Source organism: Faecalibacterium sp. BIOML-A1, from assembly GCF_009679715.1.
Classification (GTDB): domain Bacteria; phylum Bacillota; class Clostridia; order Oscillospirales; family Ruminococcaceae; genus Faecalibacterium; species Faecalibacterium taiwanense.
Map to the genome: position 1 here is coordinate 1 of NZ_WKZJ01000014.1, position 56122 is coordinate 56122.

At 54.5% G+C, this 56122-nt stretch carries 56 protein-coding genes and 2 riboswitches (1 of these 58 cut by a window edge); of the genes, 18 read left to right on the plus strand and 38 right to left on the minus strand.

Annotation, left to right across the window (positions count from 1 at the left end):
- Positions 1 to 229: 229 nt before the first annotated feature.
- The 13 genes from GKG36_RS12650 to GKG36_RS12710 form a co-directional block, all read right to left on the minus strand.
- A complete protein-coding gene (locus tag GKG36_RS12650; RefSeq protein ID WP_005944224.1) occupies positions 230 to 1120 on the minus strand; it encodes a CPBP family intramembrane glutamic endopeptidase in 891 nt (296 codons plus the stop codon).
- A complete protein-coding gene (locus GKG36_RS12655; protein WP_005944222.1) occupies positions 1117 to 1428 on the minus strand; it encodes a heavy metal-binding domain-containing protein in 312 nt (103 codons plus the stop codon). Before GKG36_RS12655 ends, GKG36_RS12650 begins: the two co-directional genes overlap by 4 nt.
- Entirely contained in the window at positions 1409 to 2062 is a 654-nt protein-coding gene (locus GKG36_RS12660; protein WP_005944220.1) for a MerR family transcriptional regulator, read from the minus strand. The genes GKG36_RS12655 and GKG36_RS12660 overlap by 20 nt, the downstream gene beginning before the upstream one ends.
- 216 nt (positions 2063 to 2278) lie before the next feature.
- On the minus strand, positions 2279 to 3466 hold the full coding sequence (locus GKG36_RS12665) for a DEAD/DEAH box helicase (RefSeq protein ID WP_005944218.1): 1188 nt from the start codon (positions 3464 to 3466) through the stop codon (positions 2279 to 2281).
- 256 nt (positions 3467 to 3722) lie between these two features.
- Positions 3723 to 4028: an HU family DNA-binding protein gene (locus GKG36_RS12670; protein WP_005944215.1), complete on the minus strand. Its 306-nt coding sequence runs from the start codon at positions 4026 to 4028 to the stop codon at positions 3723 to 3725.
- Between the two features lie 219 nt (positions 4029 to 4247).
- Positions 4248 to 7499 carry a carbamoyl-phosphate synthase large subunit gene (gene carB / locus GKG36_RS12675; protein WP_154261059.1) on the minus strand — a complete coding sequence of 1084 codons (3252 nt, stop codon included), beginning with the start codon at positions 7497 to 7499 and terminating at the stop codon, positions 4248 to 4250.
- A 1-nt stretch (position 7500) separates the two neighbouring features.
- On the minus strand, positions 7501 to 8610 hold the full coding sequence (locus tag GKG36_RS12680; protein WP_005944209.1) for a carbamoyl phosphate synthase small subunit: 1110 nt from the start codon (positions 8608 to 8610) through the stop codon (positions 7501 to 7503).
- 21 nt (positions 8611 to 8631) lie between these two features.
- Positions 8632 to 9225: an orotate phosphoribosyltransferase gene (pyrE, locus tag GKG36_RS12685; RefSeq protein WP_005944207.1), complete on the minus strand. Its 594-nt coding sequence runs from the start codon at positions 9223 to 9225 to the stop codon at positions 8632 to 8634.
- A 133-nt stretch (positions 9226 to 9358) separates the two neighbouring features.
- Positions 9359 to 10285, minus strand: coding sequence for a dihydroorotate dehydrogenase (locus GKG36_RS12690; RefSeq protein WP_005944201.1), 927 nt, complete (start codon positions 10283 to 10285; stop codon positions 9359 to 9361).
- Positions 10285 to 11058 carry a dihydroorotate dehydrogenase electron transfer subunit gene (locus GKG36_RS12695; RefSeq protein ID WP_005944199.1) on the minus strand — a complete coding sequence of 258 codons (774 nt, stop codon included), beginning with the start codon at positions 11056 to 11058 and terminating at the stop codon, positions 10285 to 10287. Before GKG36_RS12695 ends, GKG36_RS12690 begins: the two co-directional genes overlap by 1 nt.
- Positions 11039 to 11905, minus strand: coding sequence for an orotidine-5'-phosphate decarboxylase (gene pyrF / locus GKG36_RS12700; RefSeq protein WP_005944198.1), 867 nt, complete (start codon positions 11903 to 11905; stop codon positions 11039 to 11041). Before pyrF ends, GKG36_RS12695 begins: the two co-directional genes overlap by 20 nt.
- Before the next feature lie 57 nt (positions 11906 to 11962).
- The gene (locus GKG36_RS12705) at positions 11963 to 13153 is read right to left on the minus strand and encodes a dihydroorotase (protein WP_097774359.1); all 1191 of its coding nucleotides are present in this window, start codon (positions 13151 to 13153) and stop codon (positions 11963 to 11965) included.
- A gap of 189 nt (positions 13154 to 13342) precedes the next feature.
- The gene (locus GKG36_RS12710; RefSeq protein WP_154261061.1) at positions 13343 to 13504 is read right to left on the minus strand and encodes a hypothetical protein; all 162 of its coding nucleotides are present in this window, start codon (positions 13502 to 13504) and stop codon (positions 13343 to 13345) included.
- 144 nt (positions 13505 to 13648) lie between these two features.
- Between GKG36_RS12710 and epsC the strand changes: the two genes are divergently transcribed.
- On the plus strand, positions 13649 to 14320 hold the full coding sequence (epsC, locus tag GKG36_RS12715) for a serine O-acetyltransferase EpsC (RefSeq protein WP_097774358.1): 672 nt from the start codon (positions 13649 to 13651) through the stop codon (positions 14318 to 14320).
- Between the two features lie 307 nt (positions 14321 to 14627).
- Here the strand turns inward: epsC and GKG36_RS12720 are convergent, their stop codons facing one another.
- The 7 genes from GKG36_RS12720 to GKG36_RS12750 form a co-directional block, all read right to left on the minus strand.
- Positions 14628 to 15062, minus strand: coding sequence for a DUF3842 family protein (locus GKG36_RS12720; protein ID WP_154261089.1), 435 nt, complete (start codon positions 15060 to 15062; stop codon positions 14628 to 14630).
- 8 nt (positions 15063 to 15070) lie between these two features.
- Positions 15071 to 16459 carry a Sapep family Mn(2+)-dependent dipeptidase gene (locus GKG36_RS12725; RefSeq protein ID WP_154261063.1) on the minus strand — a complete coding sequence of 463 codons (1389 nt, stop codon included), beginning with the start codon at positions 16457 to 16459 and terminating at the stop codon, positions 15071 to 15073.
- Between the two features lie 129 nt (positions 16460 to 16588).
- Positions 16589 to 17074, minus strand: a complete 486-nt coding sequence (locus GKG36_RS12730) for a small multi-drug export protein (RefSeq protein ID WP_005944184.1) — start codon at positions 17072 to 17074, stop codon at positions 16589 to 16591.
- Between the two features lie 51 nt (positions 17075 to 17125).
- Positions 17126 to 17878: an exodeoxyribonuclease III gene (locus GKG36_RS12735; RefSeq protein ID WP_005944181.1), complete on the minus strand. Its 753-nt coding sequence runs from the start codon at positions 17876 to 17878 to the stop codon at positions 17126 to 17128.
- 19 nt (positions 17879 to 17897) lie between these two features.
- Positions 17898 to 19274 (minus strand): MATE family efflux transporter, encoded by a 1377-nt coding sequence (locus GKG36_RS12740; protein ID WP_154261065.1) that lies wholly within the window; start codon positions 19272 to 19274, stop codon positions 17898 to 17900.
- Positions 19275 to 20357: 1083 nt separating this feature from the next.
- Complete coding sequence (locus GKG36_RS12745; protein WP_154261067.1) at positions 20358 to 21632, minus strand: folylpolyglutamate synthase/dihydrofolate synthase family protein; 1275 nt, start codon at positions 21630 to 21632, stop codon at positions 20358 to 20360.
- Between the two features lie 14 nt (positions 21633 to 21646).
- Positions 21647 to 22159, minus strand: coding sequence for a folate family ECF transporter S component (locus GKG36_RS12750; RefSeq protein WP_097781364.1), 513 nt, complete (start codon positions 22157 to 22159; stop codon positions 21647 to 21649).
- 155 nt (positions 22160 to 22314) lie between these two features.
- A riboswitch (THF riboswitch) is annotated at positions 22315 to 22410 on the minus strand.
- A 202-nt stretch (positions 22411 to 22612) separates the two neighbouring features.
- On the opposite strand from GKG36_RS12750, the gene GKG36_RS12755 reads away from it, so the two are divergent.
- Together GKG36_RS12755 and GKG36_RS12760 are read left to right on the plus strand one after the other, a co-directional pair.
- The gene (locus GKG36_RS12755) at positions 22613 to 24304 is read left to right on the plus strand and encodes a M3 family oligoendopeptidase (RefSeq protein ID WP_154261069.1); all 1692 of its coding nucleotides are present in this window, start codon (positions 22613 to 22615) and stop codon (positions 24302 to 24304) included.
- Between the two features lie 124 nt (positions 24305 to 24428).
- A complete protein-coding gene (locus tag GKG36_RS12760; RefSeq protein WP_154261071.1) occupies positions 24429 to 25097 on the plus strand; it encodes a hypothetical protein in 669 nt (222 codons plus the stop codon).
- A gap of 84 nt (positions 25098 to 25181) precedes the next feature.
- Here the strand turns inward: GKG36_RS12760 and uxaC are convergent, their stop codons facing one another.
- Complete coding sequence (uxaC, locus tag GKG36_RS12765; RefSeq protein WP_154261073.1) at positions 25182 to 26615, minus strand: glucuronate isomerase; 1434 nt, start codon at positions 26613 to 26615, stop codon at positions 25182 to 25184.
- 326 nt (positions 26616 to 26941) lie between these two features.
- Between uxaC and GKG36_RS12770 the strand changes: the two genes are divergently transcribed.
- From GKG36_RS12770 to GKG36_RS12780, 4 genes are all read left to right on the plus strand, one after another.
- A complete protein-coding gene (locus tag GKG36_RS12770; protein ID WP_154261075.1) occupies positions 26942 to 28456 on the plus strand; it encodes a tagaturonate reductase in 1515 nt (504 codons plus the stop codon).
- A gap of 85 nt (positions 28457 to 28541) precedes the next feature.
- Entirely contained in the window at positions 28542 to 30032 is a 1491-nt protein-coding gene (locus GKG36_RS12775) for an altronate dehydratase family protein (protein WP_005944146.1), read from the plus strand.
- A 77-nt stretch (positions 30033 to 30109) separates the two neighbouring features.
- The gene (locus GKG36_RS14620) at positions 30110 to 30274 is read left to right on the plus strand and encodes a hypothetical protein (RefSeq protein WP_005944144.1); all 165 of its coding nucleotides are present in this window, start codon (positions 30110 to 30112) and stop codon (positions 30272 to 30274) included.
- A 3-nt stretch (positions 30275 to 30277) separates the two neighbouring features.
- Entirely contained in the window at positions 30278 to 31159 is an 882-nt protein-coding gene (locus GKG36_RS12780) for an aldose epimerase (protein WP_097774347.1), read from the plus strand.
- A 58-nt stretch (positions 31160 to 31217) separates the two neighbouring features.
- Here GKG36_RS12780 and GKG36_RS12785 read toward each other — a convergent pair whose 3' ends face one another.
- Positions 31218 to 31733, minus strand: a complete 516-nt coding sequence (locus tag GKG36_RS12785; protein WP_154261077.1) for a hypothetical protein — start codon at positions 31731 to 31733, stop codon at positions 31218 to 31220.
- Between the two features lie 144 nt (positions 31734 to 31877).
- Positions 31878 to 32381, minus strand: a complete 504-nt coding sequence (locus tag GKG36_RS12790; RefSeq protein WP_347474431.1) for a resolvase — start codon at positions 32379 to 32381, stop codon at positions 31878 to 31880.
- A 319-nt stretch (positions 32382 to 32700) separates the two neighbouring features.
- Positions 32701 to 32815: riboswitch (FMN riboswitch) on the plus strand.
- A gap of 151 nt (positions 32816 to 32966) precedes the next feature.
- Here GKG36_RS12790 and ribD point away from each other — a divergent pair.
- The 6 genes from ribD to GKG36_RS12820 are packed head-to-tail and all read left to right on the plus strand — an operon-like array spanning position 32967 to position 37289.
- Complete coding sequence (gene ribD / locus GKG36_RS12795) at positions 32967 to 34091, plus strand: bifunctional diaminohydroxyphosphoribosylaminopyrimidine deaminase/5-amino-6-(5-phosphoribosylamino)uracil reductase RibD (protein ID WP_005920567.1); 1125 nt, start codon at positions 32967 to 32969, stop codon at positions 34089 to 34091.
- Complete coding sequence (locus GKG36_RS12800; protein WP_154261081.1) at positions 34055 to 34696, plus strand: riboflavin synthase; 642 nt, start codon at positions 34055 to 34057, stop codon at positions 34694 to 34696. Before ribD ends, GKG36_RS12800 begins: the two co-directional genes overlap by 37 nt.
- A 12-nt stretch (positions 34697 to 34708) precedes the next feature.
- Positions 34709 to 35905: a bifunctional 3,4-dihydroxy-2-butanone-4-phosphate synthase/GTP cyclohydrolase II gene (locus tag GKG36_RS12805; protein WP_117530188.1), complete on the plus strand. Its 1197-nt coding sequence runs from the start codon at positions 34709 to 34711 to the stop codon at positions 35903 to 35905.
- 21 nt (positions 35906 to 35926) lie between these two features.
- Entirely contained in the window at positions 35927 to 36403 is a 477-nt protein-coding gene (gene ribE, locus GKG36_RS12810) for a 6,7-dimethyl-8-ribityllumazine synthase (protein WP_154261083.1), read from the plus strand.
- 20 nt (positions 36404 to 36423) lie between these two features.
- Positions 36424 to 36840 (plus strand): response regulator transcription factor, encoded by a 417-nt coding sequence (locus tag GKG36_RS12815; RefSeq protein WP_005944121.1) that lies wholly within the window; start codon positions 36424 to 36426, stop codon positions 36838 to 36840.
- The gene (locus GKG36_RS12820) at positions 36837 to 37289 is read left to right on the plus strand and encodes a low molecular weight protein-tyrosine-phosphatase (RefSeq protein WP_154261085.1); all 453 of its coding nucleotides are present in this window, start codon (positions 36837 to 36839) and stop codon (positions 37287 to 37289) included. Before GKG36_RS12815 ends, GKG36_RS12820 begins: the two co-directional genes overlap by 4 nt.
- A gap of 62 nt (positions 37290 to 37351) precedes the next feature.
- Here GKG36_RS12820 and GKG36_RS12825 read toward each other — a convergent pair whose 3' ends face one another.
- The 4 genes from GKG36_RS12825 to GKG36_RS12840 form a co-directional block, all read right to left on the minus strand.
- Positions 37352 to 39298, minus strand: coding sequence for a recombinase family protein (locus GKG36_RS12825; RefSeq protein WP_154261087.1), 1947 nt, complete (start codon positions 39296 to 39298; stop codon positions 37352 to 37354).
- Positions 39299 to 39353: 55 nt separating this feature from the next.
- Positions 39354 to 39515: a hypothetical protein gene (locus GKG36_RS14625; protein WP_002576183.1), complete on the minus strand. Its 162-nt coding sequence runs from the start codon at positions 39513 to 39515 to the stop codon at positions 39354 to 39356.
- 79 nt (positions 39516 to 39594) lie between these two features.
- Complete coding sequence (locus GKG36_RS12830; RefSeq protein ID WP_154244657.1) at positions 39595 to 39945, minus strand: type II toxin-antitoxin system PemK/MazF family toxin; 351 nt, start codon at positions 39943 to 39945, stop codon at positions 39595 to 39597.
- Positions 39946 to 40430: 485 nt separating this feature from the next.
- The gene (locus tag GKG36_RS12840) at positions 40431 to 40856 is read right to left on the minus strand and encodes a sigma factor-like helix-turn-helix DNA-binding protein (RefSeq protein WP_025491709.1); all 426 of its coding nucleotides are present in this window, start codon (positions 40854 to 40856) and stop codon (positions 40431 to 40433) included.
- 490 nt (positions 40857 to 41346) lie between these two features.
- On the opposite strand from GKG36_RS12840, the gene GKG36_RS12845 reads away from it, so the two are divergent.
- On the plus strand, positions 41347 to 41715 hold the full coding sequence (locus GKG36_RS12845; protein WP_002576186.1) for a helix-turn-helix transcriptional regulator: 369 nt from the start codon (positions 41347 to 41349) through the stop codon (positions 41713 to 41715).
- A 79-nt stretch (positions 41716 to 41794) separates the two neighbouring features.
- On the opposite strand, the gene GKG36_RS12850 is transcribed toward GKG36_RS12845, so the two are convergent.
- From GKG36_RS12850 to GKG36_RS12880, 7 genes are all read right to left on the minus strand, one after another.
- The gene (locus GKG36_RS12850; protein WP_002576187.1) at positions 41795 to 42832 is read right to left on the minus strand and encodes an AraC family transcriptional regulator; all 1038 of its coding nucleotides are present in this window, start codon (positions 42830 to 42832) and stop codon (positions 41795 to 41797) included.
- Positions 42833 to 42969: 137 nt separating this feature from the next.
- A complete protein-coding gene (locus tag GKG36_RS12855; protein ID WP_080637114.1) occupies positions 42970 to 43113 on the minus strand; it encodes a FeoB-associated Cys-rich membrane protein in 144 nt (47 codons plus the stop codon).
- A 140-nt stretch (positions 43114 to 43253) separates the two neighbouring features.
- Positions 43254 to 45293: a ferrous iron transport protein B gene (feoB, locus tag GKG36_RS12860; protein WP_005342311.1), complete on the minus strand. Its 2040-nt coding sequence runs from the start codon at positions 45291 to 45293 to the stop codon at positions 43254 to 43256.
- Between the two features lie 6 nt (positions 45294 to 45299).
- The gene (locus tag GKG36_RS12865) at positions 45300 to 45515 is read right to left on the minus strand and encodes a FeoA domain-containing protein (protein WP_002576189.1); all 216 of its coding nucleotides are present in this window, start codon (positions 45513 to 45515) and stop codon (positions 45300 to 45302) included.
- 13 nt (positions 45516 to 45528) lie between these two features.
- Positions 45529 to 46902, minus strand: coding sequence for an MATE family efflux transporter (locus GKG36_RS12870; protein ID WP_154244531.1), 1374 nt, complete (start codon positions 46900 to 46902; stop codon positions 45529 to 45531).
- A gap of 207 nt (positions 46903 to 47109) precedes the next feature.
- Entirely contained in the window at positions 47110 to 47373 is a 264-nt protein-coding gene (locus tag GKG36_RS12875) for a metal-sensing transcriptional repressor (protein ID WP_002578546.1), read from the minus strand.
- A 10-nt stretch (positions 47374 to 47383) separates the two neighbouring features.
- Positions 47384 to 49963, minus strand: coding sequence for a heavy metal translocating P-type ATPase (locus GKG36_RS12880; RefSeq protein WP_341474289.1), 2580 nt, complete (start codon positions 49961 to 49963; stop codon positions 47384 to 47386).
- Positions 49964 to 50353: 390 nt separating this feature from the next.
- Between GKG36_RS12880 and GKG36_RS12885 the strand changes: the two genes are divergently transcribed.
- Together GKG36_RS12885 and GKG36_RS12890 are read left to right on the plus strand one after the other, a co-directional pair.
- Positions 50354 to 50572, plus strand: a complete 219-nt coding sequence (locus GKG36_RS12885; RefSeq protein WP_005342301.1) for a cation transporter — start codon at positions 50354 to 50356, stop codon at positions 50570 to 50572.
- A 101-nt stretch (positions 50573 to 50673) separates the two neighbouring features.
- The gene (locus GKG36_RS12890) at positions 50674 to 52554 is read left to right on the plus strand and encodes a heavy metal translocating P-type ATPase (protein ID WP_025580743.1); all 1881 of its coding nucleotides are present in this window, start codon (positions 50674 to 50676) and stop codon (positions 52552 to 52554) included.
- Between the two features lie 47 nt (positions 52555 to 52601).
- Here the strand turns inward: GKG36_RS12890 and GKG36_RS12895 are convergent, their stop codons facing one another.
- Complete coding sequence (locus tag GKG36_RS12895) at positions 52602 to 52967, minus strand: metalloregulator ArsR/SmtB family transcription factor (RefSeq protein WP_005342296.1); 366 nt, start codon at positions 52965 to 52967, stop codon at positions 52602 to 52604.
- A gap of 83 nt (positions 52968 to 53050) precedes the next feature.
- On the opposite strand from GKG36_RS12895, the gene GKG36_RS12900 reads away from it, so the two are divergent.
- Positions 53051 to 53368 (plus strand): metalloregulator ArsR/SmtB family transcription factor, encoded by a 318-nt coding sequence (locus GKG36_RS12900; RefSeq protein ID WP_005342293.1) that lies wholly within the window; start codon positions 53051 to 53053, stop codon positions 53366 to 53368.
- Positions 53369 to 53414: 46 nt separating this feature from the next.
- Here GKG36_RS12900 and GKG36_RS12905 read toward each other — a convergent pair whose 3' ends face one another.
- Positions 53415 to 53933, minus strand: coding sequence for a nitroreductase family protein (locus GKG36_RS12905; RefSeq protein WP_005342292.1), 519 nt, complete (start codon positions 53931 to 53933; stop codon positions 53415 to 53417).
- Positions 53934 to 54083: 150 nt separating this feature from the next.
- Here GKG36_RS12905 and GKG36_RS12910 point away from each other — a divergent pair, with 150 nt between their 5' ends.
- Complete coding sequence (locus GKG36_RS12910; RefSeq protein WP_149795267.1) at positions 54084 to 54440, plus strand: helix-turn-helix domain-containing protein; 357 nt, start codon at positions 54084 to 54086, stop codon at positions 54438 to 54440.
- A 53-nt stretch (positions 54441 to 54493) separates the two neighbouring features.
- Here the strand turns inward: GKG36_RS12910 and GKG36_RS12915 are convergent, their stop codons facing one another.
- Together GKG36_RS12915 and GKG36_RS12925 are read right to left on the minus strand one after the other, a co-directional pair.
- On the minus strand, positions 54494 to 55519 hold the full coding sequence (locus GKG36_RS12915) for a radical SAM protein (protein ID WP_154244529.1): 1026 nt from the start codon (positions 55517 to 55519) through the stop codon (positions 54494 to 54496).
- Positions 55520 to 55796: 277 nt separating this feature from the next.
- On the minus strand, positions 55797 to 56122 hold the end of the coding sequence (locus GKG36_RS12925) for a relaxase/mobilization nuclease domain-containing protein (RefSeq protein WP_154244527.1). The gene runs 1090 nt beyond the window's last position; only the last 326 of its 1416 coding nucleotides appear in the window; the start codon falls outside the window, past its right edge — the gene reads right to left on this strand; its stop codon occupies positions 55797 to 55799.

The following is a 56122-nucleotide window of genomic DNA, read 5'->3' on the forward strand; positions in this document are numbered from 1 at the left end:
TCAAGGGCTTCCTGCTGAGGCTTCGGAAGTCATTCTTTTGCCTCAGCGCTTGGCGCTCAAGTATAATACCACACCCCTGCCTCCTTGTCAACACTTTTTGACAACTTTTTTCATTCTTTTTTGCTTGCACCCCAAAACAGCAGCAGGCCGCAGGAAAAACTGCGCCGCAGCTGCATTGCAGCTGCGGCGGCAAAAGCGGAAGAGTCCTCTCCCGGAAGTATTCAGGTTTTCAGGATCTTCGCAGGGTCAGCCAGACTGCAGCAGCCAGCATGGGCAGCATTCCGATCAGGCCAATGGGTGCCGGACCCAATACATTGTAATAGCTGTCTGCCGGGTTCGTCAAAACCACAAACAGCGCTGCCACCGCATTGAACGCGCCGTGCGCAATGGACGGCACCCAGATGCACCCAGTCTTTTCATAGAGCCAGTCCAACAGGGTATTGAGCGCAAAGCAGACTATGCACCACACGAAAAGGCCCAGCACTGGCGCGCCCAAGTAGTTGGTGCCGTATTCGTAGCCTACCAGCAGCATCAGCGGCCAGTGCCAGACACCCCAGATCACGCCGCCCAGCAGGCGGCCGTTGAGCAGGCCGAGCTGCTTCTTCAGGTGAGGCATCATATACCCGCGCCATCCGGCTTCCTCGCCCAAAGCTGCGAACATATTGATGACCGGAGCCAGCGTGACCGCGAACAGACCTGTTTCCAGCATGTAGCTGAGGTTGGATACGCCCAGCTCCCTGCGCAGGGTCTGAGCGTCCATCTCGCCGCCGTAGGCCGCTGCCAGCCAGCTGCCGGAGAGGTCCAGTCGATGCGGGAACACCGCAAAATAGAGCACTGCGGCCAGCACCGTAAATAACGCCGGGCCGAACCACGCCGCCAGCCAGTAGCGGCGCTTGCCCTGCACCTTCCAGCCAATGCCGGTGGGCTGGCGCAGAAAGACCTTTTGTACCAGCAGCACCGCCAGCAGCGGGCAGAGCATGGTGGCGACCAGCGCCAACTGATACAGCACGGCATTCTGCTTTTGCAGCAGCGCCATGCAGCCGCCGACCTGACACAGCCATGCCAGACCAAACGCTAACAGGAAATAAAGGCCGAAGCCCTGCTTTTCTTTTGTGGTCATACGAACTTCACCGCCGTTCCATAAGCAATAACCTCTGCTGCGCCCTGCATGACGCTGGCGGAAGCGTAGCGCATCCCTACAACTGCATCCGCACCAAGGGCCTCTGCATCCTTGACCATGCGTCCTGTGGCGATCTGCCGGGCTTCGGTGAGCATATCCGCATAGTCGGTCACTTCACCGCCCACCAGCGTGCGGAACCCCGCCATCAGATCGTGGCCCAGATTGCGGCTCTGCACCGTGCTGCCGCGCACCACGCCCAGCGCTTCCAGCTTTTTGCCGGGCACTTCGTTAATAGTTACGATAAGCATCTTCTTCTCCCTTTCCGATCTCTTCAATGCGTTCCAGCAACACCTTCAGCGTGCCCACAATGCACCCCACCGGGATGCCGAACAATACGATGAGCAGCGGCAGCGGCGGCGCTTCCTGCGGGTCGCTGTAAAAGGCCCACGCCATCGTTGCGATCACAAAAGCCATCAGCGCCACAAAAAGGGCAGCGCCGATACAGGCACCGCGGATGCGCTCGCCTTTTCGGTCTGTGCGTTCAATGTTCACAAAGGTCACTCCCTGTTCCTCCCGTGCAGCAAGGCGCGCAAGCGTCTGCTCCACATCCAGTTCTTCAAGGTTTCCGGAAGCCTTTTCCAATACGGTACAGAAGCCGATGGCTTCGTCCAGATCCTTGCGGCGGGTGCTCAGACGTTCCAGCTGCTGGGCCATTCCCTCGGCCAGCGTCTTCTGCCCTTCCAGCATTTCCCGGATCTCGGCCAGCGGCACATCCAGCTTGCGCAGCAGCTTGATGCGGCGCAGGCGTTCCACGTCCGCCTGCGAGTAGCTGCGGTAGCCGTTGCCTGGCTCGCGGCTGGGGGTAATGAGCCCCTCCTCCTCGTAAAAGCGGATGTTCTTTTTGGTCACGCCCACAGCGGCTTCCACTTCGTTGATCTTCATGGCTCCGGTGCCTCCTTACGTGCCTATGTTACACCTTCCAGAAAGGGGAAGGTCAATAGATTTTAATAGAAAAGTGAGGCTCCCCCAGTCTGCTTCGCAGACAGCCCCCTCGGAGATGGGGCCTTTGGCAAAACATAAAACTTTGCCGCACTGCCAAAGGCTCCCTCCTTGAAGGAGCTGGCGAGCGAATGCGAGACTGAAGGAGTTCTTATTTTATCAGAAGTAGCACTTGATCTGGAACCGGTCGGCGCTGTCCTGCTTTTTCTCCACCACAATGTGCTCATGGTTGAAGTCAAAATGCACCGGGGTGCACAGGTCGGTATTGCGGGTCAAGCGCAGCAGTTCCTGCACCCGCTTTTTCTCCTCCGGCACATAGAACAGGTAGCTCACGCCCTCCTTTTTGGCACGGCCGGTGCGGCCGATGCGGTGGGTGTAATGTTCGTTCTCACTGGGCACATCGTAGTTGATCACGGCATCCACATCCGAAACATCGATGCCGCGGGCGGCAACGTCGGTGGCTACCAGAATGGCCAGCTTGCCGTCCCGGAAGTTCTGCATGATCTGGTTGCGCTCCTTCTGGGAGAGGTCGCCGTGCAGGCAGTCTACCGAGAAGCCCAGCCGTGCCAGCTGGTTGGCCAGAGTGGCAGTGTTGAACTTGGTATCGCAGAATACCATCACCCGCTTGTAGTTCTCACCAATGATGATCTGTGCAAGGTCGGAAAGCTTGTTGCGGCCGGAGGTCTCCAGCATATACTGGGTGATCTTGGGCTGGCTTTCTTCCTTGGGCTGAACGGTGATCTCCTCGGCGTTGTGCTGGTACAGCCAGCCAATGTCCATTACCTCGCGGCTGATGGTGGCCGAGAACATGGAGAGGGACTTGCGGGCCTTCATCATTTCAATGATATGCCGCACATCCTTATAGAAGCCCATGTTCAGCATTTCGTCGGCCTCGTCCAGCACGATCTGGGTCACATGGGAGATATCAATGGAATGGTGCTTGTAGTGGTCCATCAGACGGCCCGGCGTTGCCACCACGATCTGGCAGCCCTCGGCAAGGCGCTTTGCCTGCTTTTCCATGTTGGCACCGCCGTACACGCAGGCCACCTGCACTTCGGGCATAAAATAGGTCAGCTCTTCCAGCTCCTGCGCGATCTGCTGGGCCAGCTCCCGGGTGGGGGCCATGATCACGGCCTGCGGATACTTGTTTTCCGGTAAGATATGCTCCGCCACCGGGATGCCGAAGGCACAGGTCTTGCCGGTGCCGGTGGGGGCTTTTGCGATCACGTCATAGCCCGCCATCATGACGGGGATAGTCTTTTCCTGAATTTCGGTCATTTCGGCAAAGCCCATGCGCTCCACGGCCTTGTGGATGGCATCGCTGCACTGCAACTCACTGTAAAGCATCTGATTCTCCGTTCCTTTGTCATTTTATATTCTGAACCCAGTATAGCATGAAATGCCACACTTGTCAGCAGGTTCTTAACGAACTCCTTCCGTCATCGCTAATGCGATGCCACCTTCCTTCCAGAGGGAGACTTTTCCGCACGGCGAGGCTCCCTCTCCGAGGGAGCTGTTGAGCAAATGCGAAACTGAGGGAGTTACAAACAAAAAGAGCTGCGCCCCGAGTGGAGGGCACAGCTCTTTGCATTTGATTTGAGGATCAGACAGCTTCCTCAGTCTTGGCAGCCTTGCCTGCTTCCAGCTTCTGCTTGAAGCGGCCGCTGGCCTTGAAGCCGGGGATGGAGGTGGACTCCAGACGGCTGGAAACCTTGGTCTTGGGGTTGGTGTAGGCCTTGGGCTTGCGGGGACGCATCTCAAAACGGCCAAAGCCTGCGATGGTCACCTTCTCGTCTGCGCGCAGGCAGTCGGCGATCTGGTCAAACATTGCATCCATCGTGGTCTCGACCTGTGCTTCGGTGAAGCCGGTCTTGCGTGCCACAGTCTCGATCATCTGGGAACGGGTCATGTATCTATATCCTCCTGGAGTGTCCAAAAGTAACGTCTTTTGGCAAATTTTGCGTTGTTGAGTATAACATAATTCACACACTGTTTGCGACAGATTGCGCACAAAACGTCATTTATTGCGCACGAACTTATGTAATCTCTCTCCGTCCTTCACAAATACAGCGCCCGCTGTTTTGGCGGGCGCTGCAAAAAAGCATTTTACGGGTAATTCGTGAGGTAATTATTTGCGGTGATACAGGGTGGCAATATCCACCAGCGGGATATTTTCCAGACTGTGATCACTGCGCAGGCAGTCCACCAGAGCGTTGGCGGTATCCACTGCGGTGATGCAGGGGATGCTCAGCTCCACAGCCTTGCGGCGCAGGCGGACGGAGTCGCGCTTGGGGTCACGGCCCTTAGCGCTGGTAGAGAACACATAATCCACCAGACCGCTCTGCAGCAGGTCCACGATGTTGGGCGACTCGCCGGACATATTGCGTACCTCGTTGCAGGGCACCATGTGCTTGTTGAGCCATGCGCAGGTGCCGGAGGTACCGTACAGCTTGTAGCCCATGCTCTTGAGCTTCCATGCGATATCCACGAACTCCGGCTTGTCGCTGTCCTTCACGGTGAAGATGCAGCAGCTTGCAGGACCGGGGGTCTTGAAGGTGTAGCCCGCGCCGATGAGGCCCTTGAGCAGGGCATCGTGGTAGTTGGGGGCAATGCCCAGCACTTCGCCGGTGGACTTCATCTCGGGGCCGAACTGGGTATCCACACCGTGCAGCTTTTCAAAGCTGAACACAGGCACCTTGACGGCCACATAAGGTGCGTTGGGGTGCAGGCCGGTGCCGTAGCCCATATCTGCCAGCTTTTCGCCCAGACAGCAGCGCACTGCCAGATCCACCATGGGCACGCCGGTGACCTTGGAGATATACGGCACGGTACGGGAGGAACGGGGGTTCACCTCAATGACGTACACCTTGCCGTTGGAAACTGCGTACTGCACGTTCACCAGACCGTTGACATGCAGCTCGCGGGCAAAGCGGCCGGTGTAATCCACCATGGTGTCGATCTCGGCCTGAGTCAGGTGCTGTGCCGGGTAGACACAGATGGAGTCGCCGGAGTGCACGCCGGTGCGCTCCACCTGCTCCATAATGCCGGGGATCAGGAAGTTTTCGCCGTCGCAGATGGCATCCACTTCGCACTCGGTGCCCAGAATATACTTATCCAGCAGCACAGGGTGATCCATGTCCACATGCTCGGTGATAACGCCCATGTACTCGATCACGTCCGCCTTGGTGTAGGCCACGATCATGTTCTGACCGCCCAGCACGTAGGAGGGACGCATCAGCACCGGCAGGCCGATCTCGTCGGCGGCAGCCAGAGCCTCGTCCAGATTAAAGACAGTGCGGCCCGGTGCGCGGGGGATCCTGCAGCGCTCCAGCAGCTCGTCGAAGCGCTCACGATCCTCTGCTTCATCGATGGCATCTGCCGGGGTGCCCAGAATGGGCAGGCCGATCTCGTCCATGTGCTTTGCCAGTTTGATGGCGGTCTGGCCGCCGAACTGCACCACGCAGGCATCCGGCTTCTCGGTGGCAATGATGTTGTCCACGCTCTCCGGGTTCAGCGGGTCAAAGTACAGACGGTCGCCGGTATCAAAGTCGGTGGAGACGGTCTCGGGGTTGTTGTTGACCAGAATGGCTTCGCAGCCGTGCTTCTTCAGGGTCCACACGCAGTGCACCGAGCAGTAGTCGAACTCGATGCCCTGACCGATGCGGATGGGGCCGGAACCAAAGACCAGAACCTTCTTTTTCCTAGGCTCGCCCTTGGCAGATGCTTCGGCTTCCTTCTCGGCAATGAACTCAGCAGCTTCGTTGTCGCCGTCGTAGGTGGAGTAGAAATAGGGGGTGTTGGCCGAGAACTCGGCAGCACAGGTATCCACCATCTTGAAGCCGGCGCGGTAGTTCTCCACAGGCAGGGTGTCCACCTGTGCCAGACGCTTGATGGTCTTATCCTGGAAGCCGTACTTCTTGGCAGTCTTGTACTGCTCTTCGGTCAGCACGCCGTTGCACTTAGCAAGACCCTTTTCCAGATCTGCCAGATGCTGCATCTTGTCCAGGAACCACCAGTCGATCTTGGTGATGCGGTAGATGGTCTGGTGGTCGATGCCGCGCTTGAGAGCCTCGTACACGCAGAACACGCGTTCGGCATCCTGAACATGCATGTGGGCCACGATCTCGTCATCGGTCAGCTCCTCAAAGGGCTTGTGGGTCAGGGTGTCCATACCCAGCTCAATGGAGGAGACTGCCTTCATCATGGCAGCCTCGAAGCTGTTGCCAATGCTCATCACCTCGCCGGTGGCCATCATCTGGGTGCCCAGAGACTTGTCGGCGTAGACGAACTTATCAAAGGGCCACTTCGGGTACTTGACCACGATGTAGTCCAGCGCGGGCTCAAAGCAGGCGCAGGTCTTGCCGGTGACATCGTTGGTGATCTCGTCCAGCGTGTAGCCAATGGCGATCTTGGTAGCCACCTTGGCAATGGGATAACCGGTGGCCTTGGAAGCCAGTGCGGAAGAGCGGGACACACGGGGGTTGACCTCGATGACCGCATAATCAAAGCTGTCCGGCTTCAGAGCAAACTGGCAGTTGCAGCCGCCCTCGATGCCCAGCTCGGTGATGATATCCAGCGCAGCGGTGCGCAGCATCTGGTATTCGTGGTCGGTCAGGGTCTGGGAGGGAGCCACGACCACCGAGTCGCCGGTGTGGATGCCCACAGGGTCCAGGTTCTCCATGTTACACACGGTGATCACGTTGCCCTTGTGGTCGCGCATGACCTCATACTCGATCTCTTTCCAGCCGGCAATGCACTTTTCCACAAGGATCTGATGGATGGGGGAAAGGCGCAGGCCGTTGGTGCCGATCTCGATGAGCTTTGCCTTGTTCTCGCAGATGCCGCCGCCGGTGCCGCCCATGGTAAAGGCCGGACGCACGATGACCGGGTAGCCAATGCGGTCTGCACAGGCCAGAGCGTCCTGCAGCGTTTCCACCACCTCAGAGGGGATGATGGGCTGGTGCAGCTTTTCCATGGTCTCCTTGAACAGCTCGCGGTCCTCGGCCCGGTCGATGGTCTCGGGCTTGCAGGCCAGCAGACGGATGCCGGTGCGGTCCAGATAGCCGGAGCGGGCCAGCTCCATGGACAGATTCAGGCCCATCTGACCGCCGAGGTTCGGCAGCACGGAGTCCGGCTTTTCGATGTCCAGAATGCGCTCCACGACTTCCAGCGTCATGGGCTCGATGTAAACATGGTCGGCCACATCCGGGTCGGTCATGATGGTTGCGGGGTTGGAGTTCAGCAGAACGGTCTCGATGCCCTCTGCCTTCAGGGCGCGGCAGGCCTGCGTGCCGGAGTAGTCGAACTCCGCAGCCTGACCAATGATGATGGGGCCGGAGCCAATGACCAGCACCTTCTTGATTCTAGGGTCCTTCGGCATTTCAGCGTGCCTCCTTTTTTGCTGCTTTGACGTTGTTCAGGAAGCGGTCGAACAGAAACTCGGTATCCTTGGGGCCGCCGTTTGCTTCCGGGTGGAACTGCACGGTAAAGCAGTTCCACTTCTTGTACTTGATGCCCTCACAGGTGCCATCGTTGGCGTTCACCTGTGCCACCTCGCCCATCTCGGCGGGCAGCTCGTCGCCCACCACAGCGTAGCCGTGGTTCTGGCTGGTGATGAAGGTGCGGCCGGACTCAAAGTCGGTCACAGGCTGGTTGGCACCGCGGTGGCCGTATTTGAGCTTCATGGTCTTGGCACCGGCTGCCAGAGCACTCAGCTGGTGGCCCAGACAGATGCCGAAGGTGGGGATGTTCAGCTCAAAGATGTGCTTGAGGTTCTCGATGACCTCCACGGGTTCCGCCGGGTCGCCGGGACCATTGGACAGCATGATGCCGTCCGGAGCAAGGGCCTTGATCTCCTCTGCCGTTGCAAAGGCGGGCATGACCGTCACCTTGCAGCCGCGCTTGACAAGGCAGCGCACGATGTTGCGCTTGCAGCCGTAGTGCATCAGCACGATATGGGTCTCGCCCTGCGGGTTGAACACCTCGGGCTTTTCACAGGTAACATTCTTCACCGCATCGGTGACGGCGTAGGCGCGGATCTGAGCCAGCAGAGCCTCGGTCTCGGCCTTGTTGGCCGGGTCGGCGGGGTCGAAGGTGGTCAGGATGGCACCGTTCATCACACCGCTCTCGCGGATGATGCGGGTCAGGTGGCGGGTGTCGATGCCCTCAATGCCGATGGTGTTGTTCTTTTTCAAAAAGCTGTCCAGCGTTTCCTCGCAGCGCCAGTTGGAGGGGGTGGTGCAGGCCTCGCGCACGATGTAGCCCTTGGCCCAGATGCGGTCGGACTCCATGTCGTCCTTATTCATGCCGTAGTTGCCGATAAGGGGGTAGGTCTGGGTGATGATCTGGCCATAGTAGCTGGGGTCGGTCAGGGTCTCCTGAAAGCCCACCATGCCGGTGGCAAAGACCACCTCGCCCACGGTGACGCCCTCGGCACCCACCGACTGGCCGGCAAAGACCATGCCATTTGCCAAAAGAAGATATGCGTTCATAGTTTTCCTCGTTTCAACACATTACAGGGTCTGCTTTGCTTCCTGCTTCATCTTGCGGCTGCCCAGATGCACCAGCGGCAGCTTGCCTTCCTTGCAGATGGGGCACTCTTCCGGTGCGTAGTTGGGCAGATCCAGCTTGAGGGCGCTTGCCACGATGGGAATGGGAGACGGAGCCTCGGGCTTGGTGCGGTCCACCACGCAGGTGATGCCCACGCAGATGCCGCCGTTCTCTTCAATCACGCGCTTGGTCTCCAGAGAGGAGATACCGGTGGTGACCACGTCCTCAGCGATGAGGCACTTCTCACCCGGGTGGATGGCGAAGCGCTTCAGGGTCATCACATTGTCCACGCGCTCGGTGAAGATGGCGCGCTTGCCGGTCTGGCGGGCCAGCTCGTAGGCGTACACGATGCCGCCCATGGCCGGGCCGACGATCACATCCACGTCCATTTCCTTGACCTTATCTGCCACGGTCTTCATGACCTCGGCGCAGCGGTCGGGGTACTGCTGCAGATAAGCCATCTGGCAGTATGCGCTGGAATGGCGGCCGGAGGACAGCAGGAAGTGGCCTTCCAGGAACGCGTCACAGCTCTTCAGGATCTCAAGTGCTTCACTCATTGTACTTCTCCCTCTCTTTTATAAAAATGTCTTTTGAACGGTATTGTACCACGCTTTTGCGTGATTTGCAAATTTATGCAGTGGTTTTGTTTTTATGCGTATAAATCAGCGTTTTGCTGGTATATCAATCGGATTATTCAGCATTCCGGGCACATCCGCGGATCTCGTCCAACGTTTTCACGCCGTTCTTGTCCATCCATGCGGCCATCTCGTCGGCAATGGTCTCCATGGCGCGGGGGTTGGCAAAGTTTGCGGCACCCACCTGCACCGCCGCAGCACCGGCCATGATGAACTCCAGTGCGTCACGGCCCGTGGCGATGCCGCCCAGACCCACCACCGGGATGTTCACAGCGCCCACGGCCTGCCACACCATGCGCAGGGCAATGGGCCGCACCGCCGGGCCGGACAGGCCCGCAAAGATGTTGTTGAACACCGGGCGGCGCTTTTCCAGATCGATGGCGCAGGCCTGGAAGGTGTTGGTCAGGCTGATGGCATCCGCACCGGCGGCTTCCACGGCCTTGCACATCTCAGGGATGTTCTCGGCCTGCGGGCTCAGCTTGACCATCAGGGGCTTTTTGCAGGCAGCGCGCACCATGCGCACCACCTCACCGGCAGCCTCGGCCTTGACGCCGTAGGCCATGCCACCCACCTTGACGTTGGGGCAGGAGATGTTCAGCTCCACGATGTCCACTGCGCTGTCGCTCAGCATCGCGGCACCTTCCACATACTCTTCCTCGCTGTGGCCGCCAAGGTTGGCAATGGCCACCGTGCCGTACTTCTGCTTCAGTTCCAGCATCTCGGGCAGCTCCACGTCAATGAAGTGCTGCACGCCGGGGTTCTGCAGGCCGATGCTGTTGATGAGGCCGGAGGGGGTCTCCCACAGGCGCTCGCCCTTGTTGCCGTACTGGCCGTGCAGGGTCAGGCCCTTGCCGGAGATGCCGCCGATCTTGGCAAAGTCTGCCAGCTCTTCGTACTCCACACCGTAGCCCACAGTGCCGGATGCGCCGATGACCGGGCTGTTCATCACAAAGCCCAGCAGGTTGGTTTTCAGGTCAGCCATCAGAAGAACACCTCCGTTGCATCAAATACCGGGCCGTTCTTGCACACGCTCTTGCCCTCGCCGCCCCTGGTCTCGCAGGTGCAGCCAAGGCAGGCACCAATGCCGCAGGCCATCTTCTTTTCCATGCTCACAAAGCAGGGGGTGCCTTTTTCCGCACACAGGCGGGCGGCATTCTTCATCATGACCGTGGGGCCGCACACCAGCACCACATCGTAGTCGGCGGGGTCGTACAGCTGGGTGACAAAGCCGTGGAAGCCCACCGCGCCGGTGTCGGTGGACACCTTGACGAGATTTGCGATCTCGCGGTACTCCTCCATGCAGTAGGGGGCATCCCGGAAGCCGAAGAACACATCCGGCTTCACGCCTGCCGCTGCCAGCTCGCGGGTGAGCTGGAACATGGGCGCGGTGCCGATGCCGCCGCCCACCACAGCGATCTTTTTGTACTTGCTCAGGATGTCCGGCACATCAAAGCCGTTGCCCATAGGGCCGGTGAGCTGGAAGGTATCCTTCATTTTGAGCTGCGCGATCTTTTCAGTGCCCTCGCCCACCACCTGATACAGAAACTCGATGGTGCTGCTGTCCGGGTTCCAGCGGTGCACGCTGATGGGCCGGGACAGGAAGGGGGCTTCGTCTGCGCCCCATGCACGCAGGGTAAAGAACTGGCCTGCGTGGGGTGCGTGATCGCGGTCCGGCCAGACCACCGTCAGCAGGCGGATGTCCGGGGCAATGACCTCATTGCGCAGAACAGTGGCTTCACAGCAGGCTGCACGCATGAGCAATGGCCTCCTTCATATTCACACATTCGTTGTAAGCGGCTTCGTCAAAGGCAGTGCCCGGCTGCTTCTTATAGGCCAGCAGGATGCCGCGGCTGGAGTTGACCACGCCGCCGTTGCCCTTGGTGAGGTACTGGGCAATGTCCTCGGCCTTGCCGCCTTGTGCGCCGTAGCCGGGGATCAGGAAGAAGCTGTCCTGATACTTTGCACGGATCTCGGTGGCCTCCTCGATGTGGGTGCCGCCGATGACCAGACCGATGGAGGAGTAGCCGTGCTCGCCCATGTAGTCCTTGCCCAGAGCGTTCAGCTTGTCGCCCACCAGATCGTAGACGTGGCGGCCGTCGGCCAGCTTCTCATACTCAAAGTCCTTGGCACCGCCGTTGGAGGTGCGGCAGAGCACGAACATGCCCTTGCCCTGCTTTTCGGCGTAGGGCAGGTAGGGGCTGATGGAGTCCAGACCCATATAGGGTGCCAGCGTGACGAAATCGCTCTCGAAATCACCGGTAAAGTGACCCATGGCGTACATCTCGGCGGTCTTGGCAATGTCGCCGCGCTTGATGTCGGCGATCACCGGCACACCGGCCTCACGCACAGCCTTCAGGGTGTCGGCGTAGGCCTTCATGCCCTCAAGACCCAGAGACTCGTAGTAAGCGATCTGCACCTTGTAGCAGCCTGCCACGGCCTTGGTGGCGTCGATGAGCTTCCTGTTGAAGCGCACGATGTTTTCGCCGCGGGACAGGGTGCTGTCCACGAAATCCTCGGGTAGGTAGCTGAAATCGGTATCCAGACCTACGCACACCGGGCCGCGGGCTTCCACTGCTTCGTAAAGCTTATCCATGTTGGTCATTGTGGGTTCCTCCTGTTTGCTCTCTTATCGATTCTTATCTTATATAGTATTGTTTTTTCAATCCTCTGCCTGATAGGTCAGCTTGCCGCCCTTGATGGTGGCGCACACCTTGCCGTACAGCTCAGCGCCGTCGAACGGGGTGTTGTGAGATTTGGAGTGCAGCTTGTCCTTGTCCACGGTGTAGGGGGTATCCAGATCTACCAGCACCATGTCGGCATCGTAGCCCGGCTCCAGCTGGCCCTTGGCAAGGCCCAGAATTTCTGCCGGGCGGGTGCTCATCAGGTGCACCAGCACTTCCAGCGGCAGGCCTTCCTGCTTGCAGAGCTTGGTGTAGCAGACGCCGAAAGCGGTCTCACTGCCCACCATACCGGCCATGCCCTTGAGCTTGTCCTCTTCGGAATGGGGCGCGTGGTCGGTTGCAATGGCATCCACGATGCCGGTGCGGATGCCGTCCACCAGCGCCTGCACATCGTCGGCGGTGCGGATGGGCGGGTTCACACGGTAATCGCAGGTATCATTGGTGAACCACAGGTGGTGCGGGGTCACCTCGCAGGTGACGGGTGCCCCCCGCAGCTTTGCCATCTGGATGGCATCCAGCGCACCGCGGGTGGACACGTGGCACATGTGCAGCTTGGTCTGGTAGTATTCGCTCAGCCAGCAGTTGCGCACCGTCTCGATGTCCTCAGCCAGACGGTAGTCCCACGGGCTGATCTCCATATCCTCGGCGTGGCTCATCACGGTGATGTCCTTCTGGGTGCAGATAGCGAAAGCCTTTGCCATGGTGGCATTGTCCTGCACGCCGTGGCCATCCTCGGTGATGAACTTCACACCGGCAGGCAGGGTCTTGAGGTGGTCGATGCTCACACCGTCAAAGTTCTCGGTGATGGAGACGGTCTGGTTTACATCGCACAGGCCTACTTCGGCAGCCTTCTGCTCCACCATGAACGCCTGTGCCGCAGAAGAGCACACCGGCTTTGTGTTGGGCATCAGGTTCACGAAGGTGTAACCGCCGGCGGCTGCGGCGCGGCTGCCGGTCTCGATGTCCTCCTTGTACTCAAAGCCCGGGGTGCGCCAGTGGCAGTGCAGGTCCACAAAGGCGGGCAGCACGGTCAGCCCGCCGGCATCAATGACCGTTTCGTTCTCCCCGGCCAGTGCCTCCAGCTCCTGACCTACAGCAGCGATCCTGCCGTCCTTTACAAAAATCTCAAGCGGTCTTCCTTCGGTGTTTACAGCATTTACAAGCAGCATCGCAGTTCCCTCCTGATTTGCGTTTGTCTGGTTCGGCTTTCCGGCTTACGGGCAAAAAAAAACTTTTCCCCGCAAAGGGAAAAGCTCATTCCACAAAAAAAGGAAACAACGAACCCACGGCAAAACCGGATGCGAACTGCTTGTTCAGTTTGGTGCACATCGCGCTTTTCTGCATGGTGCTGTCTCCTTTTATAAGTCTGGAATCTTTTCATAATATTTTAGCATAGAAGCGCGAAATGTGTCAATGCTTCCGCATATATTTTGTTGCAAAAAGGTTTGCCGCTTCCCTCCCGGAATTTTAGCTACTCTACCCAAAAGCAGTTTTTCCCCGCCAGATTCAGGGTTAGCCATGTCAATTCCTAGCATATTGCTGTACATTCCCGTCCGGGTGTGCTATTATAATATGGTCAAAAGAGTCAGAGGCTGTTTTCATGGCAGAGGCGTGATTTTTATTCAGAGCAGCTTCATCGGAATCAGGAAAGAGAGGGTTTTCCCATGGGTTTGTTGGAGGACGCGCGGAACATCCAGCGCAAGGACCCCGCTGCACGCAACGTGCTGGAGGTCATTTTGCTGTATCCGGGCTTTCACATTCTGGTGTATCACCGCATTGCGCACTGGCTGTACCGGCATAAGCGCTTTTTCCTTGCCCGCTGGGTCAGCCAGCACGGACGCCGCCGCACCGGCATCGAGATCCACCCCGGTGCCACCATCGGCAGATGCCTGTTCATTGATCACGGCATGGGCATCGTGTTCGGTGAGACCTGTGAGATCGGGGACAACTGCACCATCTACCACGGTGTCACTCTGGGCGGCACCGGCAAGGACACCGGCAAGCGCCACCCCACTCTGGGCAACAACGTGCTGATCGGTGCAGGCACCAAGGTCCTTGGCCCGGTGTATATCGGGGACAACTCCCGCATCGGCGCAGGCAGCGTGGTGTTGCGCAATCTGCCCGCCAACTGCACCGCCGTGGGCGTGCCCGCCGAGGTGGTGCGCATCAACAACAAGGCCGTGAACCCGGCGGACGATCTGGACCAGCAGGATCTGCCGGATATCGTAGCCCAGCGCCTGACCGATCTGGACCGCCGCCTCGGCGCGCTGGAAAACGCTGCGCAGGGCGACACCCCGCCCACGGCAGCGCAGATCGCCGCACGACAGAAGTCGTAACGATTCAGAATGCCCTCCGCTTCCGCTCTGGGCATTATTCAAGGAATTTATATTTTTTAGAAGCAAGTCGGAAAATCCTGCGGGATTTTCCGACTTGCCTTTTCACTGGAGCGGGCACAATGAAGAAGTGGCCTGTTTCCCGGCTGTGCGGCTGTTTCCGCAGGAAACAAGCACAGACAGATCAAGTTTCCCTCTTGGACCCTTTCCGTGAAAATGCAACAGCGGACAGCCCGCAGGCTGTCCGCTGTTGCTCTATTATAAGATATTTTTCCGCTGAAGATGTCCAGAACGCAAGCGGAGGGCATTTTCAATAAACTCTTTTTCCGCAGCCTTCCCCGGCGCAGAGAGCTTTCACCTTCTGCACCGCAGCGGCCACCAGATCACTGATAGGCTGCTCCGGCACACCCACGATATAGTTTTCGCAGTGGTTCACCGGGATGAGCACCCGCGTCGCACGGCTCTGGCACACGGCTGTGGCCATGGCGGGGGTGATCTCGCCCAGCAGTGCATCCGCAATAACGATGCCGATGGGCCCCACGATGATATCCGCGCTGCGGCAGTTCACCACCACGGCGTTCTCGCCGGTGGCGGCACGCGGGGCACCGGCCTTGCGCATGGCGTTTGCCGCCAGACTGTTGGTGCCCACCGCAGTGAGCCGGGCCTCCGGACACTGCGTGCTCAGGGCTGCCACCAGCTGTTTGCCAAGGCCCCCGCCCTGCCCGTCGATGACGAGCACATTCATCGGCTGCATCAGAAGTCGATTTCCTCAAGGCGCAGCAGCGCGATGATATAGATCTTCACGGCTTCCAGCAGCTTGTCGATGGGTGCCGCTTCGTTTGCACCGTGCATCGGGCCGCCAAATTCCGGCAGCGGCAGGTCCACATGCTCGGGGCCAAAGCTGACCGCATAGGGGAAGTGGCGGGCATAGGTGCCGCCGCCCATGGTGAAGGGCTTGGCGTTCTCGCCGGTCACTTCGTTGTAGGTGTTGATGCAGGCCAGAATGGCAGGGCTGTCTGCTTCAATATAGAAGGGCTCGGCAGCGGTCACATCGCGCAGCTCAGCGCCGTCGCCCAGTGCGGCACGGATCTGCTCGGTCATCTTTTTGCCGTTGGTGCAGGTGGGGAAGCGGCTGTCCATGGTCTGGAAAATGCGGCCATCTTCCATGTAGATACGTCCGCCGATCACAGTCAGCGGGCCAAAGGGGCCGTCGGCGCAGTTGATGCCCAGACCCTCACCGGCAGTAGAAGCGTGCAGCTTGCGCACGGCCTCCAGATAGGCGCGCTCGGTCTCATTGCACAGGCCGTTGTCCAGCAGGTAGTTCACCACCAGACCAATGGCGTTCACGGTGCCCTGCGGCATGGCTGCGTGGCCGGACTTGCCCCAGCCGCGGATGCGCACGCCGTCGCCTTCCGGTTCCAGCGTGATGTTGGGGGCATTCTTCAGCTTGGAGATGTCGGTCTTGACCAGTGCACTTGCACGGTCGGGCACGGCGTTGTTTGCCACGCCGCCCTCGATCTCCACGATGACACCGTTGCACACCGGGCTGACGATCTTGGCACCGAACAGGCCCTTCTCGCCGTTGCACACCGGGAACTCGGCATCCGGGGTGAAGCAGAAAGCGGGAGCCGGGTAGTTCTTGAGGTAGTAGTCCACATCCTGCATGTGGGTCTCCTCATTGGTGCCTGCCAGTGCGCGGATGGGGTAGCGCAGCTCATAGCCCTGCTCCTTGAGGAACTTCAGGGCATACAGGGTAGCCACCATGGGGCCCTTATCGTCGGCAACGCCGCGGCCCAGCAGCCAGCCGTCCTGAATGCGCATGGTGAAGGGGTCGGCCGTCCAGCCGTTGCCCACGGGCACCACGTCCACATGGCAGATGGTCGCCAGATACTTTTCAGGGTCCTTGCCGGCCAGCTCTGCATAGCCGATGTAGTTTTCGCAGTTGCGGGTGGCAAAGCCCATGCCCGCAGCCAGCTCCAGCGTCTTGTCCAGCGCTGCACGGGGGCCTGCGCCGAAGGGTGCGCCCTCTTCCGGGGTGCCCTCTACGCTGTTGACTGCCACCAGAGCGGCGATATCCTTCAGCAGCTGTTCCTTGTTTTGCGCAATATATGCGTCGATTTTCTGATTCAGTGCCTGATCCATGATCTTATCGTTCCTTTCTGTCCGGCAGCTTTTCGCCGCCGGTTCCAAAACACTTTTTTATTTTAGCATACTCGGCGGCAAAATGCCATTGTCAATTGTTGTTCTTTGCCGGAACGCAGTCTTTTTTTCTCAGCCCACCGAGAACAGGGTGCTCAGCGCACCCAGCAGGCCCGCGCTGGCCAGACCCATGATGATGCCCGCCAGCAGCACGCCGCCCATGCAGGCCTTGACCACGTCCTTGAACTTCATATCCAGGATCGAGCCCGCCAGCGTCCCGGTCCACGCGCCGGTGCCCGGCAGCGGGATACCCACGAACAGCAGCAGCGCAACCACAAGGCCGCGGCCCGCCTTGGCTTCCAGTGCGCGTCCGCCTTTTTCGCCCTTGACGATGCAGAACTTGCAGATTGGCCCGATAAGGGGCTTGTGGTAGCCCCAGATCAGGAATTTGCGTGCAAACAGATAGATGAACGGCACCGGGATCATGTTGCCCACCACGCACACCAGATAGGTGGGCAGGATGGGCAGGCCCATGCCAAGCCCGATGGGGATGGCTCCGCGCAGTTCAATGAGCGGCACCATGGAAACAAAAAATACCAGCAGATAGCTTTTGAGCATAGAGTCTCCTTTTTCCTGCTCTTTCCGGGAGAGCAGGCATTTTTTTACAGGTTACAGGTCAATGTCCAGCTCCACCGGGCAGTGGTCTGAGCCGAAGATCTCGTTGTGGATCTCCGCCGCGCGGATCTTATCGGCAATGCGGCGGGACACGATGAAGTAATCGATGCGCCAGCCCGCATTCTTCTCGCGGGCGTGGAAGCGGTAGCTCCACCAGCTGTACTTCACCTCGTCCGGGTGCAGCACGCGGAAGCTGTCGGCAAAGCCTGCGTCCAGCAGTTCGGTCATTTTACCGCGCTCCTGATCGGTAAAGCCTGCGCTCATGTGGTTGGTCTTGTCGTTCTTGATGTCGATCTCCCTATGGGCAACATTCAGATCGCCGCACAGGATCACCGGCTTTTTTGCGTCCAGTGCCAGCAGGTAGGCACGGAAGGCATCCTCCCACTCCATGCGGTAGTCCAGACGCTTCAGCCCGTCCTGACTGTTGGGGGTATAGCAGTTCACCAGCCAGAACCCCGGGTATTCCAGCGTGAGCACACGGCCCTCGTGGTCGTGCTGCTCAATGCCGATGCCGGTGGTCACGGACAGCGGCTGCTCACGGCACCAGCAGGCCGTGCCGGAGTAGCCCTTCTTCTCGGCAGAATAGGTATACTCGGTGTAGCCATCCGGCGCAAAATCCGCCTGACCGGGCTGCATCTTGGTCTCCTGCACCGAAAAGATATCGGCATCCAGAGCCGCAAAGCTCTCGGCAAAGCCATGGGTCAGGCAGGCGCGCAGGCCGTTGACGTTCCAGCTGATCAGTTTCATAGGTATACTCCTCTTTATGTTATGCCTGATATTTGGTTTTCCATACACCGCTGCGGAAGCGGAGCACAAAGCATGTCACGCGGCAAACCCAGTCAATGATCATTGCGATCCACACGCCCACAGCGCCCCAGCCCATGCGCACGCACAGCAGGTAGCTGAAGCCCAGCCGCCACACCGCCATGCTCAGGATGGACACGATCATGGTGAACTTCACATCGTTGGCTGCACGCAGGGCGTTGGGCAGCACGAAGGACAGGGTCCACAGCAGGATGGCAAAGCCTGCATGGATACGTACCAGCAGCTCAGAAAGCACCATCGTCTCACCGGACAGCGCGTAGATGCCGATGAGCTTGTGCAAAAACAGCAGAATGGCACCGTTGGAAAGACCCATTGCGATGTAAGACCACACCGTCAGTTTGCGGGTATAATAAACAGCCTGCTCGTCGTCCCGCGCACCGATGCAGCGGCCCACCACCGTGATCATAGCAAGGCTGAGGGCCTTGCCGGGGATCACGCCCATGCCGTCCAGATTGTTTGCCACCGCGTTTGCTGCGATCTGCACTGTGCCGAAGGTGGAGATCATGCTCACCACCAGAATGCGTCCAGCCTCAAACAGGCTGTTCTCAAAGGCGGACGGGATGCCGATGCCCAGAATGCGCTTTGTCATCTTTGCATCCAGCCGGGTGGTCTTGGGCACCGTGATGGCATTGCCCTTCTGGTAGCACTTGCGCAGGATAAGGGCCGCTGCCACCACACGAGACAGCACGCTGGGCCATGCAACACCGTCTACGCCCATTTTAAATCCGAAGATGCACACTGCGTTGCCCACAATGTTGATCACGTTCATCAAAAAGCTGATCTGCATGGAGATCTTGGAGTTGCCCATGCTGCGGAACAGTGCCGCACCGCCGTTATACAGTGCCAGAAACGGATAGCTGAGGGCGATCACCTTCAGGTACAGCACGCTGGCATCCAGCACATCGGCATCGATGGCACCGTAGAACAGCCGGATCATCGGTCTTGCAAAAACAAAACAGAATGCCCCCACCAGCAAACCGAATACGCCGCTGAGCAAAAGCAGCTGGCCAGAGCTTGCATCGGCCTCCTTCTGCTCCCGCGCACCCAAAAACTGGCTTACCACCACTGCGCCGCCAGTGGCCAGCGCCGCAAACAGCACGATGATGAGGTTGTTGATCATGTCCACAAGGCTGACACCGGAAATGGCCGCTTCGCTGCAGCGGGACACCATCATGGTATCGGCCATACCCACGGTCACTTCCAGCAGCTGCTCCACCAGCAGCGGGCCGGTCAGCAGCAGCAGTTCCTTTTGTGTGAACAGCGGCTTCCGCCCTCCGAAGAGCGGCTTTTTTGTTCCGCTCACCGCCTGATTTTCCATTGATATGCTCCTTTCCCCGTGCCGGGCCATCCCGCTCGGACACATACGCCCACCCTTCGCAGGGCAGACTTCCCATTGAATGTATTCATCTTAGCACACGGACCGGTTCTTGTAAAGAACTGTCGCATTCTGTGTCTTTTTGGCCGCCGTTCCGGGCCGCACCGGCTCATTTTTATGCTTGTTCGTCAGTTTGCCGGGAACTTCTCGTTGAATTTGTGCGTTTCTCCAAAAATGCGATTTTTCGCACGTTTATTGGTGAAAAATCAAAAAAAGGGCTTGTAATTCTTCCAAAAAAGTGGTATGTTGTATCCAACAAAGGCATTACGTTGGATACATGAACTTCTACGAGCGGTTCTTCGCTCAGCACAAAACCTTTGTTCTTAAAATTGCTATTTTCTTCATTTACCTTCTTATCATTTACCCTGCCTGCCCCACAAGGGGCAAGAAAAGCGATGACTCAACCTGCACGAGTCACCGCTTTTTCTTTTTGTCTGTGCTATCGCAGGCCTAACCATTTAAATGCCCTCCGTTTCACTCTGGGCATTTTTAGCGGAAAATTATTTTTTATTGCAAATAAGCCAGCCCTGCGGAGCTGGCTTGTTTGCTTTTTCACAGAAAAAGTTGCTTCTTGTGCAGAGAGCGGTCGCGTGGGACAGGCTTCATAGCTTTTATAAAAATCATCGCCGCCGGGGACGCTCCGCTGGGCCAGAGGCAGGGAGGGGTGTTTCGAGTCCCCCCTCCCTGCCTCTGGACTCCACCCACCCCGCAACGAGAAAGGGGCTGCTCGCCCCTTTCAGACCCCAAAGCTGTTGGGCTCCATACAAAAAATCCAAGTCGCTTCGCTAAAGGATTTTTTGTGTTCCGCCGATTTGAAGTCGCTTACGCGACAAGCCGTGCGGGCAAGCTTTCGCTTTATCCGCTGCGCGACAGCCGCAGGCTGACAGCAGCAAGATGCCGTCAGCCGTTACGGCCCTTACCGTGAAAAAAGCAAATCAGGAAAATCCGCAGATTTTCCTGATTTGCAAATATAAAAATATTTTTCCGCTGATGATGGCGCAGCGCACGCGGAGCCATTTTAAATCCTCAGCCCTTCACAAGTTCCGCAAACGCCTTCCGCACATCGCCAGAGAAATACAGCGTGCCCAGTGCGCACACCGGGCCTTCGCCGCCCAGCTCCACCGCCCGGGCCACGCCCGCTTCAATGGAAGCTTCCGCTTCCGCCCTGCAGCCATAGGCCCGGATGTGTTCTGCCAGCGTTTCGGCAGGCATGGCGCGCGGCGTGTGCGCCGCCACCGTGACGAACCGCACCGCCAGCGGTGCCAGCAGGCTGAGCATCTGGTCCACATCCTTGTCTGCCATGATGCTGACCAGAAAAACGAACTTCTGCCCGGGGAATCGGTCTCTCAGGCTCTGCACCGTGGCACGCATTCCGTGGGCGTTGTGGCTGCCGTCCAGCAGGAACGCGGGCGCGTGCCGCAGCAGTTCAAAGCGGCCCGGCCAGCTGACCGTTTCAAGACCGGTACGGATGGCGCTTTCCGGAATGTTCCAGCCATGGGTGCGCATCACCCGCAGAGCCGTGATAGCCAGCGCCGCATTTCGCGGCTGATAGCTGCCGATCAGGGGCAGGTGCACATCCGTCAGGCCGTCAAAGTCGAACTCCACTGCGTCAAGGCTGCCGCCCTCGTATTTCAGCCTGCTGAAATCCACCTCAGTCAGCTCGGCATGCTTTTCAGCACAGACGCGGCGGATAACAATATCCGCTTCCGGCACACCACCATAGCTCACCACCGGGCAGCCTTCCTTGATGATCCCCGCCTTGGCGGCGGCAATGTCCGCAAGAGTGGGGCCAAGCTCCTTCACATGATCCATACCCAGTGCCGTGATGACTGCGCACTCCGGGGCATCAATGACGTTGGTGGAATCCAGCGTGCCGCCAAGGCCCACCTCCAGCACCACGATCTCACATTTTTGCTGGGCAAAATAGAGCATCCCAAGCGCCGTGATGATCTCAAACTCGGTGGGCACATCTTCCATGGCATCGGCGGCGGGCTTTACCTGCTCCACCAGTTTCACCAGCTCTTCGTCCGGGATCTGCACGCCGTTGATCTGGATGCGCTCGTTGAAGCGGTTGATGAAGGGCGAGGTGTACAGGCCCACCCGATAGCCCGCGGCCTGCAGGCAGGACGCCATCATGGCGGCGGTGCTGCCCTTGCCGTTGGTGCCAGCAACATGCACGAATCTGAGCTGTTTGTGCGGGTCGCCCAGTGCGGCCAGCAGGGTGCGGGTGCGCGTCAGGCCGGGCTTGTGGCCGGCCCACTGGACCGCATGGATGTATTCCATTGCCTGTTCGTAATTCATTGTAATGCCTCTTTTTACTTTTTCACCATCTTCATCAGGGTACGGTTCTCCAGCAGGATGCGCAGCAGCACAGTGTTCACCGCAGCCAGGATCAGTGCATTGGGGATGCGCACTGCCAGCGTTGCCCACGGGTAGCCGTAGAAGATGCGCAGTGCCAGCGAGGTGATGACCATGGAACCCACAAAGTGTCCCAGCAGCACGCTGATCTGCAGCCGCAGGCCGGTGCGCAGCCCGGGCAGCTTCTGCCATGCAAGCCCCGCCACCAGACCAATGGCACCCGCGCCCAGCGTGATGAGCGGGTTGATGGCGTAGCCTGCCAGCACGCCGCCGATCATATCGGCCACAGCGCCCACGGCAAAGCCGGCACCGGGGCCGAACAGCAGCGCTGCCAGCAGCACCGGCAGGCTGCCCAGATTGAACCGCACAAAGCCGGTGGAGATGCTCAGCACCCGGCTGAACACGATACTCATTGCCACCAGCAAGGCCAGCATGGTGAGCGTGCGGACGGAATTTTTCGAGTTGTTCATATCAACTGTCCTCCTTGCAAAAGGAATACCGGGCGGGCGGTCTGCACAAACAAAAACGCCCTCCCTGTGACAAACCGCACAAAGGAGGGCGTGAATCCAACAACTTTCACTTCCGGGCGGGACGCAAGCCGTCTCGCCTGCACCCAAGTCCATGCAGCAGCGGGATGCAGACCATGCACCGCGGGTACACCTTCGTCCACAGCACAACTCCCCGTTGATGCGGCACTTAACGCACATGGTCTTACTCTGTTGATGGTTTTATTATAGTCCTTTTGCCACAGCCATGCAACCGCCTGCACAGACAACTTTGCCAAACCACATCGTCAAATTTTAGCAGTTGTGCATAGCATCTGCCGGGTTTTGGCCTGTGTCCCCTTTTCATTTGCCGCATAACGTGGTAAGATGGGTTTAACCTTAAATATGGAGTCTTCTCCCGGAAAGGAATGTTTCCCGATGAAATTCAACGAAATGACCTATACCCGCCCGGACATCGGTGCCCTGCTGGCCCGGTGCAAAGAGCTGGCCGCAAAGGCCGCTGCCGCACCGGACGGCGATGCCCTTGTCCGGCTCTACTATGAGCAGAGCGAAGCCTTTGCAGAGTACAACACCGCCGCGAACCTTGCCAACATCCACTACACCTGCGACACCCGCGACGCTTACTGGAAGGCCGAGCAGGACTTCTTTGATGCCAACGGCCCCGCCGTGACCAACGCCAGCGTAGAGATCAGCCGCTCTTTCCTTGCGAACCCGCATGTGGATGCCCTGACCGAAAAATTCGGCACCACCTGTGTGGCCGGTATGAAGAATGCCGTTCTGGGCATGGATGACCGCACCGTGGAGCTGCAGCAGCAGTTCAATGCTCTGGTGAGCCGCTACCAGCAGATCTACGGCGGCGCACTGGTGGAACTGGACGGCAAACAGCTCACCATCCCGCAGCTGGGCCCTTACAAGGAGGATCTGGACCCTGCCGTGCGCCGCGCCGCCTACGAGGCCGAGGCCGGTTATTTTGACGCCCACCGTGCCGAACTGGACGAGCTGTACGGCGAGATCGTGAAGAACCTGAATGCACAGGCCCGGGTGATGGGCTATCACGACTACAGTGAGCTTTCCTATGTGCGCATGAACCGCATCGGCTACGGCCCGGAGGAGATCCGGAAATTCCGCGATCAGGTGGCAAACGATGTGGTGCCCCAGCTGCAAAAGGTGATGGCCATGCGTGCAAAGCGCACCGGCATTGCCCGCCCCACCTTCACCGATCTGCCCATCATGTTCAAGGACGGCAATCCCAAGCCCATTCCCGGCTACAAAGCCCGTATGGATGCCGCCCGCACCATGTACCATGAGCTTAGCCCGGAAACCGCCGAGTTCATCGACTTTATGCAGGACAGCGAGCTGTTCGATGTGGAGAGCCGTCCCGGCAAGATGTCCGGCGGCTACATGACCAGCCTGCCCAGCTACAAGGCCCCCTTCATTTTTGCCAACTGGAACAACACCTCCGGCGATGTGGACGTGCTGACCCACGAGTGCGGCCACGCCTTTGAGGGCTATGTGGCCGAGCGTGATCCCGAAGTGCCCGCCGATCTGGAATGTCCCGGCATGGAGAGCGCCGAGATCCACTCCATGGCCATGGAGTTCCTGACCGCACCGTGGCATCATCTGCTGTTTGGCAAGGACACCGACAAATACGCCCTGCTGCACGCCGAGGACAGTTTTGTGTTCCTTGCTTACGGATGCGAAGTGGACGAGTTCCAGCACATCATGTACCAGAACCCGGATCTGACCCCCGATGAACGCAATGCCGAGTGGCTCAAGCTGGAAAAGAAGTACCGCCCGTGGATCGATTTTGCCGGTCTTCCCTTCTATGGCCGCGGTGCAGGCTGGCAGCGCCAGTTGCACATTTATGAGTGCCCCTTCTATTATATCGACTACTGCCTGTCCACCATGGCCGCGCTGCAGTTCTTCCTGCTGAGCCTGACCGACCACAAGGATGCATGGCAACGCTACCTGCGCCTTGTGCGCCGCGCCGGTACGGCCAGCTACACCGAGCTGCTGGAGACCGCCGGGCTGAAGGTTCCCTTTGAGGAAGGCAGCATCAAGGGCATTGCCCAGCAGATGACCGACTGGCTGGAAGCCCATCAGGTATAATTTCCGGTTCTTCCTGTCATTTCGATGCGAAAAAGCATTTCACGATTTTTCTTGTTTCTACGGACAAAATCTGATATACTTTAAGAGAGCACATTCCATTTTGTCAGATCGAAAGGAGCTTCTCATGAAATCGACAGGATCCTTCAAGCGCATCCTTGCCGTCCTGTGCACTGCCGCACTGCTCACCTGCAGTGTCTCCGCTTTGGCCGTCAGCCCCGCAGACGTCTCTGCCTCCGCCTCGCTTTCTGCCGTAAATTCGGTCTCGGAGGCGCAGCTGCGCTCTGCCCTGTCCAAGCTCACTGTCACCTATGACAGCGAGGCCGAGGGCTGGCAGATCGATTCTCCCTACGAGGAGGCCAGCATGGAAAAGGCCTCCTGCGGTCTGTACCCCTACCTGTTCGTTACCAACGATGATCCCACCGTGTATCTCAGTCTGGGCATGACCTACTTCGGCAATAAAAAGCTGGACATGAAATCTGTTCGGGTAGAGACCGAGGATAACTACTACGACTTCACCTGTGGTGAAGAGTTCATCGGCGGCTACGACAACGACCTCAAGGCATGGTTCGCCTATGAGCTGTTCGATATGGACGACGAGACCAGCTGGCTGAACGAGTGGCTTGCCGCCAAGAGCGTCACCGCCACCTTTACCGGCAAGGACGGCTCCACCAAGACCTACACCCTGACCAAGGACAACCTGCAGGCCATCCGCGACGTCCTGAACGCCTACGACACCCTGCTTGGTTCCGACGTTTCCACTGCACGTGTCGTGCTGCGCAGCCTTGTAAAGTAAACATTATCTGCTTACAGCAAAAGCCCCCGGAACGTTTCACACCGTTCCGGGGGCTTTGTGTTATGCCTTATTCAGGTTCAGGCGTTACAGGTTGAAGTAGCGCTTTGCGTTGTCGAAGCAGATGCCCTTGACGATCTTCTCCAGAGCCTTCTCGTCGTTGGGATACTCGCCATCCTCGACCCACTGGCCGATGATGTTGCACAGGATGCGGCGGAAGTAGTCATGACGGGTGTAGCTCAGGAAGCTGCGGCTGTCGGTCAGCATGCCAACGAAGTTGCCCAGCAGGCCCAGGCTTGCCAGGCGGGTCATCTGCTCTTCCATGCCGATCTTGTGGTCATTGAACCACCATGCGGAGCCGTGCTGGATCTTGCCCGGCACCTCGCTGTTCTGGAAGCAGCCCAGAATGGTGCCGATCTGTGCGTCGTCGGCGGGGTTCAGGCTGTAGATGATGGTCTTGGGGCACTCGTCGGTGTCGTTCAGGGCGCTCAGCAGGCTTGCGATCTCGCCGCCGCAGGTAGCGGTGTTGATCATATCAAAGCCGGTGTCGGGTCCCAGCAGAGCGTTCATCTTGCGGTTCACACCGCGCAGGCAGTTGTAGTGGATCTGCATGGCAATGCCCAGACGGTGATACTGCTTGCCCAGATGGATCAGGATGTAGGTCTGGTACTTCTCAGCCTCTTCGGTGGTGCAGGTCTCGCCGGCCATCACCTTCTGGTAGATGGCGTTGACCTCTTCCTTGGTGGCCTCACGGTAGGGGATGTAATCCAGACCGTGGTCCGAAGCGCGGCAGCCCATCTCGGCAAAGAACTCGATGCGCTTGGTCAGAGCGTCGGTGACGCAATCGATGCAGGCCAGCTTTTCCTTGCCCACAACAGCAGCCAGCTTGCCCATGTACTCGGCAAAGCCGGGCTTGTTGATGTTGATTGCCTTATCGGGACGGAAGGAAGGAGCCACGGTGAACTTGATGGTGGGATCTTCCTTGATCTTCTTGTGCCAGTACAGATCATCGATGGGGTCATCGGTGGTGCCGATGAAGGCCACGTTGGACTGCTCGATCAGGCCGCGGACAGTCAGCTTGGGATCATGCTGCAGCTTGTCGTTGCACAGGTTCCAGACTTCCTCAGCGGTATCGCCGTTCAGCACGCCGTCGTAGCCAAAGAACACATGCAGCTCGAGGTTGGTCCAGTGGTACATCGGGTTGCCGATGGCCATGGGCAGAGCCTCTGCAAACTTCTGGAAGCGCTCGCGGTCGGGCTTATCACCGGTGATGTACTCCTCGGGCACACCGTTGGAACGCATCACGCGCCACTTGTAGTGGTCGCCAAAGTAGCTGCCGTCCGGGTTGCGGCCGCCCAGCCATACCTGAGCGATGTTCTCAAAGCGGCGGTTCTCGTAGATCTCACGGGGAGGGATGTGGCAGTGGTAGTCGCAGATAGGCATATCCGCAGCGTAGTCATGGTACAGATGCTGAGCAGTGGGAGACTGGAGCATGAATTCCTTATCCATAAATGCTTTCATGGGTCGATAACTCCTTTTCTCTGATGGTTTTTGTTAAAAATCCGTCAAACCTTGTGTACAACGGGACGCCCGCCTGCACGGGCAGGTTTGTCTTACCTTTAGTATAACGGAAAATTCGCATGTATACAACTGAAAAAGTGACAAATTTTCTAGCACACAATTGTGCTTTTCGCTGGAAATGCCCCAAATCGTCACCTTAAGGCTAAAAATATTGCACAAAGCTCTTGACTTATTTGTATACAACAGCATAAAATAGGGTAAGGAGCAGAGGGCAGACAAAGAGGCTCTCTGATAAGCAAAGCAAGTTTATAAAGGAGATCAACAAGATGGAAACTTTGAACTACAAGGTTCTGGAAGGCACCGGCTACAACGGCTACATCCTGAAGGATGCACCCGTCAAGGTCATGCAGTTTGGCGAGGGCAACTTCCTGCGTGCTTTCGTGGATTACTTCTATGACATCGCAAACGAGAAGGCCGGCTACAACGGCAAGGTCAAGCTGGTGCAGCCCATCAGCAACTTCCCCCAGATGGCAGACTGGATCAACGAGCAGGAAGGCCTGTACACCCTGTACCTGCGCGGCAGTGAGAAGGGCCAGAAGGTCGATGCAAAGCGCGTGATCTCCTGCGTGTCCGACTGTGTGTGCCCCTACATCGACGGCAAGTGGGACGAAGTGCTGGAGCTGGCACGCTCTGCCGATCTGGAGACCATCGTTTCCAACACCACTGAGGCTGGCATCGCCTACACGCAGGGCGACAGCCAGTTCGATCAGGTTCCTCCCAACAGCTTCCCCGCAAAGCTGACCCGCGTGCTGTTCGAGCGCTACAAGGCATTCAACGGTGCTGCTGACAAGGGTCTGGCCATCCTGTCCTGCGAGCTGATCGACAACAACGGCAAGGAGCTGCAGAAGTGCTGCAACAACTACGCCAAGGACTGGGATCTGGAGCCTGCCTTCATCGACTGGATGAACAACGCAAACACCTTCTGCTCCACTCTGGTGGACCGCATCGTTCCGGGCCGCATCCGCGATCCCAAGGAACTGGCTGCCATGGAAGAGGCCAACGGCTACCATGATGCCGCTCTGGACGTGGGCGAAGTGTTCGGCGTGTGGGTCATCGAAGGCCCCGCTGAGCTGGAGGACAAGCTGCCGTTCAAGAAGGCCGGCGTGAACGTCATGGTCGTGCCCGATGTTACCCCCTACAAGAAGCGCAAGGTCCGCATCCTGAACGGTGCACACACCGGCTTCGTTCTGGGCGCATATCTGGCCGGCTTCGACATTGTGCGTGACTGCATGCACAACGACACCATCCGCGGCTTCATGAACAAGATGCTGCACGAGGAGATCATCCCCACCCTGCCGCTGGACAAGAAGGATCTGGAAGAGTTTGCTTCCGCTGTTGAGGACCGCTTCAACAACCCCTTCGTCAACCACGAGCTGATGAGCATCTCCCTGAACTCCACCTCCAAGTGGAAGGCCCGCAACATGCCTTCCTTCCTGGCTTACATCGAGGAGCAGAAGCAGCTGCCCAAGTGCCTGACCATGTCTCTGGCAGCCTACATTGCCTTCTATTCGAGCGACATTCAGGAGCGCACCGCCGACGGCCTGATCTGCAAGCGCCCCGCCGGCAACACCTACAAGATCCAGGATGACGCATGGGCACTGGACTTCTACTATGCACACAAGGACGACACCGCTGCTCAGCTGGTGAACGCCGTGCTGACCAACACCCAGATGTGGGATCAGGATCTGACCAAGATCGAGGGTCTGGAGGCCGCTGTTCTGGCTGATCTGGAAATGATCCGCACTCAGGGTGCCGAGGCTGCTTACAAGAGCTGCCTGTAAGCCTGAAAAATCAACCTACCCGCACAACAAAGGGCTGCTGCTTTGGGCAGCAGCCCTTTTGTGCGATATGATAAGGAGAACTACTATGCCGCAGGCAATTCATATCAGCCCCATCGACAACGTGGTCGTTGCCCTGCACCCCATTGCCAAGGGCACGCTGGTGGAAGTGGACGGTCTTTCTGTGACTGCTCTGGAGGACATTCCGCAGGGCCACAAGATGGCCGTAAAGCCCATCAAGAACGGTGAGAACGTGATCAAGTACGGCTTTCCCATCGGCCACGCCACCGCAGATGCCGCTCCCGGCAGCTGGATGCACACCCACAACGTGCACACCAACCTGTCCGGTGAGGTAGAGTACAGCTACAACCCCGCCCCGGATCTGGCTCCCCTGCCCAAGGTCGAGCCGGAGACCTTTATGGGCTTCCGCCGCAAGGACGGCCGTGCCGCCATCCGCAATGAGATCTGGATCATCCCCACCGTGGGCTGCGTCAACGACATCGCCAAGAAGATCGTTGCCGACAATCAGGATCTGGTCACCGGCTCCATCGAGGGCCTGTACACCTTCACCCATCCCTTCGGCTGCAGCCAGACCGGCCACGACCATGCACAGACCCGCAAGCTGCTGGCTGCGCTGGTGCGCCACCCCAATGCTGCCGCCGTTCTGGTGCTGCATCTGGGCTGCGAGAACCTGCAGCACGATCAGTTCGTGGAAGAGCTGGGCGAGTACGACCACGACCGTGTGAAGTTCCTCACCTGTCAGGAGGTGGACGACGAGTTCACCGCTGCCCGCGATATCCTCAAGGAGCTGGCTGCCTATGCCGGGCAGTTCAAGCGTGAGCCTATCCCCGTGTCCGATCTGGTGGTGGGCATGAAGTGCGGCGGCTCGGACGGCCTGTCCGGCATCACCGCCAATCCCACCATCGGCCGCTTCTCCGACATGATGGGCCAGCGCGGCGGTTCCACCGTGCTGACCGAGGTGCCCGAGATGTTCGGTGCTGAGGGCTTCCTGATGGATCGCTGCATCAACCATGACGTCTTTGTCAAGGCTGAGCACATGATCAACGGCTTCAAGGATTACTTCATCAGCCACAACGAGGTGGTCTACGATAACCCCTCTCCGGGCAACAAGCAGGGCGGCATCACCACGCTGGAAGACAAGAGCTGCGGCTGCGTCCAGAAGGGCGGCACTGCCCCCATCATGGACGTGATCGGCTACGGTGATCCCGTTGTCACCAAGGGCCTGAACATGCTGTACGGCCCCGGCAACGATCTGGTTTCTGCCACGGCCATGACCGCCGCAGGCGCACACCTGATCCTGTTCTCCACCGGCCGCGGCACTCCGTTCTCGGCCCCGGCTCCCACCCTGAAGATCTCCACCAACACCCCGCTGGCCCAGAAGAAATCCGGCTGGATCGACTTCAACACCGGCGTGATCGCCGATGGCGAAAAGACCATCGACGAGGCTGCAAAGGACCTGCTGGATCTGGTCATCCGCGTTGCAAGCGGTGAGCAGACCAAGGCCGAGAAGCACGGCTTCCGCGAGATCTCCATCTTCAAGGACGGCGTCGTTCTGTAATCGTTTCGAGGCTGCTGTATGGCACTTTGGCTGTACGGCAGCCTCTTTGTGCATGAAAACGGAAGGGAAGTGTTTTTATGGCTATGACCACTCGCATGATGATCTATGCGTTTCTGCTTTACGGCGGCATTTTTGCCGCTATCGTGGCCGTTATTGCAAGGGTCATAAAATATCTCATCCGCTATGGCATTGATTATTATTTTGAAAAACTGGCACAGAACCAGAAACATAAGGAGGACTGAACTATGAATCAGATCACCACCCGTTATGTCACCGAAAACGGTGCCTGCTATGAGCAGTACGTTATCACCGATGCTGAGGCAAAGACCGAGCTGGTCATCACCCCGGAGCGCGGCGGCATGATCACCGGCTTCTCCCTGAACGGCGAGGAGTACATCTGGACCCGCCACCCCAATTTTTCCGAGTGCAACCGCCCCCGCTTCGGCGTGCCGGTGCTGTTCCCCAACTGCGGCCTGCCGGATAACGGCGTGCACATCTTTGACGGCAAGGCATACCCCATGGAGAACCACGGCTTTGCCGACCTGTGCGCATGGGATGTGGAGAGCGTCGGCCCGGACGGCGTGACCCTGATTTTGGAGTCCACCCCGCTGACCAAGTTCCTCTATCCCTTCGATTTCACCGTGCTGATGAACTATAACCTTGAGGGCAACACTGCCGCCATCAACATGACCGTGATCAACGAGGGCGACACCAACATGCCCTTCAGCTTCGGCTTCCACCCCTACTTCAAGGCTTCCAAGCTGGAGAATGTGGACTTCGATATCAAGTGCGCCACCTGTTCCGAGAGCGCCAAGGGCGAGCAGCCCGCTGCCCCGGAAAAGATCACCCTCACCCGCAAGGAAGGTGCGGACAACAGCGTGCGCCTGCTGACCGGCGTGCAGTTCCCCATGACCCTCACCGACAGCGGCAGCGGCCACAAGGTGACTGTGGATGCCGACGACAGCTTCGACCACGCCGTGCTGTGGCAGCAGGATGCCGAGAGCTTTGTGTGCATGGAGCCGTGGAACGGCTGGGCCAACAGCGTCAATGAGGAAGGCAAGCACGAAGTGCTGGAGCCGGACGAGGCCATGACCGCTGATTGGAGCATCACCATCGAGAAGATCTGAGCTTCATATCGTATAACAAAAAGGACACGCCGTTATGGTGTGTCCTTTTTGTTATAATTCAGTTCTTTGCCGGAATCATAAAGCTCTTATTTTCCGCCGGGTCCCAGTAGAGCAGTTCCACCCTGCCGCCCTGTGCCAGCAGTTTTTCCTTTGGCTCCTGCTTTTGCCAGCAGCGTTCCAGCAGCTTTTCCATGTCGGCATCGGCAGACACCTTCTCCGGGCAGAGGGTACTGCCCTGCCATCTGCCATCGGCATACAGGCTCAGCGCACCGGCATTGCCCGCCAGAATGGCTGCAATGTCCTTCTTCATGCGGTCGTAGTCGTACTCCACGGCCTTGTACTGCCCATGCCACAGGCCGAAGAACACCGAGAACTCGCCGCCCAGTTCAATGAGCAAATTCTCATCATTGTGCGGGTTCTTGACCACAAAAGCCACATCCCCGTTTTCCATGTAGTCGAAGTCCGGCTCCTCATTCGTGTGCACGGTCACATGCTGGCTGCTCAGCGCCGCAAGCAGGTCCTCCTGCACGGCACTGGTATCCGGGATCTCATCATAATTGATATTTGCGTTCATGGGATGCTCCTTTTCTCTGTACTATTTGTGTTGTTATTTTTCACCAGACCGCACAGGTCTTCTTATTTTCCTTCATATTGCTGGATCATTTTTATACGCTGTGTAACAGAATCCATAAAACAGTTCACCCTACTTCACATTAGATCAATGCTTTTTGAATCTAACCATCGAACACACGACCTCGACACGATCCTGATTGTCCAAACTCAATTCAAGGTCATGGTCGATGATAGGCAGCTTGAACCGGACGGACTTCAGCCACTGTCCGTTAGGCTGGCGTTCCGGGTAGATCTGCACCTCGTCGATCAAAATCTCCACCAGTCTGCGGCGTTCCGCCTCGGTCATGGTGGCATAAAGCTTGTCGAAGCAAATCAGGATCTTATAGATGTTGTCGCCTGTGATTTTGTCGGCTTCAATGGTCTGCTTCTTTGCCCGGGCATCCATCAGTCCATTTTCCACCTCTTCGATTTTATCGTACATCTTATAAAGGCGGTCGTCAAGGTCAGATTTTCGGGCGATAAAGTGCCGGTCGTCCGGGTCAAGGCTGTCGATCTCCTCCATAAGCCGGGATTTTGTGGAGTAGTGCTGCCGTAGCTGCTTCTCATAGGCGGCGATCTCCTGCTCAATGGCAGTGGTATCTACCTTCATGTGTAGACCTTGGTCTTTTCTGCTGCCATTTCCAGCACCTCCCGTTCGTACCGTCTTGTTCGGAATAGACTTTGCAAGCAAAGTCGTGTGCCAAAGGGCGCTGCTCTCGCCTGTCGGCTCGGTCAAGCGCTTCAAAATGCAACGCATTTTGAGGTTGCCACTGGCGACCCGCGCCCCTTTGGATTCTCCGTTCACATTGTCCTACGGACGATGTGATTTTATTGTTGTAGCGATTCGCTTCATCCCGGTTTCGTCCCGGTTTGCAGAATGCCCTTGCAATCCGAAAGGAGCCGTGCTATAATGCCGCTGTAATTGAATCAGAAATCTTCAGGGCAGGGTGTGATTCCCTACCGGTGGTACAGCCCACGAGCCGTAAGGCATGATTCGGTGAAACTCCGAAGCCGACAGTACAGTCTGGATGAAAGAAGATACCAAGCGCAGAGCCCGCACGGTTCTGCGCTTGTGGAGGCTGCTCTGGGATGCGTTTGCATTCTGGAGCTTTCTTTTTTGCATAAGGGTTCCTTGTGTCTTTTCGGCTTGCCCTGAACGGTTTTGTTCAGGGCTTTTTCTTTTGGAGGCGACACGATGAACGACAAAGAGTATATGCGTCTGGCTTTGCAGCTTGCAAAAAAGGGTTGCGGATGGACATCTCCCAACCCGATGGTGGGTGCCGTGGTCGTAAAAGAGGGCAGGATCATCGGACAGGGCTGGCACCAGAGATACGGTCAGGCTCATGCGGAGCGCAATGCGCTGGCATCCTGCACCGAAGATCCGCAGGGAGCGACCCTGTATGTGACATTGGAGCCGTGCTGCCATTACGGAAAGCAGCCGCCCTGCGTGGATGCGATTCTGGACGCGGGCATTCACCGGGTGGTCGTGGGTTCTGCTGACCCGAATCCGCTGGTGGCTGGAAAAGGAATTGCAATCCTGCGCGCACACGGCATAGATGTGACCGAAAATGTTCTGCAAGAGGAATGCGATGCGCTGAACAAGGTGTTCTTCCACTATATCACCACAAAACGCCCCTTCGTTTCCATGAAATACGCCATGACGATGGACGGAAAAATCGCCACATACACAGGCGCTTCCAAATGGATCACCGGGGAAATTGCCCGGAATCATGTTCAACGGCAGCGACACCGATTCCGCGGCATTATGGTGGGAGTCGGAACCATCCTAGCAGATGACCCGCTGCTGACCTGCCGGATAGAGGGTGGCCGTGATCCCGTCCGGATCATCTGTGATACACATTTGCGGACACCGCTGCAATCACAGGTGGTCATGACCGCCAAACAGGTTCCGACCATTCTTGCGACCTGCTGCGGCGACCCGGAGAAGCAGGCGGCATATCAACAGGCCGGGTGCCGGGTCCTTTGTCTGGAAGCGCATTGCGGTCATGTGAATCTTCTGCAACTGATGGAACAGCTGGGGCAGGAGCAGATCGACAGCATTCTGCTGGAAGGCGGCGGAACCTTGAACTGGTCTGCACTGGAAAGTGGCATCGTGCAGCAGGTACAGGCTTACATTGCCCCGAAGCTGTTCGGAGGAAGGGATGCCAAAGCACCCATTGAGGGTGCAGGTGTCCCGCTTCCGGATGCTGCATTCCGCCTGAAGAACAGCCGATTGGAACAGCTTGGCAAAGATTTCCTGATCGAAAGTGAGGTGGAGTACCCATGTTTACCGGAATCGTGGAAGAAGTCGGAACAATAAAGTCCATCAATCGGGGACAGCATTCCGCCGTACTGACTGTTCGTGCAAAAACGGTTCTGGAAGGAACCAGGATCGGCGACAGCATCGCCGTCAACGGCATCTGCCTGACCGTCAGGCAGCTCTTCCCGGATAGCTTTGCTGCGGATGTCATGCACGAGACCTTGAACCGCTCTGCACTTGCACAGCTCACCGTTGGAAGTGCTGTCAATCTGGAACGTGCCATGCCGGCCAACGGACGTTTTGGCGGACACATCGTAGCAGGCCATGTGGATGGCGTCGGACGCATTGCTAATATCCGAAAAGACGATACGGCTATCTGGTACACCATTCATGCAGATTCTGCGATCCTTCGCTATGTCGTTGAAAAAGGCTCTATCACAATAGACGGTATCAGCCTGACCGTGGCTGCGGTGGAACCTACGGGCTTTTCCGTGTCCACGATACCGCACACCGTCCGTCAGACGAACCTGAACCAACGGCACAAAGGGGATTTTGTCAATTTGGAAACCGATGTTGTTGGAAAATATATCGAGAGGCTGCTTCCATCAGAAACACCGAAGCAAAACACGCTCACAAAAGAAATGCTGCTGCGCTGCGGCTTTTAAGGAGAGTTTACGATGAACTTCAATACCATTCCCGAAGCTTTGCAAGACCTGAAGCAAGGAAAAATCATTCTGGTAACGGATGACCCCGACCGTGAAAACGAGGGGGACTTCATCTGTGCTGCCGAATTTGCCACCACCGAAAACGTCAACTTTATGGCGACCCACGGCAAAGGTCTGATCTGTATGCCGATGTCCGAAGCTTTCGTCCAGAAGCTGCAATTTCCGCAGATGGTGCAGCATAACACCGACAACCATGAAACGGCATTTACGGTGTCCATCGACCACGTTTCTACTTCTACGGGCATTTCTGCCGCAGAGCGTTCCATTACGGCGATGGCTTGTGTGGACGATCACGCAAAAGCAGAAGATTTCCGCAGACCGGGCCATATGTTCCCCCTTCTGGCAAAAAAGAACGGTGTGTTGGAGCGCAACGGTCACACGGAAGCAACCGTTGACCTGTGCCGTCTGGCAGGGCTGAAAGAATGCGGCCTGTGCTGCGAGATCATGCGGGAGGATGGCACGATGATGCGCACCGCTGAACTGGCAAAGCTGGCAGAGCGTTTCCAGATCAAATTCATCACCATCCGTGATTTACAGGAGTACCGCAAGTGTCACGATAAACTGGTCGATCAGGTGACGGCAGTGAACCTGCCCACCAAGTATGGCACCTTCAGAGCTTATGGTTTTGTGAGCCGCCTGAACGGAGAGCATCACATTGCACTGGTAAAAGGTGACATTGGCGATGGAAAGGATATTCTGTGCCGCGTCCACTCGGAATGCCTGACAGGAGATACATTTGGCTCTTTGCGTTGTGACTGCGGCCAGCAGCTGGCCGCTGCCATGACGCAGATCGAAAAAGAAGGCCGGGGTATCCTGCTCTATATGCGGCAGGAAGGCCGGGGCATCGGTCTGATCAACAAGCTGCGTGCCTATGAACTTCAGGAGCAGGGCATGGATACGCTGGAAGCCAATCTCGCTCTGGGGTTCCATGGAGATGAACGGGAGTATTATCTCGGCGCACAGATCCTCCGGGAACTTGGCGTAAAAAGCCTGCGCCTGCTTACCAATAACCCGGACAAAGTATATCAGCTCTCCGAGTTTGGGCTGGAGATCTCCGAGCGCGTACCCATTCAGATGACGGCGACCCCGTATGACCTGTTTTACCTGAAAACGAAGCAGGCACGGATGGGGCATCTTCTGGAATATTAACAACGAAAGAGGTATTTAAAAATGAAAACATTTGAAGGCAAGCTGGTTTCTCAGAATATCAAGGTCGGTATCGTAGCTGCCCGATTCAACGAATTTATCACGTCCAAACTTCTGAGCGGAGCAATGGATGGTCTGCTCCGGCACGATGTGCAGGACGCTGATATTCATGTTGCATGGGTTCCGGGTGCTTTTGAGATCCCACTGGTTGCCTCTAAAATGGCAAAAAGCGGAAAGTATGATGCTGTGATCTGCCTTGGTGCCGTGATTCGCGGTTCTACCAGCCATTACGACTATGTGTGCAATGAGGTTTCCAAAGGCATTGCCACGGTCTCGCTGGAAAGCGGGGTTCCCGTCCTCTTTGGTGTTCTGACCACCGAAAACATCGAACAGGCCATCGAGCGGGCAGGCACCAAAGCAGGTAATAAAGGCTATGACTGTGCAGTCAGTGCCATCGAGATGGTAAACCTGCTCCGGGAAATGGATACCGCCGTAGAGTAAAATACACGCAGGAGCTTGCCATGATCGTTATAAAGACCCGACAGCCTGACCCGGAATTGGAGCAGAAGATCCGGATGCTTCTGGAACGAGAGCACATCGAGGCAGAGCAAATATCCATTGATTCATGGGAGAAGTTGGTTCTTCCGGGGCTTACACTGGACGGAATGACCCACGAAGTGTCGTGCAACGGCAGAAAAGTCTCCCTTACACGACTGGAGTTCGATTTGCTGCTGATGCTTGCCTCCCACGAAGGACAAATCTTCTCAAAAGAAGAGCTTTTCCGTGCTGTGTGGGGACAAAACTGTGACGACACCTTAAAGGTCGTGGCAAATACCGTTTCCAATCTGCGAAAGAAGCTGGCCGGCTGCGGTAGCTTTATCCGCACTACCCACGGCGGCTATGCTTTTGTAAGCCAAAAGGAGAACGACCCGGCATGACCAGGATCTTATTTATTTGTCTCGGAAATATCTGCCGAAGCCCGATGGCGGAGTATGTGATGAAAGACCTTACGTCCAAGGCAGGACTATCCGAGCAATTTGAAATCGCATCAGCCGCCACCAGTGCATGGGAAATCGGAAATCCGGTCTATCCTCCTGCACGGCAGAAGCTGGCAGAACATGGCATCGACTGCAACGGCAAGACCGCCCGGCAGATGACCCGGCTGGATTATGCACGGTATGATCATCTGATTGGTATGGACGAAAGTAATCTGTGCGACATCCTGCAGCTTGTCGGCGGAGACCCACAGCATAAAGTCTCGCTGCTGATGGCGCATACGGATCATCCCCGTGAAGTGGCAGACCCATGGTTCACGGGAGATTTTGAAGCCACATGGCAGGATATACTGGAAGGATGCACGGCATTGCTTGAGGAACTGCGATCATAACAGATTATCATAAAAACGGACGGATGTCTGCCAGTTGACAGACATCCGTCTATTTTTTTATTTCAAATCACCTTAAAATACTTCAGTGCCTCCCGGATGGCTTTTTCCTTCTCCGGCGGGCACTTGAGCTGCTTGGGGTTCTCAGCCTTAGGCTTGTTGTAGTTCTGCCGCTCCTTGATGCCGCATTTCTGCTTGACCTGTGCAATATAGAGGTCGCTCACGTTCAGACCGGTGTGTTCCTTGACGTACTCCCGGATCTCTTCATAAGTAGCCTTGGTCTCTGCAGCAGTCACGTCCAACTCATCCATCTTCAGGTCTACCGTGATCTTCTGGTGGATATCCAGTTTGGACAATGCGCATACCGTCTCAACGGTATTCCCTTTGTCCCACAAAAGCTCCGTAACTTCCCCGCCATCCTTGAACACCGGAAAATTCAGACCAATCCGCTTTAGCGGATATTCAGACTCGTCATTCCTGTAAATTTCAATTTCCTTAATCAAGGCTGTGACCACATTTCTCTTTTCTTCGTCATTTATTATATTATAAACGCAGTCGAAATTCACCATGATTTTGTAAATATTCTCAAGAGTAATTGCCTGCTGCTTAATTGCATCTCGCCGAAGTCTGGCATCTTCGATTTTTTCCTCCAGCTCAACAATGACATCATATAGGGAATCTAACCGCAAGGTCATATCATGGAGCTTTCGTTCCCGATATTTTGCATCAGCAGGGAGACTGTCAATTTCCCGTTCCAATCTTGTTTTATTCAGATCAACTTCCTTCAGCTTTGCCTGATAGCCCTCCAGTTCTTTATCCACTGCTTTCGTGTCAATCTGAACGCCAATCCGTTTTTTAATGGCTTGGGCATATTCCTCATTCCTTACGATCTCACGAATTGCCTCAATGACCATCGGTTCAATATCGGTCTTTTTCAGCATCGCCTTATATTCACAATGCTTCCCCCGGACCATCCTATTCCGACTACATACATAATAGTAAATTTCTTTGTAAGTGCCATCTTTATTTGTCCATGCGTGTTTATTCGTATACATGGGACTTCCACAAACCGGGCATTTCAGCAGACCGGATAACAAATGAACTCGATCTCGCCCAATTTTTGACGGTTGCTTTACTCCGGTTCTAAGACGCTTGGCATGAGCCTTTTCCCATACCTCCTCACTAACGATTCCTTTATGCTGTCCCTCTGTCAGAATGTAATCGTCATTTCTTTTCATCTGGTAATCGTTTTTTGTGCCTTTGACTTTTTCCTTCGTTCTCCGTCCATAAGCAATTTTACCGCAATAAACCGGGTTATCCAATATCAGTTTAATAAAATGTCCTGTCCAATCCTCTAATGTGCCATTCTGCCTCGGAATTTTCCGTATACCTTGTAAGTTCAACTGATTCGCAATACCACCCAAACCGATTTCCGATGAAGTATATAATTCAAAAATCTTCCGTATTGCCACAGCCTCTGTTTCTTCAATCATCAGCTTGTTATCTTCCAGTGTATATCCGTAGGGAGCAAAGCCACCATTCCATCCACCCTGCCGTGCCTTTTCGCGCCGCCCGTTCATCGTCTGCTCGATAATATTCTCACGCTCAATCTCAGCCACAGCAGATAGTACAGAAATCAAAAGTTTTCCGCTTGTCTGAGAGGAATCAATCCCTTCTTCTATGCAAATCAGATTTACACCATAAGATTGAACCAACTCCAAAGAGTTAAGTATATCTGCTGCATTACGACCAAACCGTGACAGCTTATACACTAAAATATAGTCAATGTCCAAGCCATCCTCAATATCTCTGAGCATTTTTTGAAAGGCAGGCCGTCCCTCAATGGATTTACCGGATTTACCGGCATCTTCATAAGTATCAACAATGATCATTTCCTCACGATCCGCAAATCGTGTCAGCATATTTTTTTGACCTTCCAGGCTGTATCCGTCCACTTGCATCTCTGTGCTGACCCTCGGATACAAAACACAGCGTTTTCCATATCGGTTCATAATTCATACCTCCAAAATTTACTTTTGGAAAATATCCTATGTAAAGCTGCGATTCTCACGCAGCTCCGTCAACCTCGCCCAGCACTCTCATACCATATTTCTCGATTATATGTGCCAGCGAAGTGATAAACGCTTCAAATTTTTGTTCCGCCAGACGTTCTTCTGACCGGATTTCATCTGAAGGAATCAATGCGCTTTTATTCTGGATATTCTCCATTCAGAATCACCTCCGCAATTCCTAACGAAATTATAACTCTACTTGCACGGCCTGAAAATGATACGGCCTTTCGGCACTTTTATGTAATCCCCAGACTGCACAAGAGCGTCTTGTTTATGTTTTCCATGTCATCCTTGTTTATATGACCAATATAGTTTTTTAACCTCGACTTGTCGATTGTTCTGATCTGTTCCAGCATAACAACAGATGGTTTCACCAAACCGCATCTGTCATTTAAGTGGTAATGCGTGGGGAACTTTCTGCTTTTTTTGCTTACACTGGTAATTGCTGCAATAATAATCGTAGGACTGAAACAATTTCCCACATTATTTTGAAGAATGAGTACAGGACGAGAGCCACTTTGTTCAGAGCCGATACCAGGGCTTAAATCAGCCGAATATATGTCACCTCGATGGAATTTTTCAAACATCACTCTCGCCTCCTTAATATCTTAATACTTAAACAGCCGCACCAGTCTGAAAGAAATCTTCGGATAAAAACCTGGTGCGGCTACTGTTATTCTGTTCGGATTACTCGTCATATTTGCCACGCTCCCTGACGATGGGAACACAACAGGTCTCCGCTGGCGCGGCTGTCATAACTCCGCAGCATCGTTCGTATCGTGTGCCACAGGGTTCCCCCCAAGTCTTTGGCGGGCCGTGAGGAAGTATCTTTAAGCCCCCATGCAGTCATCGCGCCGGATCTGCCACAATCCGTTTTATGAAATCGTAGATCGCTCCGAAGCAGTTCTTTCATCACCTCCCTGACTGCTCCATCTTCGCGGCGTTTCACATTCGCTCGTACATGAGTTATGTACCTGTTGTGCTGTCTATTCAGTTTTCAAAGATCTTGAGGTCACGAGGATAGCGTGTCCTTCTAATAACCGTGAGGCTTTGAGCCTTTCTTTCAGGGGCGTTACAGACGATTTTTAAGGAAAGTCTCCATGTTCCGAAGGCCGCGCTGTATAGATTCGCTGACCGATGCAACGCTGACTCCTTCGCTCTTGGCAATCGCTGATTCTGTCAGTCCCAGGAAGTAGTAAGCATAGATGCGCTTGGCCTGCTTGTCCGGCAGAGCGGCAATCGCAGCGTGAAGCTGCTCCATCGTCACTTTGCGCTCATACAGCTCACAAGGGGTCATGGAAACGAAAAGGGCATCATACTCAATTCCGTCTCCGCGATCCAGAGAATAATGCGCCTTGTGGTAATATGTACGGCGGCGGTATGCGGCCTCCAGGCGGTCATGCTCTTTCATAACAGCGGCTACTTCATCAGGAACCTCAATAATGTAATCGGTCTTATAAAAATCGGGATACTGCTCCCGCAGATTGATCTTGGTCATAATTTCCTCCATTTCAGTTGTTAGGGACAAAGGGCAACCGAAATGGCTATGGCGGAGAGCGACACCGGGGATGTTCGGGAAAATTCCCGTAAAATCGACAAAGAAAAACGTCAGACGGCCTTAATAGCTGTCTGACGCATTTTGTATAATATGTTGTACGATTGTGCGGATTATTTACGCTTGATTGCGCGTGTCCGTGTGTATAATTTCTCTTTGGTAGGTCATTGATTTTTTTAGGTAATCACCTACCTGAAAACCATAATTCTGCTGAAATAAATAACCGCCCATCGTAGACTCCTCAAACGGCAGTCACGGGCGGTAATGGAAATATGCCCTGCCGTGAAAGGCCGTTTTTTTTATTGGCCTCCCGTCAGGGCTTTTATGTATATTTTATCTTTCAAAGGTGCATGATAAACACATATCAATACGCGTGATTGGGTTATGGTAACTTCCCCTTACGCACGATAGAATGTAATAGAGGTGAACAATCATGCCGGAAGATGTATTTGTGTATTTGGGACAGTGCCTCAGAGATGCAAGAGAAGAATGTGGACTGACCCAACAGGAGCTTGCGGATCAAACCGGCAGAGGGCTTCGTCATCTCCAGGACATTGAAAAGGGCAGGAAAAATCCGTCTTACGATGTACTGGCATCCTTTATCAAGCGATTAGGCATTTCTGCTAATGAGCTGTTTTATCCTGACGCTTCGGAACAGGAAAAGCAAGTACAGCATTTCATGGGAAAGTTTCTGGCCTGTACCGAGGATGAGCGGCAGATTATCTTGAAAACACTGGATTGTATGGCGGAGCAGTTTATCAGCCGACGTTACAAATCCTCCGATCCGCAAAATTATGAATAAAACCAGCAGGGCAAAATGCAATTTGTTTCTGCTGGTTTTATTTTGCCTCCGGCAGTAGACGTAAATTTTCCTAGCCCAATCAATCGCCACTATTTTGTTTCCGGTATTCAGCCGGTGCAATCTTCATGACATCTCGAAATGCTGTTGCAAATTTACTCTGATTCTCATATCCAACCTGGCTGGCAATTTCTGCTATGGTTGCCTGTGTCTGGCGAAGCAGAGCAGCGGCCTGTTTCATGCGGTACACTTTCATATAGGTTCCAATGGGCTGTCCATAAACTCCCTTGAACGTATCCTTTAAGGTTGCCGTATTGATAAGATACTCTTTGGAAAGTTCCTCAATCGTTGGCCGTTCCTGCAAGTTGGAGATAAGCCGCTTGTGAATGTCCCGTACAATCTCCACCTGGGGAGAAGTATATAACTCTCGCTGCTTTTCTTTATTTACATCCACCATACACAAGAATAAGAGAAGCTCCTGCACCTTCAGCATGAAGTATGGCTTTTGCAGGCGATCCGGTACGGAATACAGTTCAGAAAAGATATGCTCAATCTCATCCTTGGCCCGCATGACAAAGCATGCGCCATCGGCACAAAATTTGTTTTTGAAATCTGCAATACCAATACCGCTCTCGGCGAGGATTCCAGGCGGATTTTGAGAAACCAGCTCCAGATCAAGCACTACTGAGATTCCGCGATAATGTCTCAAAGGAAAGGCCATTTCAGAAGCACAGTTATCCATTGTATGAATGGAAAGATCCCCTTCTCCGAGGTACAGGCAGGAACCGCTTTGCAATACGCTCCCTTCACGCCCTTCCCGGCAATGATTGATCTCCAGCACATTCTTATCAATGGTTCCGTCCCAATAACAACTCGTTGCTTCAAAATCATTGTAAATAAGCTGGATACCGGGATAAACCTGATAGACTGTCATAAGCCCCAGGCCATCCTCACAGTCCATTTTATAGACGGTGCAATATCCGTCATTATCTTTTGGAATAATCGCAGATAACCCCGTAGCATTGGTGATAGGGTTTTTGTTCATAGTATTCATTCCGTTATCTCGTATTTGTTCTGCCAGGATTCTCCTGGCGTCTTTTATTATATAGTTTTTTCTCATTTTATACCGCTCCAATCGGCAGGATGTGCAATCCAATCAGAAAGCAAATTCTATTATAGTGCAGCCCTGCCGAATGTGCAAATATACGAAAAAGCCGATGCCCTCCAAAACGGAAAACATCGGCTATATGCGGGATTTTATTTGCTGCAATATTCCTTTCCTACACAACCGGAACAACTGCCGCTACAACAAGAACCATTTTTGCGGTTCTTATGGATTTTTCGCACAGCCCATATTGCATAGAAAACAATCCCGATAAGGATTATACCAGTAACAAGCATCTAAAACTCCTTTCTGACTGGAAACTCACAACTTATTAGCTTTGGGTCTCCGATCCTCTTTTCAAAATCCAAAGTCCAAATGCGACCACTGATAAAATGGCCGCTGAACGAAGCACTTTTCCAAACGTCATATTCATACCTCACAGCAAAAGTCCAACACGATAAACCACAAAAGTAACAGCCCAGGCCACAACCAACTGGAACAGGGCCGAGAACAGCATCCACCTTGTACTGCCGGATTCCTTGCGAATTGTAGCTAGGGCCGCTGCACAGGGAACGTAAAGCAGACAGAAAATCATCAGGCAAAACGCATTGAGCTGTCCAAAACCGGCTGCACCCAGGATGCCGACCAATGTATCCATTCCCGCGCCGGAGTTGATATTGGGAATCCCAAACAGAACGGCACAACTGGACACCACAACCTCTTTTGCAGAGATGCCAGCAATCAGAGCAACCGCTATCTGCCAGAATCCCAGTCCAATCGGTGCAAAGATCGGTACAAGCCAATGGCCCAGGATAGACCCGAAGCTGTCTGCCATTTCCGTAGTATAGCCATGCGGCCCAAAGTTCAGGATCACCCACATGAGGATAGATGCTACAAAGATGGTAGTACCTGCTTTGGTAAGGTAGTCCTTTACCTTTTCCCATACATAGATTGCCACAGTTCTGGCGCTGGGGGCCTTATATTCCGGCAGCTCAATCAGCAGATAATTTTCCGATTTTCTCCGGTCAATCAAATGGATGATCGCCGCTACCAGGATAGCGACCACCAGGCCGATCAGGTACATGGAATAGGCCACGAGCATGGCGCGTTCCTGAAAGAACATCTCGGCAAACAAGATGTAGATTGGCAGACGGGCGCTGCAACTCATAAAGGGCGTAATCAACATGACCTTAAAACGGTCACGCCGGTTTTCCAAAGACCGTGAAGCCATGATTGCCGGAACAGTGCAGCCAAATCCCAAAATCATGGGGATAAATGCCCGTCCGGAAAGTCCCAGCTTGCTCATAATCCCTTCCATGACATACGCAACACGGGCCATATATCCGCTGTCCTCCAGAAAAGCCAATGCCAGAAACAGAATGAAAATGTTCGGCAGGAAAGTCAGGATACCGCCCACACCGGCGATGATGCCGTCTACCAGCAGGGAGCGCAGCACTTCATTGACCCCGACAGCAATCAGTCCATCGCTTATCAATGCCGACAGGCTTTCAATTCCTAATTCTAGGAATCCTTTCAGCCAATCGCCAATGGTAAAGGTCAGGAAGAACACCGCCGCCATGACAACGAGGAAAATCGGGATGCTCCAAAACTTATGCGTCAATACACGGTCTGCCTTTTCCGTCAAAGCGTCTTGACGATCCTTATTGACCAGAACCTCCCTGATGATTTCCTCGATAAAATCATACTTCTCATTGATAATGTCGGATTCATAGTTCCGGTCGATCACATCCGGCATATTGACCGGATAACGTGCAGAGATTTCCTTATCCTGCTCCAGCAGCTTAATGGCGTGCCAGCGGTAATTGGACAGGTTCGGATATTTCCGCTTCAGCTCTGCCATGATAAGATCAATCTTGTCCTCAATAGCATCACTGTAAACCATTGCGTATTCTGAATGGTGGTCGTGCCGGTGTTTTGGAGTATATTTATGATGATGAATCAGACACTCCGGATCTTTACAGTCTTTATGGTGCGCGGCTGCATGAAGTAGCACATCCAGTCCTGTCCGTTTTCTGGCTGAAACTGGAATGACCGGGATGCCCAGCATTTCCGGCAGTCTGTGTGTGTCAATCTCCATGCCGCGCTTTTCCACAATGTCCATCATGTTCAGCGCCAGCACAACCGGCTTGCCCAGCTCCAAAAGCTGCAAAGTTAAGTATAGGTTTCGCTCCAGAGCGGAAGCGTCCGCAACATCAATAATCACATCGACTTCATCGCTTAGTATAAACTGTCTGGATACCTGTTCTTCCATTGTGTAGGAGGTCAGGCTGTAAGTGCCAGGAAGATCGACCAGTCGAATATTCAGATCATGGTCTTTAATGGCACCCTCTACTTTCTCAACGGTTACACCTGGCCAGTTTGCCACTTTCAGATTTGCACCGGTGTAAGCATTGAAAAGTGTTGTCTTTCCGCAGTTCGGATTTCCGATGAAGCCGATAGTCAAATTTTCTCTCATCGGAATTTACCCCACTAAAATATTCTTTGTGATATTGCGCCCAAGTGCAAAGCGTGTTCCCCTGACTTTCACAATCAGGACACCCCGACTTTTGCTGTTCAGAACAGCGATAGAGGTTCCACGGGTCATCCCAAGGGCCTCCAAACGCTTTTCTATATTGACAGGCAGATCAATATCCTCAACTTTATATTCATTTCCTATTTTTCCATCGCAAAGATACATGAACGCTCCCTCCTCACCGATTTACGGAAGAAGTCGCAGGCAGTTTGCGGAACTCATAAGCCACCATGAACGCGATAATAGCCACCAGAATCGCATCGGTCAGCGCAATCGCCAGCCACACGCCGCGAATACCCATGCCGCCGATCATTGGCAGAACCACACAAAGCGGGATAAAGAGAATAATCTGACGGAACAGCACAAGCCAGGTGGCCTTTTTCGCTTTACCCAAAGACTGAAACAGGGTCACGGCGATCATAAAGCTGCCTTGCAGGATATAGGTGCTGAACATGATACGGAAGTTTGTCGAACCTGATGCGGCGATACCCGGCGTTGTCAGGAACATGGACAAAATCTTTTCTGGGAACAGCTCGGCGGGGATATAGAACACCAGCGACAGCAGCGTTGCGGCGATAATGAAAACTCTGGTCAGCGTCTTTACCCGGTCATAGTCTTTCGCACCGTAGTTTGTACCGGCGGCAGGCTGGAATCCCTGGCTGATACCCCATAGAGGTACAAAAGAGAAATTCCAGAACCGGAGCGCCGCCGCTAAAAGGAGCTGGGAGGTTTCACCGCCATAGTTCGATGCCACACGATAAATCACTGTCTGCTGCACCAGGGTCAGAATCTGCATTAACAGAGCAGAGATGCCGACAGAAAGAACCTGGGGAAGCAGCTCACCATCAATGCGGATATGCCCGATCTTCACATGGGGGCTTTTCTTCTTGAAATACCACAGGGTAATCGCAGCCTGGACAAACTGGGAGAAAATCGTTGCATAAGCAGCCGCTTCAATGCCCATGCCGTAGGGGTTGAGGATGCTGATAAAAATGGGGTCAAGGATAATGTTCAAAATAGCGCCGCTGGCAATAATGGTCATTGCCCTTTTGAGCTGGCCTTCTCCACGGATGACCATGTTGGCGCTCTGGAAGAAGTTTACGAACAGAGAACCGGCGAATACGATCCGCAGATATTTCTCAGCGTAATTCAGAATGTTATCGCTGGCTCCGGTCAGGGACAGAAGCTGGCGGGTGAAAACCATACCCACAACAGTGTAGATGACGGACAACAGAAGAACCATCGCAACCAAGTTGCCCATGATCTTCTTAATTGTGTTCTCGTCCTTCTTACCGATAGCGCGGGACAGTACCGATGCAGAACCCACGCCCAGCATTGCCGCTGAACCGGCATTGATAAGGGTTAAAGGATAGGATACCGATATGGCTCCCATCTGCACGTCACCAACCATCTGGCCGACAAAGATGGAATCCATCATGTTATAAAGCCCAACGACCACCATGCCAAGAACCGCAGGGATGCTAAGTTCAATCATCAGCGGCCAGGGATTTTTTGTTAAGAGCTTTGTTCTTGTGTCAAGTGCCTGTTTCATCACTCTATTCCTCCTGGTCTATTTTAATTACAAGGTATCCAGCAAAACGCGCCAGTGACGCGCCTCACTGGATTAACCATATCTAACTAACCACTTAAAGTATATAAAAACCGGGCTTCTTTGTACGCTCCCAACCGCAGGATTTACAATCCAATCTGAAACGAATTTAGGAGCGGAAAGGACATAAGGCCCTTCCCGCTCCCGTTGTTACTGTATCATTTTTTCCAGTAATTTCAGGGCTTCTTCCAGTTTTGGATTTACAGCGTCCGTTTGCAGGGCCTCCCGGACGCAGCTTCGTATATGGGCTTGCAAAATCTGCTGATTGGCGCTTTTTAATAACGCCTGCGTAGCAAGAAGCTGATTGGAAATATCCACGCAATAGCGATTTTCCTCAACCATTTGCAGGATACCGTCTAACTGTCCTCTGGCGATTTTTAGCTTGTGAACAATATCGCCTTTCTTGGCCTTCATAAACGGCCCGTTACTGGATACTGACGAGCTGATAGCCAGCGTCCTCGATAGCAGCTTTCAGCACAGCATCCGGCACATCCTGGTCAAGCTGCACCTGGGCCGACTTACTCTCCAGGGAAACATCCACATCCTTGATGCCCTGGATGTCCCGCAGCGCCTTATCAACGTGTTTTACACACATTCCGCAAACCATTCCTTCGATGTTCAATACTTTTTCCATGTGAATTGCTCCTTTTCGCTCTTGTTTAATCGTTGTTTGTTCATACATAGGGGCTGAATCCCGTTCTGTATTGGCCTGATGCTTCGCCTTGAACCACCGCAGACGCAGGGCATTGGACACCACGAATACCGAACTGAAACTCATAGCAAAAGCGCCGATCATGGGGTTCAGCTTCCATGCAAAGGGAAGATAGAATACGCCTGCCGCCACCGGAATACCGATGATGTTGTAGATAAACGCCCAGAACAGATTTTGCTTGATGTTGCGGATAACCGCCTTACTAAGCTGGATTGCCGTGGACACATCCAGCAGATCGCTTTTCATCAAAACAATGTCCGCTGACTCAATCGCCACATCCGTTCCGGCCCCGATAGCGATACCAACATCCGCTCTGGCAAGGGCCGGAGCATCGTTGATACCGTCACCGACCATCGCCACCTTCTTACCGACGCTCTGCAAACGACGGATTTCCTTCTCCTTGTCCTGGGGGAATACCTCTGCCACAACACGATCCACGCCGACCTGACGCCGAATCGCTTCTGCGGTCTTTGCATTGTCGCCGGTCAGCATGACCACCTCAATGCCCATGCCGGTCAATTCCGCTATGGCCTGCTTGCTGGTGGGCTTGACTACATCCGCCACGGCAATAACACCAATAAGCTGACCACCACGGGCAAAGAACAGAGGTGTTTTCCCGTCAACGGCCATTTCCTCACCCAACTGAAGGAGTGCGCCGCCATTGATGCCATTTGCTGCCATCAGTCGGCGGTTTCCGGCAAGGCACGTTTCGTTTCCAATCTGCCCCACAAGGCCCTGACCGGGAATCTGCTTGAAACCGTCCACCGGAAGGAAGGAAAGGTCTGCTTTTTCGGCCTCCGCCACAATCGCGTCCGCCAGCGGATGCTCGGACATTTTTTCCAGCGAAGCGGCGATTTGCAGCAGCTCCTTTTGTGGAACGCCCTCTTTGCAGAGCATATTTGTCACTACGGGCGTACCCTGAGTAATTGTGCCGGTCTTATCCAGCACAACCGTATCAATGCTATGGGCCGTTTCCAGGGCCTCCGCCGATTTAATCAGGATACCGTTGCTTGCGCCCTTTCCGGTTCCGACCATAATGGCCGTAGGCGTTGCAAGGCCCAGCGCACAGGGGCAGGAAATGACCAGAACGGAAATGCCGATAGACAGGGCAAATTCAAAGCCATATCCCAACAGCAGCCAGACAACAACCGAGATCAGCGCGATGCTGATAACTACCGGCACAAACACGCCGCTGACCTTATCAGCCAGTTTCGCAATAGGGGCCTTGGAGCTGGTCGCTTCATCCACCAGCCGGACAATCTGTGCCAGCGTGGTATCATTGCCCACCTTGGTGGCCTGCATCTTGAAATAGCCGGACTTACTTGTGGTCGCACCGATCACTTTGTCCCCGATATGCTTCTCCACGGGGATGCTCTCGCCGGTTAGGGCAGATTCATCAACGGAGGAAAAGCCCTCTATGACAATACCATCTACCGGCACAGATTCACCGGCCTTGACAATCAGGGTTTCGCCCAACTGCACTTCTTCCACCGGCACCTGAAGCTCTTTTCCGTCCCGCTCCACGGTAGCCGTTTTGGGAGCCAGATTCATCAGCTTTGTGATTGCGTCCGAAGTCTTACCCTTTGCGCGGGCCTCCAGGGTTTTGCCCAAGGTGATAAGGGTCAGGATCATGCCTGCGGATTCAAAATACAAATCCATCATAAAGCTGTGAACCGTAGCCATATCCCCATGACCGAATCCGATGCCGATTTTGTAAACGGCGTAAATGCCATAAACGATTGCGGCGCTGGAGCCTATCGCAATCAGCGAATCCATGTTAGGCGAGCCGTGGAACAGGGTCTTGAATCCCATCCGGTAATATTTGAAGTTGATAAACACCACCGGGATCAGCAGCAGGAATTGGGTAAATGCAAAGCTGATTGCATTTTCCATCCCCAGCAAGGAGCTGGGGAGCGGCCACCCCATCATGTGACCCATAGAAATATAAAACAGCGGGATCGTAAAAAGTGCAGAAAGCAGCAGCCGCTGTTTCATCTGCTTGTATTCTGCCTGTGCCGTACTGACCTCCGGTTTTGCTACCGGTGTGGTCGTTCGGCTCTTGTTTTGTGCGGAGGCTTTGGGAATCGCGCCATAACCGGCCTTTTCAACGGCCTGGACGATTCCCGCCGTATCCAAAACGGATTCATCATAAGAAGCAACCATGCTGTTTTTTAACAGGTTGACGGATACTTCTTTGATGCCAGGTAGCTTTGCCACGCTCTTTTCCACTCTGGTAGAGCAGGCCGAGCAAGTCATACCCGTAATGTCAAATTGCTCCTTTTGCAAAATTATCCCTTCTTTCTTATGAAGATTTGTGCGAGTACCCCTCCCCCGTAGGGAACTAAATACCGTTATGAAAAGGGGCGTTTGGCACCTTGGGGGAAAGATGCTAAAGCCCCGAACATAAAGTTTACGCACAAGGTCTTTGACCGTTTTTCATTATACTTATCCTGCTTCTCCTTTGTCCGCTCCAAAGTGGAGCTTTTTTTATCCAAAGAGAAATGAGGTTTTTGCTGGAAATCCAATCAGCATGTTTTCCAATCCAAAGGGCAGAATCGCTCCCAAATCCATTGACTTTGAGGGGCTTCGTGAATATACTGGCAGCATGAACGATTAAACAACCTTTTAATTGTTCATCCATATCAAACCAACCAAATACCAAAATGAAAGGGGGCTTTCTCCATGAAAAAGACCATTAAACTGCTTGACCTGGACTGCGGCCATTGTGCTGACAAAATCCAGAACGCCGTGAAGAAGATCGACGGTGTGACCAGCGTATCCGTCAACTTCCTGGGTCAGAAGATGGTTCTGGAAGCGCCGGACGATCAGTTTGACGCTGTTCTGGCCGAAGCAAAGGCGCTGATTAAGCAGATCGAGCCGGATGTGACTGTTAAGGCGTAATGAAAAGCTGGACACCGGCTGCCACACGGTAGCCGGTGTTTTTCATCAATAGACAGAAAAAGCGTGACACGCTTTATGCTGCAACGAAAGGAGAATACACTATGACACGAAAACAAAGGCACTTGCTCACACGCATTATCGTGGCGGCGGTGCTGTTTCTTGCAGGCAGCTTGCTCCACCTCCCTGAATTGGCGGAGATGGCGGTCTTTCTCGTCTGCTATGTGGTTGTCGGTTGGGATATTGTCTGGAAGGCAATCACGAACATTCTGCATGGACAGGTGTTTGACGAAAATTTCCTGATGACGATTGCCACCATCGGCGCACTCATTTTGGGCGAACATTCCGAGGGCGTTGCCGTTATGCTGTTTTATCAGGTGGGCGAATGGTTCCAGTCCTATGCGGTGTCCAAGTCCAGAAAATCTATCGCAAGCCTGATGGACATTCGCCCGGACTATGCCAACATCGAAAGGGACGGAAAGCTGGTTCAGGTTGACCCGGATGAGGTTCAGATCGGAGAAACCATTGTTGTGAAACCGGGAGAGCGCATCCCGCTGGACGGTACGATTCTCAAAGGCTTTTCCACCTTGGACACTTCGGCCCTGACCGGAGAATCCATGCCCCGCGAGGTGGAGCCGGGAATGGAGGTCATCAGCGGTTGTATCAACCAGACCGGTATCCTGAACATCCAGACCACAAAGGAATTTGGGGAATCCACCGTAGCCAAAATCCTTGACCTTGTAGAAAACGCAAGCGATAAGAAGGGCCGTATTGAGAATTTCATCACGCGCTTTGCCAGGTATTATACCCCGGTAGTGGTATTCGCTGCTCTGGCGCTGGCGATCCTGCCGCCGCTGATTACCCAGCAGCCATTCAGCACTTGGATTTACCGGGCCTTGACCTTCCTGGTGATTTCCTGCCCCTGTGCGCTGGTCATTTCCATTCCGCTTAGTTTCTTCGGAGGCATCGGCGGCGCATCCAAGATCGGTGTTCTGGTAAAGGGCAGCAACTATCTGGAGGCCCTGGCAAATACCGAGGTCGTGGTCTTTGATAAGACCGGCACACTGACAAAAGGCTCCTTTGCGGTCAGCGAGATCCACCCTGTCGGCATGGAGGAAGCGCAGCTTTTGGAGCTGGCCGCATACGCTGAGGACTACTCCAACCACCCGATTTCTCTTTCGATTAAGAACGCCTATGGAGAGAAAATCGACAACAGCCGGGTTTCCGATGTTCAGGAAATTGCCGGTCACGGCGTACAGGCCGTGATTGATGGGAAAACGATTCTGGCAGGAAACACCAAGCTGATGGAGAAGGAGCATATTAAGTACACGCCGTCCTCCGCTGTCGGCACCGTGGTCTATCTGGCCTGTGACGGGAAATACGCTGGATGTATCGTCATTGAGGACGAGATCAAGGCCGATGCTCCAGCCGCAATCAAGCTGCTGAAATCTGCCGGTATCCGCAAAACGGTCATGCTGACCGGCGACGCAGACGCCGTTGGAAAGAAAGTCGCTGGACAGCTTCATCTGGATCAGGTTTATACCGAACTACTCCCGGCTGATAAGGTTGATCGTGTGGAAAGCCTGCTGAAGCAGAAAAGCGAAAAAGGTATGCTGGCCTTTGTTGGGGACGGTATCAATGACGCTCCCGTACTGGCGCGGGCCGATGTCGGTATTGCTATGGGCGGATTGGGTTCCGATGCTGCCATTGAAGCTGCTGACGTTGTTCTTATGACGGATGAACCGTCCAAAATTGCCGCTGTTATGAAGATCGCCCGTAAGACGATTCGCATCGCAAATCAGAACATTGTGTTTGCTCTGGGCGTTAAATTCCTGGTTCTGATTTTAGGTGCGCTGGGCTATGCGAATATGTGGGCGGCGGTGTTCGCGGATGTAGGCGTTTCCATTATTGCGATTCTCAATGCCATCCGCGCCATGCGGGTCAAGCTGCCGGATATGCCTGCGGGCAGCACAAATCAGGGTTAAGCGCAATAGAAATGCGCCGCAACTTTCACACGCTGCGGCGCATTTCCTTATTGTTCAGTCGGGCATGATATTTCAAACAACGCATCTATGGCATGATGCAGGAGCTTTGCCTGCGGCGTGTCCGACAGCGAATAATAAACTTCTTTTCCGTCCCTGCGGCTTGAAATGATTCCGCTCTTTTTTAATATCCGCAGATGATGTGACACAGCAGGGGCGCTCATATCCACAGCCGCCGCGAGATTACATACACATTCTTCACAATGGCACAGCAGCCATAGAATCCGCAGCCGGGTCGGATCGCCAAGCTGCTGAAATAAAAATGATATATCCTTAAACCCTTCCGCAGAGGGCATCTTATTTAAGACTTTTTCAATATTCTGTCCGTGGTTGTGGGGCAGATTGTAATGCGGCATAAAAATCAGCTCCTTCCTGTGACTATGATACTGACATAATTCTTGTCTGTCAAACAGCTTCATTATAGATTGGAGAAAAATACATGAACGAAACAGAGAAAACAACTTTTTCCGTTCCAAGCCCCGGCGAATTGGAACAATTAACCGAGCTTCACAAAGCGATGGGCGATTACACACGGATGCGGATACTTTGGTATCTGATGCAGAAAGATTCCTGCGTCAGCGAACTGGCACAAAAGATGGAGGTCACAGAATCGGCCATATCCCACCAGCTTCGTGCGCTTCGGATTGTCCGGTTAGTGCAATCACGCAAGGCCGGGAAAAACGTGATTTATTCCTTGCAGGACGAACATATCCGGTGGATTCTTGAAGAAACCTACGCTCATATTTCAGAAAGATAAAAACGCAGCCCCTGTGCTGTTTTGCAGGGGCTGCGCGGGTATTCCATTACAGCGTTTCGTAGGAAACCAACTGGCTCATCGGGATGCGCTGCTTATTGAAGCGATTGGGGTCGCCGGTTCCTTCATCGGAATAGCCGACAACCAGAATGTTGACCGGCTCCAGGTTGGCCGGGAGGTCAAATTCCTTGTGCAGAACATCGGGCTTGAAGTAGCATACCCACACCGTTCCAAGGCCCAGCTCTGTGGCCTGGAGCATCATGTGGTCGGTCAGGATGGAGGCGTCAATGTCACCGGTCTGCTTCTGATCGAAAGGCCGTACCCACGCCTTATCGTGATCGGCGCAAACAATAATAGCCAGGGGCGCACCGTAGATATTGGCCGCTTTACTGATCTTCGCAAGACCTTCCTCGCTCTGAACGGCAATCAGGCGAATCGGCTGAAGGTTGGCAGCGGTCGGGGCCACATGAGCAGCCTCCAGAATCTGCTCCAGCTTCTCAGGCTCTACCTTCGTTTCCTTGTAATCGCGTACCGACATACGCTGCTTTGCAATCGTGATAAAATCCATAATATATAGTCCTTTCAGTATTTTTATTTTGAGCATATCAAATCAACCATTGACCTAATTGTAGCACTTGAACACAAAACCGCAAGAATGCACTTTTTCGGAAGATACTTCCCAAAAAGATAGCACCTTGCGGGAAAGGAGAACCATTCTATGAAATGTCAAACCAATCAGTTTAACTGCCCCGTGGAGGCAACCCTTTCTTTGATCGGCGGCAAGTATAAGCCGTTGATCCTCTGGCATCTGATTGACCATCCATTACACTATATGGAGTTACAGCGGCTGATTCCAAACGCCACGCCGAAGATGCTTTCGCAGCAGCTTCACGATCTGGAAAACAACGGCATGATTCATCGTGAAGTAATTCCAGAAAAGCCGCCTAAGACGGTATATTCTCTTACCCCATTTGGACAGAGCATCGTCCCCATTCTGGACGCGATGTGCCAATGGGGAAACAGCTATCTGGACGGCCTGGATGTGCAGCCGCCATGCTGTCAAAGCCGCAAATAAAATGCTGGGCATAGCTGACGAAAAGCGGCTATGCCCAGCGTATATTTTCTGCTCTAAATTTGTGACTGCCGGACGTAATTGCACAGCGCGGCAAAGTCCACATGGGGATTCTTACTTAAAATCTGTTGCAGGCTTTCCCCGGCCTTTTGATGCAGCTTCGGCTTTTTCAGATCGTCCAAGCGGAAGAAGATATTGAGCCGCCTGCCGACAGCAAACAAAAGCCTTTCATCCGGTGGCAGGGTCAGAAAGCGGTCAATCGTAGAAAACATTTCCTGTTTCTCCGTCCGCAGATTTCCTCTGATCTCCAGAAGCAGATTGACGATGTGTTCATTCACATAGTAACTGTCCATCTCATGTAGCTGTTGTAAGAATAGCTTTTGCTCTACAACGATTTCTTCCTCCGATTGCAGAGCAAAAGAGCCATTCCTGACAAACTCGCCCAGCTTGGACTCCGGCTTAATACCCGTGGCATGGACACGGATAAAATCTGGCTGGATGATATTCAGCGCCTTTGCTGTTTGAGCAGCATTTTCTTCAGACAGCTCCTTGCCGCCGATCCCCAGCAATATGAACTCCGACAAGATCATGTCCGCTTCTTTTGCCATGCAGCCGCTTCGGACAACAATATCCGCGTCAAAACCTTTGTTGATAAGTTTCAGTATCTGATCCGAGCCGGTTTCCATTCCGCTGTAAAGATGGTTTAGGCCCGCTTGCCGGAGCGCCTTTAGCTCTGCCGGACTTTTCCGGGTGATACTATCAGCGCGGGCATAAGAAGTGATGTACTGCATATCAGGAAAGCTCTGATTGATCGCTTCCAAGATACGGAGCAGATAATCTGTTTTCAGCACCAGGGCATCCCCGTCCTGCAAGAAGCAGGAAGTAATCTTTTTCCCCCGGTTAAGCTGGGCCTGCCGCCTAATATCTTCGATGGTTTCATCGATGGGGCGCATGGAGAAGCGCATGGATTTATAAAGCCCGCAGAAATAGCACTTGTTCCAATGGCATCCCCTTGTGACCCGGATTAGCAGGCTGTTACTTTCAGAAGGTGGACGAATAGGCCCGATTTCTATATCTTTCATGGTGGTTATCCTTTCAGTGTATTCATGTTAAGGGTAGCATTTCACGGCGGGCTTAACAAGAACGCACTTTTAGGGTAGACACTTCCCGTATGGGTAGCACCTCAAACAAAACTGGCAAGCAATGCCTGTGTTAATACACACAGGCCCGCAGAGAAGAAAATCCCTCCGTGATTTTCCTCTCCGCTTGCTTGTTGAGGGCAGCGCCCCCAAGCCCCTTTGAACACAGAATTTCATTCTGTGGCTGCGCGTTCTGCGAACGCTTTTGACCAGGACCAGCTTACCGCTGGCCGTGGTCTTTTTCTTTTTCAACATCCTGTTCTACCTCCATTTTCAGCACTCGATCTACATTTGCCTTTGCCGTTAAAAGCTCCCGCATTTCCTCACGGGAACGCCGGTACTCGGCATAGGTCTTTTTCTTTTCTTCCAGCAATTTCGCGTACTCCGTCTGCAACTCTTTGACCTTGGGCAGTTTCTTGACGCCCATCTCATCAAAGGCATTCTTAGCAGCCTGGTGGAGCAGAATTTCTTCCTCATGTTCTTCCCGGAATTTCTTAGAGTAACCCGCTTTGCGGTATGCCACATAGACCTCACGGGTCTTGGCAT

What these genes read in the sequence shown, in the direction of transcription:
- GKG36_RS12770 (WP_154261075.1), top strand. Translation starts at nt 26,942, where the DNA reads ATGGAAACTTTGAACTACAAGGTTCTGGAAGGCACCGGCTACAACGGC.
- GKG36_RS12890 (WP_025580743.1), top strand. Translation starts at nt 50,674, where the DNA reads ATGACACGAAAACAAAGGCACTTGCTCACACGCATTATCGTGGCGGCG.
- GKG36_RS12790 (WP_347474431.1), bottom strand. Translation starts at nt 32,381, where the DNA reads ATGAAGGTAGATACCACTGCCATTGAGCAGGAGATCGCCGCCTATGAG.
- GKG36_RS12750 (WP_097781364.1), bottom strand. Translation starts at nt 22,159, where the DNA reads ATGAACAACTCGAAAAATTCCGTCCGCACGCTCACCATGCTGGCCTTG.
- GKG36_RS12885 (WP_005342301.1), top strand. Translation starts at nt 50,354, where the DNA reads ATGAAAAAGACCATTAAACTGCTTGACCTGGACTGCGGCCATTGTGCT.
- GKG36_RS12915 (WP_154244529.1), bottom strand. Translation starts at nt 55,519, where the DNA reads ATGAAAGATATAGAAATCGGGCCTATTCGTCCACCTTCTGAAAGTAAC.
- GKG36_RS12815 (WP_005944121.1), top strand. Translation starts at nt 36,424, where the DNA reads ATGATCGTTATAAAGACCCGACAGCCTGACCCGGAATTGGAGCAGAAG.
- GKG36_RS12725 (WP_154261063.1), bottom strand. Translation starts at nt 16,459, where the DNA reads ATGGATCAGGCACTGAATCAGAAAATCGACGCATATATTGCGCAAAAC.
- GKG36_RS12840 (WP_025491709.1), bottom strand. Translation starts at nt 40,856, where the DNA reads ATGACCAAGATCAATCTGCGGGAGCAGTATCCCGATTTTTATAAGACC.
- GKG36_RS12900 (WP_005342293.1), top strand. Translation starts at nt 53,051, where the DNA reads ATGAACGAAACAGAGAAAACAACTTTTTCCGTTCCAAGCCCCGGCGAA.
- GKG36_RS12850 (WP_002576187.1), bottom strand. Translation starts at nt 42,832, where the DNA reads ATGAGAAAAAACTATATAATAAAAGACGCCAGGAGAATCCTGGCAGAA.
- GKG36_RS12745 (WP_154261067.1), bottom strand. Translation starts at nt 21,632, where the DNA reads ATGAATTACGAACAGGCAATGGAATACATCCATGCGGTCCAGTGGGCC.
- GKG36_RS12820 (WP_154261085.1), top strand. Translation starts at nt 36,837, where the DNA reads ATGACCAGGATCTTATTTATTTGTCTCGGAAATATCTGCCGAAGCCCG.
- ribE (WP_154261083.1), top strand. Translation starts at nt 35,927, where the DNA reads ATGAAAACATTTGAAGGCAAGCTGGTTTCTCAGAATATCAAGGTCGGT.
- pyrE (WP_005944207.1), bottom strand. Translation starts at nt 9,225, where the DNA reads ATGAGTGAAGCACTTGAGATCCTGAAGAGCTGTGACGCGTTCCTGGAA.
- GKG36_RS12780 (WP_097774347.1), top strand. Translation starts at nt 30,278, where the DNA reads ATGAATCAGATCACCACCCGTTATGTCACCGAAAACGGTGCCTGCTAT.
- GKG36_RS12905 (WP_005342292.1), bottom strand. Translation starts at nt 53,933, where the DNA reads ATGGATTTTATCACGATTGCAAAGCAGCGTATGTCGGTACGCGATTAC.
- GKG36_RS12865 (WP_002576189.1), bottom strand. Translation starts at nt 45,515, where the DNA reads ATGTATCTTTGCGATGGAAAAATAGGAAATGAATATAAAGTTGAGGAT.
- GKG36_RS12755 (WP_154261069.1), top strand. Translation starts at nt 22,613, where the DNA reads ATGAAATTCAACGAAATGACCTATACCCGCCCGGACATCGGTGCCCTG.
- GKG36_RS12910 (WP_149795267.1), top strand. Translation starts at nt 54,084, where the DNA reads ATGAAATGTCAAACCAATCAGTTTAACTGCCCCGTGGAGGCAACCCTT.
- GKG36_RS12670 (WP_005944215.1), bottom strand. Translation starts at nt 4,028, where the DNA reads ATGACCCGTTCCCAGATGATCGAGACTGTGGCACGCAAGACCGGCTTC.
- GKG36_RS12800 (WP_154261081.1), top strand. Translation starts at nt 34,055, where the DNA reads ATGTTTACCGGAATCGTGGAAGAAGTCGGAACAATAAAGTCCATCAAT.
- epsC (WP_097774358.1), top strand. Translation starts at nt 13,649, where the DNA reads ATGGGTTTGTTGGAGGACGCGCGGAACATCCAGCGCAAGGACCCCGCT.
- GKG36_RS12655 (WP_005944222.1), bottom strand. Translation starts at nt 1,428, where the DNA reads ATGCTTATCGTAACTATTAACGAAGTGCCCGGCAAAAAGCTGGAAGCG.
- GKG36_RS12690 (WP_005944201.1), bottom strand. Translation starts at nt 10,285, where the DNA reads ATGGCTGACCTGAAAACCAACCTGCTGGGCTTTGTGATGAACAGCCCG.
- pyrF (WP_005944198.1), bottom strand. Translation starts at nt 11,905, where the DNA reads ATGACCAACATGGATAAGCTTTACGAAGCAGTGGAAGCCCGCGGCCCG.
- GKG36_RS12760 (WP_154261071.1), top strand. Translation starts at nt 24,429, where the DNA reads ATGAAATCGACAGGATCCTTCAAGCGCATCCTTGCCGTCCTGTGCACT.
- GKG36_RS12695 (WP_005944199.1), bottom strand. Translation starts at nt 11,058, where the DNA reads ATGCGTGCAGCCTGCTGTGAAGCCACTGTTCTGCGCAATGAGGTCATT.
- ribD (WP_005920567.1), top strand. Translation starts at nt 32,967, where the DNA reads ATGAACGACAAAGAGTATATGCGTCTGGCTTTGCAGCTTGCAAAAAAG.
- GKG36_RS12845 (WP_002576186.1), top strand. Translation starts at nt 41,347, where the DNA reads ATGCCGGAAGATGTATTTGTGTATTTGGGACAGTGCCTCAGAGATGCA.
- carB (WP_154261059.1), bottom strand. Translation starts at nt 7,499, where the DNA reads ATGCCGAAGGACCCTAGAATCAAGAAGGTGCTGGTCATTGGCTCCGGC.
- GKG36_RS12680 (WP_005944209.1), bottom strand. Translation starts at nt 8,610, where the DNA reads ATGAACGCATATCTTCTTTTGGCAAATGGCATGGTCTTTGCCGGCCAG.
- GKG36_RS12775 (WP_005944146.1), top strand. Translation starts at nt 28,542, where the DNA reads ATGCCGCAGGCAATTCATATCAGCCCCATCGACAACGTGGTCGTTGCC.
- feoB (WP_005342311.1), bottom strand. Translation starts at nt 45,293, where the DNA reads ATGAGAGAAAATTTGACTATCGGCTTCATCGGAAATCCGAACTGCGGA.
- GKG36_RS12805 (WP_117530188.1), top strand. Translation starts at nt 34,709, where the DNA reads ATGAACTTCAATACCATTCCCGAAGCTTTGCAAGACCTGAAGCAAGGA.
- GKG36_RS12740 (WP_154261065.1), bottom strand. Translation starts at nt 19,274, where the DNA reads ATGGAAAATCAGGCGGTGAGCGGAACAAAAAAGCCGCTCTTCGGAGGG.
- GKG36_RS12855 (WP_080637114.1), bottom strand. Translation starts at nt 43,113, where the DNA reads ATGCTTGTTACTGGTATAATCCTTATCGGGATTGTTTTCTATGCAATA.
- GKG36_RS12830 (WP_154244657.1), bottom strand. Translation starts at nt 39,945, where the DNA reads ATGTTTGAAAAATTCCATCGAGGTGACATATATTCGGCTGATTTAAGC.
- GKG36_RS12735 (WP_005944181.1), bottom strand. Translation starts at nt 17,878, where the DNA reads ATGAAACTGATCAGCTGGAACGTCAACGGCCTGCGCGCCTGCCTGACC.
- GKG36_RS12705 (WP_097774359.1), bottom strand. Translation starts at nt 13,153, where the DNA reads ATGCTGCTTGTAAATGCTGTAAACACCGAAGGAAGACCGCTTGAGATT.
- GKG36_RS12895 (WP_005342296.1), bottom strand. Translation starts at nt 52,967, where the DNA reads ATGCCGCATTACAATCTGCCCCACAACCACGGACAGAATATTGAAAAA.
- GKG36_RS12660 (WP_005944220.1), bottom strand. Translation starts at nt 2,062, where the DNA reads ATGAAGATCAACGAAGTGGAAGCCGCTGTGGGCGTGACCAAAAAGAAC.
- GKG36_RS14620 (WP_005944144.1), top strand. Translation starts at nt 30,110, where the DNA reads ATGGCTATGACCACTCGCATGATGATCTATGCGTTTCTGCTTTACGGC.
- GKG36_RS12665 (WP_005944218.1), bottom strand. Translation starts at nt 3,466, where the DNA reads ATGCTTTACAGTGAGTTGCAGTGCAGCGATGCCATCCACAAGGCCGTG.
- GKG36_RS12650 (WP_005944224.1), bottom strand. Translation starts at nt 1,120, where the DNA reads ATGACCACAAAAGAAAAGCAGGGCTTCGGCCTTTATTTCCTGTTAGCG.
- GKG36_RS12870 (WP_154244531.1), bottom strand. Translation starts at nt 46,902, where the DNA reads ATGAAACAGGCACTTGACACAAGAACAAAGCTCTTAACAAAAAATCCC.
- GKG36_RS12785 (WP_154261077.1), bottom strand. Translation starts at nt 31,733, where the DNA reads ATGAACGCAAATATCAATTATGATGAGATCCCGGATACCAGTGCCGTG.
- GKG36_RS12720 (WP_154261089.1), bottom strand. Translation starts at nt 15,062, where the DNA reads ATGAATGTGCTCGTCATCGACGGGCAGGGCGGGGGCCTTGGCAAACAG.
- uxaC (WP_154261073.1), bottom strand. Translation starts at nt 26,615, where the DNA reads ATGAAAGCATTTATGGATAAGGAATTCATGCTCCAGTCTCCCACTGCT.
- GKG36_RS12825 (WP_154261087.1), bottom strand. Translation starts at nt 39,298, where the DNA reads ATGAACCGATATGGAAAACGCTGTGTTTTGTATCCGAGGGTCAGCACA.
- GKG36_RS14625 (WP_002576183.1), bottom strand. Translation starts at nt 39,515, where the DNA reads ATGGAGAATATCCAGAATAAAAGCGCATTGATTCCTTCAGATGAAATC.
- GKG36_RS12875 (WP_002578546.1), bottom strand. Translation starts at nt 47,373, where the DNA reads ATGAAGGCCAAGAAAGGCGATATTGTTCACAAGCTAAAAATCGCCAGA.
- GKG36_RS12710 (WP_154261061.1), bottom strand. Translation starts at nt 13,504, where the DNA reads ATGGCTAACCCTGAATCTGGCGGGGAAAAACTGCTTTTGGGTAGAGTA.
- GKG36_RS12730 (WP_005944184.1), bottom strand. Translation starts at nt 17,074, where the DNA reads ATGCTCAAAAGCTATCTGCTGGTATTTTTTGTTTCCATGGTGCCGCTC.